We start from the raw sequence: 56,894 nt of genomic DNA, 5'->3' as shown, positions 1-56,894 counted from the left end.
CACGAGCGCGCTGTCCGACGCCAAGGAGGACGTCGAGGCGCAGGACGTGTGCACCGGGCCCGCGGTGCTGACGGGGGCCGACGAGAGCGGACGCCTCTCGCCGGTGCGCGACAGCGGCCGCGCGCTGACCGGCTATCCGGCCGACGTCGTCTCCGTGAAGGTCAGCGGCGAGCGGTCGCGCCGCCTGGGCAACGGCTCCTACATCTCCTCCGAGAGCCGTCCGGGACGCGCCTACCTGGAGCTGAAGAACGGCAACAACAGGGACGCGGTCGTCGTGCTGACACGCGGCAAGAAGAAGGTGATCTCGGTCTACGTCCGCAAGAAGTCGTCGTTCAAGATCAAGGGGGTGCGGGACGGCACGTACAAGGTCTACTACACCCTCGGCGTCGACTGGGACTCCAGGGCCCGCGCCTTCAGCCGCTCGTGCACCTTCGAGCAGTTCGGCAAGTCCGTCAAGTTCAGGACCACCCGCACCTGGTCGCAGATCCGCTGGACCAACTGGACGCTGACCCTCAACGCCGTCGTCGGCGGCACCGTACGGCCCAGGCACATCAAACCGAGCGAGTTCCCCAGCTGACCCTCCGGGGGCCGGGAACGACGAGACCGCGACCTCCGTCGCGAGATCGCGGTCCCGGCCTCTCCGGTGGCCCGTAGGGCGTCAGCTGGAGAACAGCATGCCCACCCAACTGCGGCGGTGGTGACCGTAGTGACCGTGGTGCGGCGCGCCCCAGCCCGGAGCCCCGTGCTGCATGGGCGGCGGCGGGGGAGGCGGGGGAGCGGAGTGGTACTGGCTCTCGATCCGGGTCAGCGTCTCCAGCTCGCCGTAGTCCAGGAAGATGCCGCGACAACTGTCGCACTGGTCGATGTGGACACCGTTGCGCTCATAGGTGCGCATGTTGCCCCGACACTTCGGGCACTGCATCTGGCCGATCTCCTTGTCCTAGGGTTGCTTTTGGCGTAACCACAACCTACTGCGTGGGCACACTATGGCAGGCGGTTCGGAACTGGACAATCCTCTGACAGGTGTCGACGAGTGTCTGTTCGACCTCGTCCAGTGGCCGCCCCTCCCGCTCCGCCGCGATCACGGCCGCCGCGGTGAGCTGCACGGTCATCGCCTGAGCCGGGAGGTTCAGCCGTTCCCACGGGTCGCCGTCCACACCCGCGGCGAGCCCGCCCGCCGCCCGGTAGGCGGCCAGGAAACGGTGCCAGACGGCCGGGTCGAGCAGCCCGGCGGCGAACCACGCCGCGGGCCTGGCCAGGTCCCAGGCCTGGTCGCCGACCCCCAGGTCGTCGACGTCGATGAGGATCCACCCCTCCCCGGTCCTGACGAGCTGGCCCATGTGCCAGTCACCGTGGGTGAGCCCCGTCACCTCGGGGGCGGGGGCGGCGTCCAGGGCCGGAAGGCAGGCCAGCGCGACCAGGGCGGCCCGCGCCGCGGCCGAGGGGTTGCCCCGCAGCCGGGCGGCCATGGCGGCCACCTTGCCCGGTCCGCCCGCGGCGGGCAGCGGCGGCAGCGCCCCGGCCGGTACGGCGTGCAGCCGGGCCAGCAGCCGCGCCGACTCCTCCCAGGGGGCCGCCTCGGGGGCGGCGGGATCGACCGGGGTGCCCGCGGGCCACACGGTGACCAGCCTGCCGCCCACCGACAGCACCTCCTCGGTCACGGGCCCGAGCATGCTCCCGCGCAGCGCCGGGTGCGCCACGGCCCGCATCCGCCGTTCGAGCGGCTCGCGCGGGGCGCCGGGGGCGTGCGCCTTCACCACGACGCCGCCCGCCCGGACGATGACCACGTCCGGCCTGGTCGGCACCACCTCGGCGGGGGCGGTGCCGTACCGGGCGGCGACGCGGCCGAGCCCGGCCATGAGATCGTCGTCGGGGCCGTCGTGAAAGTCCTCACTGTCGCTCACCCGGCAAGTGAACCACCGATCCGGGCCCGCGTAGGGTGCTGGCATGAGGATCGGATTCGCGGCGCCGCTGTCCGGGGCCTGGGCCTCACCGGCCAACATGGTGCGGATCGCCCGCAGGGCCGAGGAGCTCGGCTACCACGAGCTGTGGACCTTCCAGCGGCTGCTGTACCCGCGGGGCCACGGGACGGACCTGGTCTACCGCAGCGTGCACGACCCGGTGGTGACGCTGGCCTACCTGGCGGGGGTCACCGAGCGGATACGGCTCGGCGTCGCGGTGCTCAACATGCCCTTCGCCTCGCCGCCGCTGCTGGCCAAGCAACTGGCCAGCCTGCAGGCGGTCTCCGGCGGGCGGCTTGACGCCGGGCTCGGGCTCGGCTGGATGCCGGAGGAGTTCGCCGCCTCCGGGGTGCCCCTCGAACGGCGGGGGCGGCGCGCCGAGGAGTACATCGGCCTGCTGCGGCGGCTGTGGTCGGAGGAGACGGTCGAACACCGGGGCGAGTTCTACGAGTTGCCGCCCGCGCACCAGGACCCCAAGCCGCCCACGCCGCCGCCCATCCTGCTCGGCGGGAGCGCCGAGGTGGCGCTGCGGCGGGCGGGCCGGCTCGCGGACGGCTGGATCGGTTCGAGCCGTGAGGACCTGGGCCGCGTCGACAAAAAAATCTACATTGTAAAGGAGGCGGCGCGTGCGGCGGGCAGGGACGCCGAGGCGCTGCGCTTCGTCACCCGGGGCGTCACCCGGGTCAGGCCGGGGGGAGAGGCCGAGCGCGCCCCGCTGACCGGATCGTTCGAGGAGATCAGACGGGACGTGGCCGCCCTTGAGGCCAAGGGCGTCACCGAGGTCTTCCACGACCTCAACTTCGATCCGGAGATCGGTTCGCCCGACGCCGACCCCCGTGAGTCGATGCGCAGGGCGGAGGCCGCGCTGGAGGCCCTCGCACCCTGACCTGGTGTTGGGTTGGATGGGGGCATGAGGGAACGGGAGATCGCGGACCGGCTGGAGATCGCCGACCTGCTCGCCAGATACGCCCACGTCCTGGACGCCGGAGACTGGGCACGCCTCGACCTCGTGTTCACCGCGGGCGCGGTGCTCGACCACACCTCGGCGGGCGGCGTCCGGGGCACCCGCGAGGAGGTCAGGCGGTGGCTGGCCGAGACGCTGTCGCGCTGGCCGGTGCGGCACCACCTGATCGGCCTGCCGGTCGTCAGGTTCGAGGGGGACGAGGCCGAGGTGACCGTCCCCTACACCGGCACGCTCGTCCCTCCCGGAGGCGTCCTGGACGCCGGCCTCGTCCGGCACGGCGGCTGGCACCACCACCGCCTGGTCCGCACGCCGTACGGCTGGCGCAGCGGGGAACTGGTCGAGGAACAGGCCTGGCGTGTGACGGGGGACGGCGGCGTGTGAAGCATGCCGGACCTGTCATTCTTAGTTGCGTGATGTCGTATCTGTCGGGCCGTAACGCGGGGGAACGGTGAAAGAAAGCAAGCCGATCGAGTGCTGGCTGTCGGACATGGACGGGGTCCTCGTCCACGAAGGACACCCCGTTCCCGGCGCGGACGAGTTCGTCCGCCGCCTGCACCAGTCGGGCAGGCGTTTCCTCGTGCTCACGAACAACTCCATCTACACCCCCCGGGACCTGTCCGTACGGCTGCGCGCCGTCGGCCTGGAGATCCCGCCGGAGTCGATCTGGACCTCCGCGCTGGCCACGGCGCGGTTCCTGGACGGTCAGCGGCCCGGCGGCTCGGCCTACGTGATCGGTGAGGCGGGGCTGACGACCGCCCTGCACGAGGCCGGTTACGTGCTGACCGACATCGACCCCGACTACGTGGTGCTCGGCGAGACCCGCACCTACAGCTTCACCCAGATCACCCGGGCCATCCGGCTCATCGAGGGCGGCGCCCGCTTCATCGCGACCAACCCCGACCCGGTCGGCCCGTCGAGTGAGGGGTCGCTGCCCGCGTGCGGCGCGGTCGCGGCGATGATCACCAAGGCGACCGGCGTGCAGCCGTACTTCGTCGGCAAGCCGAACCCGATGATGATGCGCAGCGCGCTGCGGGCCATCGAGGGGCACAGCGAGACCACCGCCATGATCGGCGACCGGATGGACACCGACATCGTCTCCGGCATGGAGGCCGGGCTGCACACGATCCTGGTGCTCAGCGGTGTCACGTCCAAGGACGAGATCGAGCGGTACCCCTTCCGCCCGTCCCGGGTGGCCGACTCGGTCGCCGACCTGATCGATCTGATCGACGCCGACGTCTGACGCCGCCCGGGGTCAGCGCAGCGGCAACTCGGAGGCGGGGGCGCGGGCGGTCGGCGAGTCGGCGTCCGGGATGAACAGGCGCGGCGCGCCGCCGCTCAGGGACACCACCCAGACGTCGGCGTCGCGGCCGCCCGCGCCCCCCTTCGGCACCGCGTACATCACATGGTCGTCGTCGAGCCACGCCGCCTGGTCGTCCACGCTGCGGGTCTCCGCGAGCGGGGTCTCGGCGCCGGTCGCGAGGTCGAGGGAGTGGAAGCGCCAGACGTCGGTGTTGAGCCCGGTCCGTTTCTTGTAGACCAGGCGCCCGCCGTCCGGCGACAGGGACGGGCACTCGGCGTTCTCCCGCAGGGCGGTCAGGGTGCGCCGCCCGATGTCGCCCTCGACGAGGTACCTGCGGTCCTGGGTGGCCACGGTGGCGAAGAAGCGCTCCCCGCCGGGGACGAACGTCACACCCCACACGTTGCGGTCGGCGTTGTCGTTCGGCCGCCCGTTCAGCAGGAACGTGAACCGTTCGACGTTGCCGACCGGGTCGCCGCCGACCCGGCCGATGAGGGTCTCGGTCGAGAAACCGTCGGAGAGGTAGGAGTGCCCCGTCACGAAGGTCGTCGTCGCGTAGTAGCGGCCGTCCTCGGAGATCCGGGCGCGGCTCGGGATCCCGGTGACCGGGGCCTCCCCTTCGGGCCGGAGCCGCTCGTCCAGCAGGGTGACGGCGAACGGCTGGATCGGGTTGCGCGTCTGGCGCAGGCAGAGGCCGCCCGCGGGGGAGGCGGCCGTGCGCTCGCAGCGGGGCGGCAGGACGACGCGCTCGCGCCGCACGTCGGCGGCCGGGAGCACGGCGAGGTGGCCGAACCCGGGTCCCGGGCGCAACGACCGGAACACGACCTGCCGGCCCTCGGGCAGTTCGGCCCGGCCGTCGCCCGCGGCGCCGGTCGCCCCCGCGCGCAGCACCGAAAGGACGACGTAGCCCACGGCAACGGCGGCGACGAGGACCGCGGCCGTCTTGATGAGCCTGTCGTTCCCGGTCCCGCGCGCGCTGGGCTGGGTCATCGGGCCTCCGTACGGCGGTCGCGGGCTCGTGTGATCATCGGTACGGCGGTGAGCAGGGCGGCGGTGAGGGCGGCGGCGAAGATCCACACGGCGGTCTCGCCCTCGGCGACCGTCCAGATCGCGCCGAAGGCCACCGCGCCCAGGGCCCGCCCGCCCGCGACCGCCGTCTGGACGACGGAGATCCCGGTCGCCGTCAGCCCGGCGGGCAGCATGGGGGCGGCCGCGGCGGGCAGCACGCCGTCGGTCGCCGCGTAGTAGGCGCCGAGGAACGCCAGGCACAGCACGGCCCCGGCGACGCCTCCGGCCAGGATCGCGGCGAGGTAGGCGCACAGCAGCAGGCCGTACCCGGCGGCGAAGACGCGGTTCCTGCCGTGGCGGTCGGAGAGCCTGCCGAACGGCACGGCCAGGGCGAGGTAGACCAGGCTCGTGCCGACGAACAGCAGCGGGAACCAGCGGGTCGTGACCGACTCGCCGTGCAGCAGGACGAGGTAGAGGAAGCCGTCGCCGATCGTCGCCGCCGACAGTACGGCGGCGGCGCAGAGAAGCCGCAGGAACCCGCCGATCCGCAGCAGCGCCGCGACGTCGCGGGGCGAGAGCGGCCCGGCCGGGGACGGGGTGTGCTCCGGTACACGCTGCAGGAACAGCAGCACGCCGAGGACCGCGGCGCAGAACGAGACGACGAAGACCATGTCGAAGTCGCCCGGCGCGAGCGCGAGCAGCCCGAAGGCGGCGACGGGGCCGAGCAGCGCGCCGGTCGCGTCAAGGGCCCGGTGCACGCCGAAGGACCTGCCGAGCCGGCCGGGGGGAGCCGCGGTGGCGATGAGCAGGTCACGCGGCGCGGTCCGCAGCCCCTTGCCCGCGCGGTCGACCGCGACCGCGGCCGACAGCGCCCCCGCGCCGGCCACGGGCAGCAGCATCAGCTTGGCGGCGGCCCCGAGGGCGTACCCCGCGCCCGCCACGAGCTTGGGACGGCGCAGCCGGTCGGCGAAGAAGCCGCCGAGCAGCCGGACCAGGACGGTCGCGCCCTGGTAGAGACCGTCCAGCATGCCGTACGCCAGAGGGGTGAGCCCCAGGGCGAGCGTCGCGAACAGCGGCAGGACGGCCGTCACCATCTCGGAGGAGACGTCGGTGATCAGGCTCACCAGGCCGAGGACCACGACGACCCGGGGCACGGGGGCTCTCGGCCCCGTGCCGCGCGGGATGTCGCGTACCGATACGTACACCTCAGCCGGTGCCCGGGAGCGGTCCGTCGGTGGAGAAGGCGTTCAGGACGTTGCCGGTGATGGTGGAGATGTCGTTGTCGTAGTGGTTGTAGAACAGGCTGCCCGCCCAGGAGATCGAACTGGCGGAGAAGACCGCGCCCCCCTTGGGGTAGAAGGTGAGGGCCACGTCGCCGCGGACCAGCCAGTTGACGGTGCCGCCCTCCATGAGGTTGGCCGTGTTGTTCTCCTCCTTGACGAACATGTACTCGTCGCCGAAGCCGGTGCCCGAGCCCAGGACGACGGTGTTGTCCGGGGTGCCGAGGGCGTAGTCGGCGCGGTCGAGCTCCTCGCCCATGGGGCCGCCCCTGCTCTGCAGGGAGTCGAAGTCGCCGATGGGGCCGGTGGCCTTGACGCCGTCGAAGACCCAGGCGGCCCTGGGGTCGTGGCTCTCGGGGGAGCGGTCGAGGGGGCGGCTGTACAGGCCGGTTCCCAGCCGTGAGCCGAAGCCCTGGGCGGTGAAGCCGACGCCGACCAGCTGCTGCGGGGGTCTGCCGCGGAAGCGCCACAGGCCGCCGAACTCGCCGGTGGTGTTGTGGTAGTACTCGCCGGGGGCGCTCTGCCAGGCCTCGGTGCCGTCGTGCCTGCGCAGTTCGGTGTAGGTGCCGGTGCGGTCGAGCGGGGTGACCCAGTAGAAGCCGTTGCCGCCCAGGTACATCAGCCTGCCGCCGTCGTTCAGCCAGCCCTCCAGGGCGTCGAGCATGGGTTCGGAGGTGTACTCGGGGTGGCTGCCGGTGACGACGACCTGGTAGTCGTCCAGCAGTTTCCTGCCCTCCCGGTGCAGGTCGTGGTCGGTGACGTAGTCCACGGTGCGGCCGGTGGACTCCAGCCAGTCGATGATGTGGGTGTCGGCCTCGAACTGCCACGGCCTGCCCTCACCCTTCGGGCCGGTGGAGAGCGGGCGCAGGTTGGTGATGGGCCGCAGCGCGGAGGAGTATACCACGCCGCTGCCGTCGCTGTGCCGGGAGTACTGGCTCATCCCGCTCGTCAGGCCGCCCGTCATCCCGTAGGCCAGGTAACTGAAGGTCGGCACCAGCAGGGCGACCTTGGAGGTGGCCTTGCCCCGCTTGGGGCGCACCACGAAGGTCGCGTGGTAGACGCGTCCGTCGGCCTCCAGCTTGGCCGCGTACACGCCGCTGCGGGCGTCGGCGGGTACCCGCCAGGTGAAGGCGCTCTCCCAGGCGGCGTCGCCCAGGTCGTCGTCGTGGAAGTACAGTGCCCCGTACTGCCCGGGCGCCCGCCTGAAGTTCTGCTCGTCGGCCTGCCAGTTGTGCCCGGTGACGGCGCGGACCGGCAGGTTGACCGTACGGCCGCGCAGCCGGTTGGGGGAGACGTCCACGACCTGGTCGGTGTCCATCCGCTGGGAGAAGTCGAGGGCGAGCGCCGTCCGCCCGGCCGGGCCGCCGTCGCGCAGGGCCTGGACCTCCCGCTCCTCCAGCGCCCGGCCGTACACCCGGGGGGCGTCGACCTTGCCGTTGTAGAACCCGGTGGGCCGGTCCTGGGCTCCCTGGTAGGCGGCCACCAGCAGCGGGGCGGTGGCGTCTCTCAGCCCGCGGGCCTCGATCGTGCGGGTGACGACGGCCTGGGAGTCGTTGGGGTGGCCGGTCAGCGGGTACTGGTACAGCCTCACCTTCCCGGTCCCGGCGTCGTAGGAGACCGCGGCGAAGTACCAGCCGGAGGAGTTCACGTGCTGCGGCCGTACGGCGCCGCCGGGCTCGACCCCGCGCAGCGCCGGGGCCCACGGCTTGAGCCGCACGCCGGTGCTCACCGTGTGGGCCTGCCCGGACCGGTCGGCCAGCCGCAGGCCGAGCCCGCCGTCCCGGTCCACGAACATGCCGTATCCGGCCTGTTCCCTCTCCGACCACTTGGTCACGATCCCCTGCGCGGCCCCGGTGCCGACGGGGGTCCGCCGGTAGGCGACGGGGTTGAGCTCGGAGCCGGGGACGGTGGTCGGCGCGATCCACGCCGTGATGGTGAAGCTTCCGCCGAGCCGCAGGGCGGGGGCGTCCGGGACGCTCACGTACGAGCCGACGGGGAGAGTCTGGTGACGGCCGGGGTACTCCTTGTTGACGGCGGACTCGATGACCTGCTCCTTGAGGCCGGGTCCGCGCGGGTCCGCGTCGCCGTGCACCACCCGGACCATCGTCGCCCTGAAGGTGGGGCTCTTCGTGCTCACCATGAACTTCACGGACTCACCCGGCTGGACGCTCAGCCGGTCCGGATAGCCGCTGATCCCCAGGGCGTCCAGCGCCTCCTGGGGCGTGCCCGGATCGACGGGAAGCGGGAGAGGGTCGACCTTCGGGGTCTGGGGCCAGGCCGCCGCCGTCCCCACTCCCGTGGCCAGGGGGCCGGAGCCGCCGATCGCGACGGCCAGAGCCGTGACCAGCAGTGCCGTCCTCAGTCGTCTGCGCGCGATCACTCGATCACCTCTCTGCCGGCCCTGGAACCCTGGTCACACGGGACGACATGCCGTCTCACCGGCGAGGCGCCGGGGCGACCGCTGTGCCGACGCGATCGAACGATGCGTGCTCTCGTCGCCTCGTGGAGAACGTGCGCTGTCTCCTCTCGCCAAAGGCTCCGCCTCAAGTTAAAACAAACAGCTAAGAACAAGCCATAGGGTGCGTATCGGCCTCCTGGCCGATAGTGGACAGCTCGCCGTACGTGGTTCCGCGACGCCGTCGAGCGCTTCGGCCTTCCCGCCGGTTGGCAGATTCGGCCTGTGCCCTAAAGGTCTCGACAGTGGTTTGAGGCGTGATCCGGCCCGCGGAACGAGGTGTCCTCACAGATCAGAGATAGGTGTTTCCCGCCCGGGCGTGATCTACATACGGAACAGGCCCAGCAGGTCGTCCATCGCGACGGTCAGTCCCGCGATGATCAACCCTGTGAGAATGGCGAGGGTCATGCCGCTGATATGCGCCCGGTGGTCCGTACCGGCCGTTAACACTCCTGTGACGGCCATACCGGCCAGAAGTGAATTACGGACCACATGACGTAAGGAATACTCCGCCCCTGCTGTTCCGAAGCAGTTGCATCTCGCCCGCACACCGCGTTTGAGTGCCAGGACGATGACGCCGGTGAAACCGATCAGCAGGGTCAGGGCGCCGGAAAAGCCGACAACGGCTGCCTTCGGCCCCGCCACCGGTGAGGCGGCGAACGCAAGGACCACCAGCAACTCCATGGCCGCCACCGACCGCGCCACCGTCGGCACTACTCCGGGCGGGAACCAGTCCAGGTCTCTGATCGATTTCTCAAAACCTTTCCGGTCACGGGCTTTTCCCAGCCCGGCGTGACCGAACACCGCGGCCAGTGACACCGCACACGTCAGCGACACGTACATCATCGCGCACCACCGTCAAGATATCCGGCGGCCTGAGTCCTGAAGAGCCCGGCATAGATCCCTCCTGCCAGCATCAGGTCGGGATGCGGCCCCTCTTCGACTATTCTTCCCTCCTCAAGCACGACCAGGGAGTCGGCATCGCGGAGTGCGCTCAACCGGTGGGAGATAAGCAGGCCGGCACGTCCCCGACGGTATTCGCTGAGCTGTTTGTGGATCTCGTATTCGGCCTGCGCATCCAGGCCGGAGCTCGGCTCGTCAAGGATCAGGAGATCCTTCTCCACCTGAAGCGCTCCTCGCGCAAGCGCGATGCGCTGCCACTGCCCGCCCGACAGAAACACACCCCTCTCCTGGTCGGCGCCGTTCTTCTCAAGATTTTCCCCGTCAATGAAAAGGCGCGTGAGCGGTGTCTCATAACCGCGTGGGAGAGCCAGTAGATCTTCGTGGATCTTGGCCCGCTGAGCAGCCGCCTCAAGCCGGGGGCGATCGCCCATGTAGGGCATATGCCCTATCCCGATGTTTTCGAACGCGGGGAGGTCGTAGCTCATGAAGTCTTGGAAGACCGCTCCCATACGCTGCCGGAGCTGGACCGGGTCGATGTCCCGGATATCGATCCCATCCCAGTAAATACCGCCACGCTCTACTTCGTAGAAACGGCAGAGGAGTTTGACCAAGGTGCTCTTTCCTGACCCGTTCCTTCCGGCCAGCCCCACGGTCTTGCCTGCGGGGATCTCGAAGGTGACGCCACGAAGGGTCCACGGATGGTCAAGGCTGTAACGGAACCAGACGTCGTGGAAGACTATGCCGTGGCGGAGGGGGGCCAGCGTCCCGGTGCGGACCGGCACCGGGAGGTCGGGATCGTTCTCCTCGATGTCGCTGAGCTGCTGGAAGTACAGGGTCTGCTGATGGATGAAGGCGACCTGGGTCGTCAGTCCCCCCAGGGAGCCCTGAACACCCGCGACCGAGGCGATGAACATCGCTATGTCGCCGGCGCTCATATGGCCGTTTCCGGCCCCGATGATCGACCAGATCAAACCGGCTCCCACGGCAACGGCCGAGACCGTGCCCAGGCTGGACTGGAGGAACAGCTCCCGCCGATCGGTCGCGCGCTGTTCGGCGTCGGCCCGGCGCACCTCCGCGAGCATTCTGTCCTTTAGGAAACCTCCGATGCCGAACAGCCTGATCTCTTTCGCCGCCTCGACACCCGCGAGCAGGGTGCTGTAGAACAGCTCACGCCGCTGCATCGGGCTGATCTTCAGGGTCGTCGACGCACGTCGTCTCGACAGCGCTATTTCGCCGGCCAGCGTCGTGACGGCTCCCAGGGCTATCACGAGTGCCATGACCGGGCTCAGTGCGATCAGCGACCCGAGGAATCCACCGACGAGAAGGGTGCCACCGAAGATGTCCAGACCGCTCCGTACGATGTGTCCGGGAGCACTTCCGCCTGAATGACCGGCCATCCTGAGTTTGTCGAGAAAGACGGGATCCTCGAAACGGGAGATACCCGGAAGCCGGTTCACCGCGTCGTAGACGCGTTCTTTGGCCAGAAGTCTGGTCTGTCTGTCCAGGTCGTTCTGGAGATATCTGCCCCACCCTCGCAGGACGATCGGGACCATTCCCAGGGAGGCCAGGGCGGTGGTCAGCCACACGATGTCGAACTCTCCCGCCGCGATCTGATCGATCACCAGTTTGGTGAGCCACGCGGTCGCGACGGGGACGATCGAGGACAGAAGAGAGACGAGCGCGAGCACGGTCAGCCGGCCGGCGGCCGTGCGCCAGGCGAGGGCGATCGCCAGACCCAGCGTCCTCAGCGAGCGCCGCGCGGACGACCACCTCATGCCGGCCGTCACGAGCCCAGCTTTCTGATCATCTTTCCGGTGACCCAGGCGGCCGAGATGTAGCCGTATTTGCGTGAGTCCTCACTTGTGTTCGGATTGTCGCCGAGGAGCACGAGCTTTCCGGCCGGCACGACGGAGTCCCGGGGAATGGACCGTGTGACGCCGAGGTCGGCGCCGACCCGTTCGCCGGGCAACGCGGCGACCCGTTTGACGATGTGCGAGCGGAATCCGGACGACGGCAGTATCGGCCGTCCCGGGGTCCAGCCCAGTGGCTCACCCATCTCCAGGAAGACCACATCGCCTCTCCGTATACCGGAGGCCGTGCAACGCTTGACGAGAATCTTCTCACCGTTCAATAGACTTGGCTCCATGCTGCAACCTCGGACGGTGACAACGCGCAGTTTTCGCCGGACCGTCCATGTGGCCACGCAGAGCCCCAAGACGCATACGCTCGTGAACGCGAGCACTAAAGTGATCATCTACGTGCCCTATACCTGAATCGGGCTCAACAGGGATTCAAGGTCCATTCCTACGGCGGTGACGAAGCCGGCTTCGTCGAGCAGGCACATCACCGGGAAAGCCTTGACCTGAAAAGCCTTGACGAGCGATCCGTCCGTCGGCTCGACAACCACTTCTCCCGTTTTCTCCAGTGCCACGACCATGTCCGCGCAGGAGGCATAATCGCCTACCACGACGTTGATGACGGCCGGGGCCTCTCGCTCGTTCCGTGCGGCGTGTTCTCTTATCTCCTGCACCTGGCCGGTGAAGGAGGGTATTTTTTCCCGGCAGGCAGAGCAGGTGTCAGAGAAGAACGCCACGACGGTCCATGTCGCCCATGAGTCGGAAGAGAATACGTTGCCACTCTCCAGAGTCGCCTTGAACGGTGCCGGCGACATGCCCTTGTCAAGGACAAGAGATGAGATCGGCGACATCTCCGAACCCATGGAGGCGGAAGGCCTTCGGATTCTTCTGATGACTGCGAGAGTGAGAAGAAGATTAAGAAGGGAAAGTCCTCCGATGAGGACAACACTCACTTCGAGGAGCATTGGACGGGCCTTTCGGTAACCGCTGCGCCGGACAGTCGAAGCGCGATGGCCGAGCCACCCCGCGCTCCGGCCGGTTCCGCGCAGAGAGGACGGGCCGGTACACCATCGATCACCGGAGGATCGAGAGTGGTTGGAGTGAGCAGGTCCGGCGATCACCGAGCCCTCTCGGCGCGGAGCGTCGAGCCTGCCGCCCTGGACGGAACCGGGTGATGTGGCCGATGACGACCGTCAGGAATGACGAGATTCTCGAAATGCCGGCCGTCATCGGCTTACCACGCGTCGCGCACAGGGCGTGTGTGCCCAGCGATCAAGGGGGGTGTTCTCACCATGGAGCCCTCCTTCGATCGGAGAACCCGCGTGACGGGCGCCTTCTCCCACACGGGGCGAAAGGCGGGCGGCAGGTCCGGATCGGTGATCGGGCCTGTTCTGCGGCCTGCAACCGCCTTCCCGGCACTCAGGGTGAGGACGTCTTGACTACGCTCTCAGCAGTCGCCGCAGGAACTGCCGGGGGCCGGGACGTATCCGCATGTACTGGTGTCGGGGCCCGTGCAGTAGTACCAGGCCCGCCGGTACAGGTTCTGGGTCTGGGAGCAGGTTATGCACGCGGCGGCCGCTTCTGTGCGCGGCGCAAGGCGCTCCAATAGCGCGTCGCCGAACTTGTTGATGATCTTCATGCGCTCACCTCTTTATGCTGTTTTCGAATCAGTCTCTGACTCGATTTCGAAACATGACATCACATGCGAACGTGAGTGTCGTTGACTGTGCGTGCGGGCCGACTTGTCAATTCTGGCACTCACTCAGTGTGGGGATGGTGGAACCAATGGTGACGGGATTGGCTTTGGGTTTGCGCAGGAAGACGAGCGCCGGCGGCTCCTGCCGCCCACACCAGGTTGCCGATCGGTTGTTCATTCCTTGCACCGGTCGGTTCCGGCGGTCGTCCGTGCATTGAACATCCAGTGCAGAGCGTCTTTCTCTCTGCTGTTTCCTCGGTTACCATCACCGTGTTCGACGATTGCGGGCGGACGGGAACGGGGTGGATGTGCCTGAACCGCCGGCATTGGAAATTGGAATCTGCGGTGATAGATGTTGATGACGGAATTCAGTACCGACGGTCTTCCTGCGGGGGAAAGATTCGCCTGGTGGACGGAACAGATGGCGGCCACCTTGTGCCCCTCCCAGATGTTCAGCGACGAAGAAGAATGTTTTCGCGGCCGGGCGCGCGTCCTGGAACTGGAGGGCATACAAGTATGCGCGCTCACTCATCCGTCCGTGTGGGTACGCAGGTCGGAGAGGATGGTACGGCAGGGCGGTCCGAAGCCCTACCAGGTCCACCTCGTCCTCAACGGCGAGGCCGTCGTCGATCACGTGGGGCGGAGGGCGCGGCTCGGCCAGGGGCAGTTCGTTCTGGTGGACACCTCCCACCCGTACGCGGCGTGGCGGAGCTGCGCACCGGAGACCACGTCCGCGCTGGTGGTGCAGATCCCGCGCACGCTGCTGCCCCTGCCGCAGGACGCGGCCGGACGTCTGATAGCGGTACCCTTCTCGGCGAGCCGGGGCATGGGTGCGCTGTTCGCCCAGTGGCTTGTCGGCCTGGACCAGCGCGCCGAGCAGTTCGGCGCGGCAGACGCGTCGCCCCTGGCCTCGGTCACCGTTGACCTGCTCGCCGCCGTTCTGTCCTCCCGTCTGGACAGCCTCGTGGACGAAACGCCGGAGACGCGCAAAAAGATACTTGGTCTGCGGATACGTGAGTTCATCCGGCAGAACCTCGGCGACCCGGATTTGTGTCCCATGGGCGTCGCCGTCGCGCACCAGATCTCACTGCGCTATCTGTATGACATCTTCGACGCAGAGGGCATGGCGCCGGCGGCCTGGATCCGGAGGCTCCGCCTGGAACGCTGTCGCAGTGATCTGTCGGACCCCCGGTTCCGCACGCATCCCGTGCACACCATCGCCCGCCGCTGGGGCTTCACCGATCCCGCCCACTTCAGCCGGGCCTTCCGCGCTACCTACGGTGCGCCACCTCGGCACTATCGGCACATCTCTCTCCCCGCGGAGCCGGTCGACTGGCTCACCGACTCCAACTCCGCCGAGGCCTGAACGGACGGCAACGGAACGGCGGGCACATCCGGGATCCGAAGTCTTCGCAGGGTGTCGTCCAGGGAGCACCCGGACAGTGCGCGGCGCACAGTGGCGTGCCCGCGCGGAGGACGCCGCGACGTGCTCACGGACTGATCCCGTCGGGCCGATTCCACGAGGACGGCCCGGATTCCGGAACCCGGGCTACAGGAGCGGCCAGCGGGGATCGAGAAGAAGCGCGGAGGTTCGTGGGTCAGCGCAGCGTGGCCGCCAGGTGCTTGGCCAGGCCCTCCGAGGCGGCCCGCACCATCTCCAGCACCTCGGTGAAGCCCGTGCGGCCCCCGTAGTAGGGGTCGGGCACCTCGGCGTCCCGCGGCGCCGCCGGATCGAAGGAACGCAGCAGCCGTACGTCGGCCCCCGCCGGGGCCAGGCGGCGCAGCACCCGCAGGTTGTCCCGGTCCATCGCCAGCACCAGGTCCACCTCGCCGAACCAGCCCGCCAGGAACTGCCTCGCCCGGTGCGCGGAACCGTCGTAGCCGTGCTCGGCCAGCACCTCCGAGGCCCGCTGGTCCATCGGGTCGCCCTGGTGCCAGCCTCCCGTGCCCGCGCTGTCGACCGTCACCAGATCGCCGAGCCCGTGGTCGGCCAGGGTGTCCCTCAGGACGACCTCGGCCATGGGGGAGCGGCAGATGTTTCCCAGGCACACCAGACACACGCGATAACTCATGTCCCCAGCATGCCGCCCCGCCGTTCCCCCGGAGCGGGAGCCCCCGCGGGAACGGCGGGGCCACATCGGGTGCCGGGTGGGCCGTGTGAGACGCCGAGGCGGTGCCGGGCCGGGTGGCCCGGCACCGCCTCGCGGTTCGGGGATCACCTCGCAAGAGGTGGGACGGGGTCAGCCGACGGTGAACTCGCCGTGGTAGCCGACGCTCTTGGCGCCGCCGAAGGGGCCGCCGACGGTGCACTTGAGGGTGCCCCGGAGCAGGTCGGCGCTGAGGTGGGCGGAGAACCTCTCCCCGTCGAGGGGGCCGCCGACGACCTGGCCGGACAGGGTCACCTCGCTGGCGATGTTGCTTTCGAAGTTCAGGTCGAGATTGCTGCGGGTCCGCGTGCCGTCGTCCTGAATCCAGTCCAGGGTGCCGGTGCCGTGGCCGGTGCCGCCGCCGCCGAGTTCGCAGGTGAGCCAGACACCGCTGAAGTTCGCGGTGAGCCTGGCCTCGTCGATGCCGAGGCCGGTGGAGTCGCGGCAGGAGCCGTTGGCTCCGCGGATCTCGATGTCCTGCCTGAGGGGGACGATCTGCACCCCGGGCTTGAAGTACATCGTGCCCGCGGTGTCGCAGGTGACGCTCCCGGCGGCGTGGGCGGGTGAGGTGAGAGAGGTGAGAGAGGTGAGACCGGTGGCGGCGACCAGGGCGGCCAGCAGGGCGGCGCCGCGGACGCGACGGGGCTGGGACATGGGAACTCCTCCAGGGGGCTGATCGGGCGCGTCGTGGTCTTTGACGCGCCCGGATGTTCCCTCTCACCATGGCCATCACGGAAAGTGAATACAAGAATACTTTCCGTGACATCGGGTAAGGCGGTCCTTGCCGCGGGGCGCGGGCGGAGCCGATCAGGCGTGGATGAGCGCCACCTGGCGTCCGACGAGGGGCTCATGGGCGGGCCTCGGCGACGGGTTCGTGACGGGGCACCGGAATCGGGCCCGCCCGCCGCTGGCTATCCTGTGGCACGTCGAGCCGGGCACGGCTCCCCACCACGAGCCCACCGGAAGGCGACGACCGTGACAGCCTCCCAGCGCCGGAGCGCATGGCCGGTGGTGGCGCACGTGGTCCTGTTCCTCCTGACGACGGTCATCCTGGCGGGCGCCCTGTGGTACCTCGGCGCGGGCCTGTGGCAGACCCTCGCCGTGGCGGGTGCCGCCGTCCTGCTCCATGTGGGAGCGGTGACGGCCCGCCGACGGCCGTGGGAGGGATACGCGATCGGCGCGCTGGCGATGCTCGTCCTGGTGCTGACGCCCCTGCTGGGCTGGTCACCGGTCATGCTGCCCTCGGCTGTGTGCTTCCCCCTCGCGTTGTGGCGGCTGACCGGCCTGGTCCCGGTCAGGTCCTCGGTGGCCGCGCTGGCCGTCGCCCTGCTCGGGATCGTCCTCAACGAGCTGGTGACATGGGCCCGGCTGCCCTCCGGCGTCTCCGCGTGGACCCACCTGGTCGAGGGTGGGCTGCTGATGTCCGTGGTCGGTGGCGTGTGGCTCGCGGCCCTGCTGGTGCGCCGCAGGCACGAGGCCCGCCGAAGGGCGGAGAGCGAACGACTGGCCGCGGCGGTCGCGGAGGAACGGGCCGGTATCCGCCGCGACCTGCATGACGTGATCGCCCACACGGTCACCGTCATGGTCGCGCGGATCGAGGCCGCGGCGGTGACGACGGCGGACCCGGCGACCCGACGCGAACTCGGTGACATCGCCGAGACCGGCCGGGACGCCCACCAAGGCCTGCGCGCGATGCTGGCCACCGTGGCACCGCGCGCCGACTCCCGGCCGGGAAAGGTCCCGATCTCGCTCGACGTCCTCCCCGACCTCGTGGCCTCGGCGGCCAGCCCGCTCCACACGGTGACGTTCGCCGAGGTGGGGGAGCGACGGCCGCTGAGCCTGAGCGCGGAGGTCGCGGTGGTCCGGACCGTGCAGGAGGGCGTCACCAACGCGCTGCGTCACCTCGAACCACCGGTCGAGGTGACCGTTCACCTGCGCTGGACCCCGGCCGAGGTGGTGGTCGAGGTGCGCGACGACGGCGGCAGGGCGCCTCGCGGCGGCAGCGGCCAGGGGACCGGCCTGATGGGGATCGGGGAACGCGTGAGTACCGCGGGTGGCACCCTGTCGATCGACGACGGGGACGACGGATGGGTGCTGCGGGCGCGGCTCCCCACGAAGGAGGGGGCATGACCGCGATCCACGTCATGCTCGTCGACGATCAGGAACTGCTGCGGGCCTCGCTCCGTACGGTGCTGTCGGCCGACGAACGCATCGAGGTCACCCACGACGTCGCGAACGGCGGCGACGCGATCGAGGTCGTCCGGCGGCACCGGCTCGACGTGGTGCTGATGGACATCCGCATGCCGCGCGTGGACGGGGTCGCCGCCACGGCGGAGATCGTCAGGATCTCCCCGGCGACCCGGGTGCTCATGCTGACGACGTTCGACGACGACGAACTGGTCGTGGCCGCCATCCGGGCCGGCGCGAGCGGTTACCTGACCAAGGACGTCCGGCCCGCCGCCCTGGCCCAGGCCGTGTGCGACGTCGCCTCCGGGACGTCGGCACTGGCCCCCGGGGTGGCGGCGACGGTCCTCGATTTCGTACGGCAGGTGCCGGTGCGCAGGACGGCGGCCCTGAACGGCCTCACCCCACGCGAGGTCGAGATCTTCGATCTGCTCGCCCGCGGCAGGTCCAACAGCGAGATCCGCGCGGAACTGGTGCTGAGCGAGAACACGGTGAAGTCGCACGTCCGGGCCGTCCTGCAGAAACTGAACCTGCGCGACCGTGTGCACGTGGTGATCCACGCCTACGAGAACGGGCTGGTGGGCCGCAACGATCTGCCTGTCTGAGATTCCACCCCGCCGGGCGGTGCCCTCTCACCCCTCGGGGTGATGTCGGCCGGTGGCGCCCGGCCTAGGTTCGACGTCGTGCGTTTCCTACGTGTGATTTCCCTCCTCGCGCTCGTCGCCGTACTGCTCGGCTGGACGGCACCGGCCACCGCCACCGCCACCGTCACTGCCGCCGGCGGACGACTGGTCGACGAGTATCGCTCCGTCTTCGGCACGCCGGGGGTCGCGGCGGCCGTGATCGACGGGTCCTCGGTCGAGACGACCGTTCGCGGCCGGGACGGGGACGGCAACGCGGTGACGGCGCGAACCCGGTTCCGGGTCGCGTCGATGAGCAAGTCGATGACGGCCACGGCGATCATGCTGCTGGCCGACCGTGGACGCGTCTCCCTGGACGACCCGGTCGTCAAGGTCCTGCCCGACTTCAAGATGGCCGATCCACGCTTCACCGGGATCACCGTGCGCCAGATCCTCAGTCACACCTCGGGATTGTCGATCAGCACGAACAACGAGTACGTGTTCCCGCCCCCGCGCGGCGCACGGGAAGTCGTGGCCGGGCTGGCCGACAAGACCCTGGCCGCCGCTCCGGGCACCCACGCGGAGTACCACAACACCAACTACTCGATCGCGGCGCGGATCGTCGAGGTGGTGTCGGGGAAGTCCTTCGACGCCTTCCTGCGTACCGAGCTGTTCACACCGCTGGGCATGACCGACACCGGCTCGACGCTGGGATGTTCGGATCAGGCCGGGGGCCTGACGTCCGGGTACGAGGTCGTTCTCGGGGTCGCGGTCGCGGCACCGGAGATGCCGGGGTTCTGCGTCGGCAACGGCGGAGTGATCTCGACCCTGGACGACATGGTGCGGTGGCTGCGGTTCAACCAGGGCACCCTCGGTACGGGCCTGCTGAGCGCCGCTTCCCTGGCCGAGTTGCACACCGCCCAGCCGAACGCCGGTGGCTACGCCCTCGGCTGGCAGGTTCGCCCCGTCACGGCGGACGCGTCGCCGTTGTTGATCGGCCACGGCGGGACGCTGGCGACGTGGACCGGGGACATGGTCTTCTCTCCCAGGAGAGGGGTGGCCGCCCTCGTCCTCACCAACGGCGGCGGAGATCCCAGCCTGCTCTCGGGCAACCTCGTCGCCGAACGGATCGGGTCCCCGGAAACGCCGATGAGCAACCCGCTCACCATGGTGAACGCGATCCTGCTCGGGCTCACGGCGGGGATGGCCGCGCTGCTGGTCACCGTGGCCGTCCGAGCGCGCCGCTGGGCCGCGCGGCGTCGTGCGGCGCGCCGGCCGAGGCTGGTTCCGCGGCTGGTTCCCCTTGCCCTGGTGACGGTGCTGGGCGTGGTGCTGCCGACACCGATCTGGGGGGAGTTCAGCTTCCATTACTGGATCGTCACCGCCTGGCTGATGCCGCTGCTGGCGATCTTCTGCCTCACCTGCTCCGTGCTCGGGGCGGTCGCGCTCGGCCGTCGCCTCTGGTGCTTGCGCCGCGCGGGCCAGGCGGTCTCCGCCCCGGTCCCCGGCGGCGCCTCGTCGTGAGGCTCGCCGGATCGGCTGTGGAAGGTTGCTGATATCTTAACTCGCACCTACTGTGATCTCAGCCGCGCGTCACGCGAAGGAGACCCCGGTGCCCCGGTCGCGGTCCTCGACCGGCGGGGGCGCAGGACGGAGCGGCCGGACGGGAGCTTTTCATGACCACCGCACTGATCATCGGCGACGTCCAACGGGGCATCACGGGCGGTTATCCGTTCGCCGGGCAGGTTCTGCCGCCGCTCACCGAGCTGCTCCCGCGCGCCCGCGCGGCCGGTGCGCTCGTCGTGTTCGTGCACTTCGCCTTCCGTGACAACGGGGCCGACCTGCCGCCGGGCAACGCGCTGTACCGGACGTTCTACGACGCCGGGGACGCCTTCCACGAGAGCTCGGCCGGGACCGAGATCGACCTGCCGGTCGCCGGCGAGGACGTCGTCGTGCTGAAGCGCCGTGCCAGCGCGTTCGCCGGTACGGACCTCGACCTCGTGCTGCGCGCCCGCGGCGTCGACGCGCTCGCCGTCGCCGGGGTCGCGACCAGCGCGATGGTGGCCGCGACGTGCTACGACGCCGCGGACCGCGGTTACCGGGTGACCGTGCTGCGCGACGGCTGCGCCGACGGCGACCAGGCGATGCACGACTTCTTCATGGACGCCGTCTTCCCCAGCCGGGGGTTCGAGGTCGTGTCCTGCGCCGGGTGGCACGAAGGGCGGGTGTGACGGCCGGGTCGCGTCGTGGCCTCGTGGTCGCGGCGGAGCGGGTCCCACGCCGGGACCGGGAACCGGGAGCGCTCGGCCGGATCGGAGACGGCCGGGCCCGTCCGTGGGGCCCCGGCCTTCGGGCCGGAGCGAGCAGGACAAGCCGATCCGTCATCCGGAGGCGCCGGGAGGCTTCCCGGCCGTGGCACCGGGCCGGGGAGACGACGGTGCGGGCAGCTCGATGTGCGCCCTGCTCACGGAGGCGCTCTTCGCGAGGACCCGAAGCACGTCGTGGCGCACGCGTTCGCACCGTGCGCGCATCGCGTCCTGGGCACCGTCCGCGTCCCGCTCGCGCAGCCGTTCGAAGACGGTCCCAAGCTCTCCGGGCGGGCTCGCGATGCCGGGGTCGATCAACGCGGCCATCCGCAGGACACGCTCCAGCTCGTCGAGCACGTCGACGATCGCCTTGCCCAGACGGCTGTTCCCGCTGAAGTTGGCGATGACGCCCTCGAACTCGATCCCGGCCCGGAGGGACTCCTCCTGCCCCGTCTCGCCCGCCGCGAGCGCGAAGGGCACCCTGGACAGCGCTTCGAGCCGTTCGAGTGCCGGTGCCGTGACTCCCAGGCGCGCCGCGGCGCCCGCGGCCTCACCGGACAGCAGTGACCGCAGGGCGCAGAGATCGTCGGTGTCCTGGAGCGTGATCGGGCTGACGACGTAGCCCGCGCGCGGAAGCGCGGTCACGAGCCCGTCGCGCCTCAGCCGGGCGAGCGCCTCGCGCACGGGCGTCTTGCTGATGCCCCACTGCTGGGCGAGTGACGTCTCGGTGAAGCCGCTGCCGGGCGGCAGTGTCAGGTCGATGATCTGGCGCCTGATCGCCCGGTAGGCCTGGCTCGTGCGGTCGAGGCCGCTCTCGTCCCCGCCGACCAGCAACAGCGCGGGGACGTGCGGCGTTCCGGCGACCACGTCATGGATGTCGGACACCGGCCAAGGATATCAACGTGAAACGTTGATACATCAGAGCGCGGACGAGGCCTCAGGCCGTCTCGCCGGGGGTCGGGGAGAGACCGGAACGGACGTCGCGGAAGTAGACGTTGGCCGCGGGACTGAACATGAGGGCCATTGCGGCCAGCACCGCCGTCAGGTGCACCACCCGGCTGAGGACGAAGGCGAGGGTCATGAGGTCGGCGTCGGCGAAGAACCCGAGGATCGAGTTCCCGGCCATCAGCCACCGGACCGGCTCGACGACCAGCGACAACGTGCCGAAGATCCCCAGGGTCAGCGCCAGGGCGACACGTGCCCAGCCCCGGCCCTGACGCAGGCGCACCGCCAGGAGGATCGCTCCGGCGAAGACCGCGAGCCGGAGACCGAGACCGCCCGCCAAGCCGGTCGCGGAGGCCGTTCCCCTGGCGAGCAGATCGGCCACGGCCAGGGCGGACTCGAACGCGCCCGTGCCCACGGCGATGAACCAGAGCGACGCGGCTGACCTGACGGAGGCGGGCACGGAGGGAGAGCCGGCCAGGAGCTGGGTGGACATGAGGCCTCCTCGAAGTCGGGGGTGATCGATACGTGAAGAGTCTCCACCGCGAGGACGTGGCCGTTCATGCCCGCGCGCACCCGAGCCGGGGGTAGGGAGGGCCTTACCGCGAACCCCGCCGAGGGGCCTCGTCGTTAAGGATTCCTTCACCGGCAGGTGTGGGAACTGTGGGGTACTCACGATCGCGGAGCCTTGCGGGAGGGAAAGAGGCCGTCCTAGCCTCGATTGTCGACGATCGACAATCGAGGAGGCGTGGTGGCAGACAAGCTCCGCGTGCTGGTGGCGTCACCGTTGGAACCCGAGCATGTGGAGGCCGTCAGGGCCGTCGATCCACGTGTCGAGGTCCTCTACGAGCCGGATCTGCTGCCCCGTCCGCGTTATTCCGCCGACCACACCGGGATCAGGCCCGAGCTGTCTGAGGCCGACCTCGGCCGCTGGCGGGACCTGCGGGCCGGAGCGCACGTCAGCTTCGACTTCGACTGGCTCGACCCGGCGGCCATGCCGGTCAACTGCCCCGAACTGCGCTGGGTGCAGGCCACCAGCGCGGGCATCGGGCAGTTCGCCCGCAGGACCGGGCTGGCGGACAGCGACCTCGTGCTCACCACCGCCGCGGGCGTCCACGCCGTTCCCCTGGCGGAGTTCGCGCTCACCGGGGTGCTGCACTTCGTCAAGGGTGTGCCCGACCTGGCACGACGGCAGGCGCGGAGGAACTGGGAGCGCTACACCACCCGGGGGCTGACGGGCCTGCGGCTGGCCGTGGTCGGTCTCGGCGGCATCGGGCGCCAGGTCGTCAAGGTGTTCTCGGCCCTCGGGGTCGAGGTCGTCGGCGTCGGCAGACCGGGGCGGACCTACGACATCCCCGGGCTGTCCGAGCTGTGGCCGTTCACCGAGATCGACGACGCCCTCGCCGGGGCGGGGGCGCTGGTGCTCGCCTGCCCGCTCACCGACGAGACGGAGGGCCTCGTCGGGGAACGGCAACTGGCCGCGCTGGCTCCGGGGGCCGTGCTGGTCAACATCTCGCGCGGCCAGGTGGTCGACGAGCGGGCGCTGACGGAGGCGCTCGCCGCCCGCCGGCTCGGCGGCGCCTTCCTGGACGTCTTCTCGACCGAGCCGCTGCCACCCGGGTCGCCGCTGTGGGACATGGACAACGTCGTCGTCTCCCCGCACTCCGCCTCGACCGTCGACACGGAGAACCGGGCGATCACCGAGTTGTTCACCGACAACCTGAGGCGCTGGCTCGACGGGCGTCCGCTGCGCAACGTCTTCGACCGGGAGAAGGGTTACTGACCGCACGAGGGATGTCCTGACGCCCGTCCCGGAGTTCCGGCGGGCCGCCGTGGGGCGGCTCGCCGTACGGCGTGTCCCCAAGGGGGCCGCGGTGGGGCGGGCGATCGGGCGTGCCCGCGTTTCGGCAGCTCACAGCCCTGCAAGGTATGTTGAACGCGGATTTATAACGGGCTGAATCAGCTATTGACGGTAGCCCGAATCTCGTTCCATATTGTCGATTGTCGACGATCGACAGCGGAGGCAGCGAGCAGGACGGCGGGCCAGTCCCTCCACCAGGTCCTCGGGGGATCGAGGACTCCGCATTGCTCTTCCAGAGGAGGGAACCGATGGCGAAAACACGCCGCTCCCGCATCATGTTCGCCACGGCGACGACCGTGGTCGCGCTCGGAGCCGCCGCGGCCTGCGGCGGGGTCCAGCGAAACGCGGACACCCCCGGCACGGGCCCGGCCGACGGCACGCCCAGGGCCGGCGGGACCATGACCGTCGCCTACAAGTCCGACCCCAAGACATTCGACCCGGCCGTCTGCTACGACGCGACGTGCTGGAACAACATGCGGATGCTGTACGACCGCCTCTACGACTACAAGGGCTCGACCAGCGAACTCGTCCCGCAGGGCGCCGAGGCGCCGCCCGCGGTCTCGCCCGACGGTAAGACCTACACGATCAGGGTCAGGCCGGGGATGACCTTCTCCGACGGCTCGCCCGTCACGGCCAAGGACTTCGCCTACTCCTTCGCCCGCATCCTCGACCCCGCCACCAAGTCACCGGTGCGCGGCTTCTGGACCGGCGTCGCGGGCGCCGAGGAGTACGGAAACAAGCCCGAGGGCACCCCCAAGGGCATCCAGGCCGTCTCCGACAGCGAGCTGCGGATCGAGCTGACCCAGCCGAACTCCGCCTTCAAGTACATCCTGGCCATGCCGCACGCCTCGGTCATCCCCGAGGGCTCCGGCGCGGAGGCGGCCACCAAACCGCTCGGCTCCGGCCCGTTCGTCTTCAAGGAGTTCTCCCCCGGCCGCCAGATCGTGCTGGAGAAGAACGCCAAGTACTGGGACAAGCCCCGCCCCTACGTGGACAAGGTCGTCGAGCTGCTCGGGGTCAACCCCGACGTGGCGCTGCTGCAGCTGGAGAAGGGCCAGATCGACCTGATGGGCGACCCGATCCCGCCCGCCCAGTACCTGTCGGTGACGGCCAACGCGGCGCTGAAGGACCGCACCGTCACCATCGCCAAGCCCAGCACCTACTTCCTGACGCTGAACGTCAAGATGAAGCCGTTCGACGACCCGAAGGTCCGTGAGGCCGTCTCCTACGCCGTCGACCGCGCCTTCCTGCTCAAGCTGGTCAACGGCCAGGGCCAGGTGGCCAACGAGTTCCTGCCGCCCGGCGTGCTCGGCCACACCGACGAGAAGCTGGTCCACGACCAGGACATCGCCAAGGCCAAGCAGCTGCTCGCCGAGGCGGGCTACCCCGACGGCTTCTCCACCACGCTCTACTCCTGGAACACCCCGCCGTGGACCAACCTGCTGCCCCAGCTCCAGCAGGACCTCGCCAAGATCGGCGTGAAGGCCGAGCCCCGCCCGCTCCAGCAGAGCACGTTCTTCGAACTGGCGGGCACCCCGGGCAAGGCGCCGATGGCGCTCAGCTTCTGGGTGGCCGACTACCCCGAGGGCAGCAACTTCTTCCAGGCCCTCACCGCCTGCGCCGCGGCCGTCCAGGGCGGCCAGAACTACGCCTTCTCCTGTGACAAGGAGACCGACGACCTGGTCGCGAAGGCCCTGGCCACCGACTCGGAGCAGGAGGCCCAGCGGCTCTACACGCAGGCCAGCACCAGGCTGCTGGCGGGCAACTCGCTGGTGCCCCTCTACTACGGCTCCAAGACCGAGGTCTTCGGCAAGAACGTGGGCGGTTACTTCCCGCAGCCCGTCTGGGCCTGGGACATGACCAACTACTGGAAGACCGACGGCAAGCCGCTCGGCTGACCCCCTGTGACGATCCCCGATGCTCCCGCTGCCCCCGGTGAAAGGCTGACCATGGACGCGCTGCTCGACGTGGACGACCTCGTCGTCCGCTTCGCGACGCCCAACGGCGACCACACGGCCGTTCGCGGGGTCTCCTTCTCCGTCGCCGCGGGCGAACGCCTCGGCATCGTCGGCGAATCCGGTTCGGGCAAGTCCGTCACGGCCCAGGCCGTGATGCGGCTGCTCGGGCCCGCCGCGACCGTCGAGTCGGGCGCCGTGCGCTTCGAGGGACGCGACGTGCTCGCCTTCCCCAGGGACGAACTGCGCCGCTGGCGGGGCGCGCAGGCGGCCATGGTGTTCCAGGACCCGCTCTCCAGCCTCAACCCGCTGGTGCGGATCGGACGCCAGGTCACCGAGACGCTCCGTGAGCACCTGGGGATGGACCGCGGGGCCGCCGCCGTACGGGCCGCGGAGCTGCTGGCCGAGGTGGGCATCCCGGACGCGGCGGCCCGGCTGCGCGACTACCCGATGACGTTCTCCGGCGGCATGCGGCAGCGGGTCGCCGTCGCCATCGCCGTGTCCTGCTCGCCCAGGCTGCTCATCGCCGACGAGCCGACCACGGCGCTCGACGTCACCGTGCAGGCCCAGGTGCTCGACCTGATGGACAGGATGACCGCCGAACTCGGCACGGCCGTCATCCTGATCAGCCACGACCTGGGCGTCGTCTCGACGTTCTGCGACCGCGTCCTGGTCATGTACGGCGGGCGCGTCGTCGAGAGCGGCACGACCGAGGAGATCGTCGGCGCCCCCCGCCACCCCTACACCCGCGCCCTGCTCGGCTCGATCCCCGCCATGACGGGGCCGCTGCCGCGCAGGCTGCCGTCCATCCCGGGCAGCCCGCCCCAGGCGGGCGCCCGCCCGCCCGGCTGCTCGTTCGCCTCACGCTGCCCGCTCGCCGAGGACGTCTGCCACGAGATCGAACCGCGGATGGAGGGCGGCGTCGCCTGCCACGTCGCCACCGCGGCCGGGGAGCGCCCGTGAGCACCGGGACCGCACACCAGAGAGGAGAACGCGAGGTGAACGTCGTCGAGGTCGAGGACCTGCGCGTGCACTTCTCCCGCCGCCGCGGCGTGACCGTGCGGGCCGTCGACGGCGTCTCGTTCACGGTCGCGCCGGGGGAGACCCTCGGCCTGGCCGGTGAGTCGGGCTCGGGCAAGAGCACGGTCGCCCGCGCCCTGCTGCGCATCACCGACCCCGCCGGTGGGCGCGTCCGCATCGGCGGGCGCGACATCGCGGGGCTGCGGGGCGCGGCCCTGAAGACCTTCCGCCGCCAGATGCAGATGGTCTACCAGGATCCCTACGACTCCCTCGACCCGCGCATGAGGATCGGCGCGACCGTCGAGGAGGCGCTGATCGTCAGGGGCCTGCCCGCCGGGCAACGGCCCGCGCGGGTGCGGGAGCTGCTGGAGCGGGTCGGGCTGCCGGCCGCCCTGGCCACCCGCTACCCGCACGAGCTGTCCGGCGGCCAGCGCCAGCGGGTCTCCATCGCCCGCGCGCTCGGCGTCGACCCGGCCGTGATCGCCTGCGACGAGGCGGTCTCCGCCCTCGACGTCTCGGTACGGGCCCAGATCCTCAACCTGCTCAAGGACCTGCAGGAGGACAGCGGGCTGGCCTACCTGTTCATCTCCCACGACCTGTCCACGATGCGGTTCGCCGCCGACCGGATCGCGATCATGTATCTCGGCAGGCTGGTGGAGATCGGCACCAGGGACCAGGTCTTCGGCGCCCCGCGGCACCCCTACACCCAGGCGCTGCTCGCGGCGGTCCCGGTGCCCGGCGCGCGCCGTACCGGGCCGAGGGTCAGGCTCGCCGGGGAGCCGCCGAGCCCCGCCGACCCGCCCGCGGGCTGCGCCTTTCATCCGCGCTGCCCGCTCGCCGAGGAGATCTGCCGCACCGTCAGGCCCGAACTCGCGGTCAAACGGGGCGGCCAGCTCACCGCCTGCCACCTCGCGCCCGAACCGGAGCGCGATTCCGAGGTGACACCGTGACCGCCGCACAGCCCACCGAGCCCCGCGTGCGCGACGGCCTGCGCAGGGCGGGACGCAGCCTCCTGCGGGACATCCCCGCCCTCGTCTCGGTCGCCGTGCTCGTGCTGCTGGTGCTCGCCGCGATCCTGGCGCCGCTGCTGGCCCCGCACGACCCGATGCGCACCTACGCCGAGGGGCTGACCGCCAGGGGCGCGCCCGTGCCGCCCGGCGGGGAGTTCCCGCTCGGCACCGACCCCAACGGCCGCGACGTGCTGTCCAGGCTCCTGTACGGCGCCCGCGTCTCGCTGACCATCGGCGTCGTCGCCAACGGCCTGGCCACCGTCGTCGGGGTCGTGGCCGGGGTGACCGCCGGTTACTTCGGCGGCCTGGTGGACACCGTGATCAGCCGGATCACCGACATGGTCATGTCGTTCCCGATCCTGCTCTTCTGCGTCGCGCTGATCTCCGTCACCGGGCCCAGCCAGCGCAACGTGGTGCTGGTCATCGCGCTGGTCTACTGGACCTACCTGGCACGTGTCATCCGGGGGATGGTGCTCTCGCTGCGCGAGCGGGAGTTCGTCACCGCGACCCGCACGCTCGGCGTGAGCGACACGCGGATCATGGTCAGGCACATCCTCCCGCACCTCGTCCCGGCGATCATCGTCTACGCGACGCTGGGCGTGGCCAGTTCGATCCTCATCGAGAGCTCGCTGTCGTTCATCGGCGTCGGCGTGCCGGTGCCCGAGGCCTCCTGGGGCCAGATGGTCGACGACGGCCGCAGATACTACGAGGTCGCGCCGTGGCTGCTGTTCGCCCCCGGTCTCTGCCTGATCGCCACCGTCCTGGCCTTCAACCTGGCGGGCGACTGGCTGCGCGACCTGCTCGACCCGACCGCACCGGAACGGAGGTGACGGCGTGACGGGATGGGTTCTGCGCCGGATCGGGCAGATGGTCCTGGTCCTGCTCGGCGTGGTCACACTCGCCTTCCTCATGGCCTACGCCGTACCCGGCGACCCGGCCAGGCTGATCGCGGGCCCCAACGCCGACGCGGCGACCGTGGCCTCGATCCGGCACCAGCTCGGACTCGACGCCCCCCTGTGGTCGCAGTACACCGCCTTCCTCGGCAGGCTCCTGCACGGCGACCTCGGCACCTCCTACGCGCTGCACGGCGCGCCGGTCGCCGGACAGCTCGCCCAGGCCCTGCCGACCTCGGCGCTCATCGCGGTCGGCGGGATCGTCTGGCAGCTCCTCCTGGGCGTCCCCGCCGGGATCGTGGCCGCCTACCGGCCCAAGAGCGCCGCCGACAGGCTCGCCACGCTCGGCGCGCTCATCGGCCTGTCCGCCCCGCCGTTCTGGGTCGGGCTGCTGCTGCTGTACTACCTGGCCTACCGGTTCTCGATCTTCCCGCTCAACGGGCTCGGCGACCCGCTCTGGTGGTACCTGGCGCTGCCGACCTTCACCCTCGGCCTGGCGGGCGCGGCGTGGTACGCCAGAATGACCCGCGCCCAGATGCTGGAGGTGCTGCGCTCGCCGTACATCCAGATGGCGCGGTCGAAGGGGCTGCGTGAGCGGACCGTCCTGACCAGGCACGCGCTGCGCAACGCACTCACCCCGCTGATCACCATGATCGGGATGGACTTCGGCTACTTCCTCGGCGGAGTCCTGATCATCGAGTCGGTCTTCGGGCTGCCGGGCGTCGGCAAGCTGACCTACGACGCCATCGACCAGCTCGACGTCCCGATCGTCACGGGCGCGGTGCTGCTGGCCGCCTTCTTCGTCGTCGTCATGAACTTCCTCGTGGACCTCACGTACGCGGTCGTCGACCCTCGCGTGCGCAACCGCCGCTGACCGGGTCGGCACAACCCCCGAAGGGATCTCTCACAATGGGACAGGACAAGGTGCGGGTCGCCGTCGTCGGCGCGGGCCGGTGGGCACAGGTCGCCCACATCCCCGGCTGGCAGCGTGACCCCCGCGTCGAGGTGGTCGCCCTCGCCGACTCCGACGCGGACGTGGCCGGAGAGGCCGGCAGGCGCTTCGGCGTCGGGCGCGTCGTCACCGACTACCGCGAGCTGCTTGACGACCCCGGCATCGACGTCGTCGACGTGGCCACCGGGAACCGGGCGCACTTCGAGATCTCCTGGGCCGCCCTTGAGGCGGGCAAGCACGTCCTGTGCGAGAAGCCGGTGCACCACGACTACCGGCAGACGCGCAGGGCCGCGGAACTGGCCAGGTCGAAGGGGCTGAAGACCAAGCTGGGCTTCACCTTCAGATACGCCCCCGCCGTGCTGTACGCCAAGGAGCTCATCGACGCGGGCTTCGTCGGCGAGCCGTACATCTTCAACGGCTACGAGCAGAACAGCCAGTGGCTCGACCCCTCGACCCCGCTGCGCCAGGTGGACGCCGACGCCGACCCGGACGTCATCCAGGTGTCGTCCATCGAGGGGTACGGCGCGCCGATCATCGACATCATGCACTGGTGGGTCGACTCCCCGATGACCTCAGCGGTCGGCACGATGCGGAACTTCGTCCCCGAACGCGTCGTACGCGACACCGGCCTGATGACCAGGATGAACATCGACGACGGCGACATGTGGATCGCCGAGTTCGAGAGCGGCGCGCTGGCCTCCATCCAGTCGTCGTTCGTCACGGTCGGCAACTTCCCCGGCATCGAGGCCCGCGTCTACGGCTCCGAGGGCGCGATCGTCGTCAGGCTGGTCGAGGAGGCGGGCGTCTGCCAGACGATCAGGACGGCCAGCAAGGGCTCCGTCGAGTTCGTCGAACGGGAGATCCCGCAGCGTTTCTTCCCCGAGGGCGGCCGCTCGACCGAGCCCTGGCCGCTGCTGTTCTACTCCAACCTGTGCCGGGACTTCGCCGACGAGATCCTCTCCGGCGGCCCGCTCAACCAGGGCGACTTCGGGCAGGGCGCGCTGGTCCAGGAGACGATCAACACCTTCGAACGGTCCTTCCGCGAGCGCAGCTGGGTCACCTTTCCCCTTGAGGGCCCCCTGGAGAGCCCTCTTGAGGGCCCGCTCGAATCGCTTGAGGAGGCCAGGTGACGGGCCAGGAGGCGCACACCTGGGGGAACGCCCACGACGACGCGGCGGCACGGGCCCTGTGTGAGACGGCGCTCGGCGCGGCCTCGGGTCCCGGCGTCGAGTACGCCGACGTCCGGCTCGTCGAGTGCGAGGAGACCCGCCTGTACGGCAGGCACGGCGGGGCGCGCGACGAGCGCTCCGAGCTGAACATGGGTGTCGGGGTGCGGGTCCTGCGCGAGGGGGTCTGGGGGTTCGCCGCGGCGCCGCTCGGTGACGAGGCCGACGTCCGCGCCGTCGCGGGACGGGCCGTCGCCGCCGCACGCGCCGCCGCCTTCGCGGGCGCCGAACGCGTCGCCCTCCCGCCGCGCCCGCCCTCAAGCGGGCGCCACACCACCGAGGTCACGACCGACCCCTTCTCCTTCCCCGGCAGGTACGGCCTGCTCGACCAGGCCCTCGCCGCCGCCGGGGCACCGGAGAAGGTCGTCTCCGCCGAGGTCGGGCTGAACGCCAAACGGCAGCACCGGCACTTCGCCGACAGCGAGGGCTCCCGCCAGCACCAGCACCTGGTCGAGTCGGGCGCCATGGTGCTGGTCTTCGCCGCCGACGAGCACGACGTGCAGCGCCGCTCCTACCCCAACTCCTTCCACGGCAACACCGCCGCGGCCGGATGGGAGTACGTGGAGTCGCTGCGGCTGGCCGAACAGGCCGCGCGGGTCGGTGAGGAGGCCGTCGCCCTGCTCACCGCGCCGGTCGCCCCCTCGGGCACCGCGGACCTGGTGATCGGCCCCGCCCAGATGGCGCTGCAGATCCACGAGTCATGCGGCCACGCCCTCGAACTGGACCGCATCCTCGGCGACGAGTCCAACTTCGCCGGGACGTCCTTCATCACCCCGGACGCGCTCGGCGCGCTGCGCTACGGCTCACCCGCGGTCAACGTCACCGCCGACCCGTCCGTGCCCGGCACCCGGGGCTCCTTCGGCTGGGACGACGAGGGCACCCCGGCCGCGCGCCGGGAGCTGATCCGCGAGGGCGTCGTGGTCGACTTCCTGTCCAGCAGGGACAGCGCCGCCAGGCTCGGCCTCACCCCGATCGGCGCCGCGAGGGCCGACGGCTGGGCCTACCCGCCGGTCTGCTTCGCCACCAACGTCTTCCTCGAACCCGGCTCGGGGAGTCTCGACGAACTGCTCGACCGCCTCGGCGACGGCTACTACGTCGACGACAACCGCAGCTGGTCCATCGACGAGCGCCGCTGGAACTTCCAGTTCGGCACCGAGGTCGCCTACGAGGTACGGCGTGGCAGGCGCGGGCGGCTGCTCAAGAACCTCTCCTACGGCGGTGTGACGCCGCGCTTCTGGGGCTCGGTCGAGGCCGTCGCGGGCCCGGAGGAGTTCAGGGCGTTCGGCATGCCCTGCGGCAAGGGCGAGCCGAAACAGTGGGGCTTCCTCGGGCACGGCGCCTCCCCGGCGCTCGTACGCGGCGTGCGGATCGGGGTCGCGTGATGGCGGGCCCGAACGGAATCCCGGACAGAGGCCGGGACGGAAACCTGGACGGGGGAGACGGGATGAGGCCCTACACCGGCGGGGACCGCGCGCTTGAGGCGGTCGAACGGGCGCTCGCGGGCGCCGCGGGGGCCGACGAGGCGGAGGCCTTCCTCGCCGTGCGCTCGGGGGAGTACACCCGCTTCGCCGGGGAGCGCATCCACCAGGCGCAGGACATCGTGGAACGGCAGCTCATGGTGCGGGTCGTCGTGGACGGCCGTACCGCGCGGGCCGCGACCTCCAGGATCGAGGAGCCGGAGACGGCCGCGCGGGCCGCGCTCGAACTGGCGCGCGGCGGCGCCCGGGGGGCCTGCGGCGTCGCCCGGGCGCGGCCGTACCCGGAACCGGACCTGTGGCACGCCGACGTCGAGGGGTGGGACGCCGCCGCCCGCTCGGCGGAGGCCGCCCACGTCATCGGTGAGGCCAGGGCCGCGGGCGCCGGGGCCTACGGCATGTTCGGCCGCGCCGTCACCGAGCTCGCGGTCGCCGGGACCGGCGGCGTGCGGGCCTACGCCGCCGCGACCGAGGCCTCGGGCGCCCTCACCGTCAAGGCGGGCGAGGGCTCCTCCTACTGGTGTGACCTGGGCAGGTCGGCGCGGGCGCTGGGCCTGCGGGAGGCGGCGAGCCGTACCGTGGCCGAGGCGGCGCGGGCCAGGCGGCCGGTCGAGCTGCCCGACGGCGTGCACGACGTCGTCCTCGGCCCGATCGCCGCCGGTGAGCTGCTGCACTTCTTCGGCGCCTTCGGGTTCACCGGGCAGGCGCTCGCCGCCGGGGTCGGCGCCGTCGCCCGCACCCCGGGCGAGCCGGTCGCCGCGCCGTGCGTCACGGTCGCCGACGACGCGCTCGCCGGGGTCGGGCTGCCGTTCCCGTTCGACATCGAGGGGACACCGAAACGACGGGTCGGGTTCCTCACCGCGGGGCGGGTCGGGGAGGCGGTGACCGATCTGGCCACGGCCGCGGAACTCGGCGTCCCCTCGACCGGGCACGCCCACATCGCCCGCGAGGAGTCACCCCTGGCGATCCCGGCCAACCTGGTCATGGCCCCCGGCGCGACGCCGTACGAGGAGCTCGTCGCCGGGGTCGAACGCGGCGTCTACGTGCAGCGCTTCTGGTACACCCGCGTCGTCGACCCCGGGCGGACCACCATCACCGGGGTGAGCAGGGACGGCTGCTTCCTGATCGAGAACGGCAGGATCACCCGCCCCGTGGCGGGCAAGCGGTTCACCGAGAGCGTCTTCGGGCTGCTGTCCCGGGTGGACGCGGTCGGCGACACACTCGCCACCCAGCCGCTGATGAACGTGTGGAACGGCGCCGCGACCGCCCCCGCCCTGCGGGTGCGCGGCTTCAGGTTCGGACCCAGGCCATGAGGGCGGAGACCAACGCCGCCCGCCTGGTCACCCAGATCCTGACCGGCGAGGTCTGGCCGCCGCTGGCCGACAGGAACGGCCCCAGGCTCGACGCCGACGGCCGCGCCTTCCTGCTGCCCGGCATGGGCGGCGTCACGCTCGGCGTGCACTGCGGCGACCCGGCCACCGGCTACGCCGCCGACCACCTGGAACCCGGCCTGTCCATCCGGCACCGCGACCCCGGGGCCAACATGGCGCTGCAGTTCCTCACCTGCGTCGGCAACACGGTGCGCACCGCCTCGGGGGCGGAGGGGTTCGTGATCGGCCAGCACGCCTACGTGCTCGCCGACCTGCCGGAGGAGGCGCTCGCCGAGGTCACCGTCGGCGACCCCGTCACGGTCGTGGCCAGGGGGCAGGGGCTGCGGCTCACCGACCACCCCGCCCTCGCCGTGAAGAACTGCTCTCCCGAGCTGGTCGAACGGATGCCGGGCGGCACCCGCGCAGACGGAAGGCTTGAGGTGCACGTGGCGGCGACGGTGCCGGCCGAGGCCGTCGGGGCGGGCGCGGGCATGGCCTCCGAGTTCGCCAACACCGACCTCATGGGCGCCTACGCGGGCCTGTCCCCTGACCTGTCGCTGGGCCTTGAGGGGCTGCGGATCGGTGACTTCGTGGCGATCGAGGACGCCGACCACCGCTTCGGTCGCGGCTACCGGTCCGGATATGTCACTATCGGCGTGATCTCCACCGGGCACTGCATGCTGCACGGTCACGGACCGGGGCCGTCGTCCCTGATCACCGGCCCCGCCGAGGCCTTCCACATCGTCCGCAGTCCCGACGCCAACCTGGAGGTGATCCGATGAGCACGCTGGCCGTGAACCTGCTCGGGATCGTCGAACACCCGGAGATCGACGGCATGACGCCCTACCGGATCGACGCCGACGGCAGGCCGTACGTCCCGGCCGGTGACGGCGGTGTCGTGCTCGGCGTACGGCTCGGCGACCCGGCGTTCGGCTTCGACGCCGACCACGTGGCACCGGGGGCCTGCCTGGTCCACCCCGACCCGGCGGCCCGGCACGCGCTGACCGCCTACGCCTGCGTGGGCAACGAGGTCGTGGTCCGTACCGGGGCGGCGCGGGGCGCGCGGGGCTGGGTGGTCGGCAAACGCGGCGAGGCGGGCCGGGTGATCGTCAGCATGGCGCAGGAGCACCTGGCGGCGCTGCGCCCGGGGGACGGGATCTCCGTGCGCGGGCACGGCCAGGGCGCCTCCCTCGGCGTGCCCGGCGTCGAGGTGCTCAACCTCGACCCGCGCCTGCTCGGCCTGCTGCCGCTGCGCGTGGAGGACGGGAAGGTCACGGTGACCGTGCGCGGGACGGTCCCCAGCCGCCTGGTGGGCAACGGCCTGGGCCGTCCCGCGCAGATGTGGGACCTGGACGTGCAGGTCACGCCCTCCACCCCGGGCCTGGCCGGGCTGCGCCTGGGCGACCTGGTCGCGCTCGACGACGTCGACGTGCGGCACAACATGGGTTACCGGCGCGGCTGGCGCACCGTCGGCGTCGTCGCGCACGGCGACAGCCCGCTGCCGGGCCACGGTCCCGGCGTCACCCCCGTCCTGACGGGCCCGGCGGACCTGCTGCCCGTCACGGTCGACCCCGGCGGGGAACCCGCGCTGTCGGAGACCGTGCTGAGCGGCGCTCCATACTGAACCAGACAGGCGTCAACGCGAGCGACGCGAGAGAGGACACCAGGGGAAGTGCTCGAACACCTATCCCTACCCGAGACGGTACGGCTGGCGCTGCGACGCAAGATCCTCAACGACGAGCTGCCCGCCGGGACCAGGCTCGTCGAGGCGGGCATCGCCGAGGAGTACGGCGTGAGCCGGGCGACCGTGCGTCAGGCGCTGCGCGACCTGTCCAACGAGGGACTGGTCGACATCAACCCGCGCAGGTACAGCATGGTCACCCGCATGTCCACCGAGGACATCCAGGACATCTGCTACGCCCGCTGTGTCCTTGAGTCCGCCGCCGCCCGAGACGCCGTGACCAACCTGCCCTCCGGCTTCTTCGAACGTCTCGAACAGCTCGTCCAGGAGATGGACGGCGCGGCCAGGGCGGGTGACATGCAGGAGCTGGTGGACATCGACACCCGCTTCCACCGCGAGATCGTCCTGGCCTCCGGGCGCCGCCGCCTGGCCGAGCTGTGGGAGACCATGAACGGCCACATGTACGCCCTCATGCGTTCCTCGCTCGACCGCCAGCAGCTGGAGATGGCCGAGGCGGCGGGCCGCCACCGTCTCGTCATCAGCGGCCTGGCCTCCGGCGACCCGGAGCGGATCGAGTCGGTCATCCACGCCCACTACCTCGAACCCACGCTGCCCGCGGACACCGGGGGCTGACTTTTCTCACCCGGCACGTTCGAAGGTCTCCCCTTGGGGGAGCGGAGGGCTTGCCGTGTGAGACAAGCAGGGTAGGGGGAGGGACATGGCAGAGTTTCTGACCGACATCACGGAGATCCGGGACAGGGCCCGGCAGGAGATCGACAAGGGGCCGATCACCCCCGCGTACGGCGCCGACCTGGAGCGAGTGATCCAGGTGTGCAACGAGGCGCTGGCCACCGAGCTGGTCTGCGTGCTGCGCTACAAGCGGCACTACTACACCGCGACCGGCATCTACGCCGAGCCGGTCGCCGCCGAGTTCCTCGAACACGCCGGTGAGGAGCAGGAGCACGCCGACATGCTCGCCCGGCGCATCGTGCAGCTCGGCGGCGATCCCGATCTCAGCCCCGAGGCGCTGGCGACCCGGTCCCACACCGAGTACGACGCCAGCCTCGACCTGGTGGAGATGATCAAGGAAGACCTGATCGCGGAGCGGATCGTCATCGTCTCCTACACCGAGATCATCCAGTGGCTCGGCGACCACGACGTCACCACCCGCAGGGTCTTCGAGCACATCCTCGCCCAGGAGGAGGACCACGCCGACGACCTCAGGGGACTGCTCGAACGACTTCCCGCCGCGCTGAAGGGCTGAGGGCGCCGGGCACCGGTTGGAGGACGGCACAACGGGACCGGCCCGGTTCGTCGTGGCGGCCGAAGAAGCGGGGCGGACGGGCGCCTAGCGTTCGGACATGCCCCGCCTCTCCCTCAGCGACCTCTACCGCATAGCGGTTCCGGGAGACCCCCGGCTCCGCCCCGACGGAGGCGCCGTCGCCTACACGGTGACGACGGCCGACCGGGAAACCGACGCCAACCACTCCGAGATCTGGCTCGCCGCCCCCGGCGCCGAGCCGCGCCGCCTGACGGGCGGGCCGCACGACTCCTCCCCCCGCTGGTCTCCGGCGGGCCGTACGCTGGCCTTCCTGCGCCCCGTCGAAGGCAGGGCGCAGATCCACCTGCTGCCGATGGACGGCGGCGAGCCGCGCGTCCTGACGGACGCCCCGCTGGGAGCGGGCGCGGCGGTCTGGTCGCCCGACGGGACCAGGATCGCCTACGCGGCGCCGTACGGGGAGGCCGACCCGGTGGCGCCGGTGGTGACCGACCTGCTCGGCTACAAGGCCGACGGCGCCGGCCTGCTGCGCGGCCTGACGACGCAGCTGTTCGTCGTGGACGTCGAGACGGGACGGACCGTCCGGGTCACCTCGGGAGACGCCTTCGCCGGTGAGCCGTCCTGGACGCCGGACGGCCTGCGCCTGACCTTCGTCACCGACACGGGGCAGGACCGCGACCTGGTCATCGGTGGGGCCGCCTACTCGATCGACGTGCCCGATCCCGGCCCCGAGGACGAATCAGGGGGAGACCCCGAGGGCGTGCCGGAGCGGCTCACCGGCGAGGAGCTGATCTGCGCCGGGGCGTGGTGGACCGGCGGACGGCTGCTGGTCGCCGGGATGACCGGCGGCCCCGTCGGCCACACCCGCCTGTTCCACCTGGACGACGGCGACCTCACCGAGGTGACCGAGGGCCTGGACCGCAACCTCATGGTCGGCGCCCCCGGCTACCCCGGGGCGCTTCCCCAGCAGGCCGGGGACGAACTGGTCTTCTGCGCCCGCGACGGCGGCTGCACCCACCTCTACCGCGCCGGCGGGGACAAGCTCGTCGGCGGGGACCAGGTGGTCTCCGGCGTCAGCGCCGCCGCGGGCAGGATCGCCTACGTCGCGGCCACGCCGCACAGCGCGGGGGAGGTCTACCTCCTGGACCTGCCGGGCGGCCGGGAGGCGGGACAGCCCGCGGCGATGCGGCTGACCTCGTACGCGCTGGAGGACGTCGAGCTGTTCACGCCGCGCAGCCGTACCTTCACCGCGCCGGACGGCACACCGGTCGAGGGATTCGTGCTGCGCGACGAGACGCTCACCGGGCCCGGCCCGCTGCTGCTGGACGTGCACGGCGGCCCGCACAACACGTGGGCCCCGATCTTCGACGGGGTGCACCTCTACCACCAGATGCTCGCGGCCAAGGGGTGGACCGTGCTCACCCTCAACCCCAGGGGCAGCGACGGGTACGGCGAGGCGTTCTACACCGCGACCGTGGGCGCGTGGGGGATCGCCGACACCGACGACTTCCTCAGCCCGATCGACGACCTGGTCGCCGAGGGGGTGGCCGACCCGGACCGGCTCGGGCTGACCGGCTACAGCTACGGCGGCTACGTCTCCTGCTGGCTGCCGACCAGGACGGACCGTTTCAAGGCGGCCATCCCCGGCGGCTGCGTCAGCGACCTGAACAGCATGGCCGGGACCTCCGACCTCGGGTACCTCCTGAAGGTCCACGAGTGCGGCGGGGACGTCACGGGCCAGTCGCCCATGGAGAACGTCGGGAAGGTCACCACGCCGACCCTCCTCCTGCACGGGGAGGACGACGACCGCTGCCCCGTCGGCCAGGCCGAGCAGTGGTTCGCCGCGCTGCGCGAGCGGGGCGTCCCGGTCAGGCTCGTCCGCTACCCCGGCGGCTCCCACCTGTTCATCCTCAACGGCAGGCCCTCCCACCGAACGGACTACAACGAAAGGATCGTCGCATGGCTGGAACAGTGGATCCCCAGCGCTGGCACGGCCGTCTCGCCGAGCTGATCGCCGAGTACGAGGTTCCCGGCGCGAACCTGGCCTTCCTGCACGAGGGGGAGGTCCACGAGTTCGCCGCGGGGCTGCTCAACGTGGACACCGGGGTCGAGGCGACCACGGACTCGCTCTTCCAGATCGGTTCGGTCACCAAGGTGTGGACCGCGACCCAGATCATGGTCCTGGCCGAGCAGGGCGCGCTGACGCTGGACACGCCGGTCTGCGAGGTCCTGCCCGAGTTCCGGGTCGCCGACCCCGAGGTGACCAAGACCGTCACGGTCAGGCACCTGCTCTCCCACACCTCGGGCATCGACGGCGACCTCTTCCTCGACACCGGCCGTGGTGACGACTGCGTGGAGAAGTACGTCGCGGCCTGCGCCGACCTCGCGCAGAACCACCCCCTCGGTGTGACCCAGTCCTACTGCAACTCGGGCTTCGTCGTCGCCGGGCGTGTCATCGAGCGGCTCACCGGCAAGACCTGGGACGCCGCGCTGCGCGAGCAGATCATCGAGCCGCTCGGGCTGACCCACACCTGGACGCTGCCCGAGGACGTGCTGCGCTTCCGCGCCGCCATGGGACACCTCGACGGCAAGCCCGCCCCCGTCTCCAGCCTCATGCGTTCGGCCGGCCCCGCCGGGCTGATCTCCGCCCGCCCCGCCGACGTCGTCGCCTTCGGCCGCGCCCACCTGGGCACCGGGCTGCTGGCCGACCCGAAGGCGATGTGGGAGCCGCAGGTCGACATCCCCAACCCGTACACCCTCGGCAGGCAGTGGGGCATCGGCTGGATCCTGGACGAGTGGCAGGGCCACCGGGTGATCTCCCACGGCGGCAACACCATCGGCCAGGCCGCCATGTTCTGGGTGCTGCCCGACACCGAGACGGTCGTGTGCTCGCTGGCCAACGGCGGCCACACCGCGGCCTTCCACCAGGCGGTGGCCACCGAGCTGTTCGCCGAGCTGGCCGGGATCACGGTCCCGCCCGTGCTGGGCCCGCCCGCCGAGCCGTTCCAGACCGACCGGGAGCGTTACACCGGCGTGTACCAGCGGGCGGGCAGCCGGATGACGGTGAGCCTGCGCGAGGACAGGATGTTCCTGCTCATCGAGCCCACCGGGGCCCTCGCCGCGCTGCAGCCGCCCGTGGAGATCGAGCTCCTCGCCGTGAACGAGACCACCTTCGTCGGCCGCCCCGAGGGAGACCCCCAGTGGCTCTCGGCCGTCTTCTACGAGCTCCCCGACGGCTCGCCGTACGTCCACCTCGGCGTCCGCGCCACCCCGAAGATCGCCTGAGGAGTGAGAATGCTGGAGAACCTTCAGGAGCGTCTCGACGGGATCGCCCGTGAACACGGCGTGCCCGGCGCCTCGCTCGCGCTCTGGGCCGGCGGTGAGCTGATCCAGGTCGCCACCGGCGTGGTCAACCGGGACACCGGCGTGGAGACCACGCCGGACAGCGTCTTCCAGGTCGGCTCGACCACCAAGGTCTGGACCGCCACGCTGGTCATGCAGCTCGTGGACGAGGGCCTGGTCGACCTGGACCGTCCGGTTCGGGACTATCTGCCGGAGTTCGCCGTCGCCGACGGCTCGGAGAAGGTCATCACCGTCAGGCACCTGCTCACCCACAGCGGCGGCTTCGACGGTGACCTGTTCGAGGACACCGGGCGCGGCGACGACTGCCTGGACAAGTACATCGGCTTCCTGCACGACGCGGGGCACGTCCACGAGCCCGGAGCCCTGTTCTCCTACTGCAACTCCGGCTACTGCGTGCTCGGCGCCCTGGTCGCCAGGCTGCGCGGCACCACCTGGGAGCAGGCCATGCGCGAGCACCTGCTCGGGCCGCTCGGCGCGACGCACTGGGCGCTGCTGCCCGAGGAGGCCATCCTGTTCCGGGCGGCGGCCGGGCACCTCGGCCCCGACGGCGCCGTCCACCGGTCGTGGGCGATGCCGCGCTCCAACGCCCCCGCGGGCTCGACCATGTGCCTGGCCCTGCGCGAGCTGGTCCGCTTCGGCCGCATGTTCGTCGCGGGCGGCGTGGCGCAGGACGGCACCCGGCTGCTGTCGGAGGAGGCCGTCGCCGCCATGCGGACCGGGCAGATCGACGTGCCCGGCGTTCCCGGGCTGCTCGCCGACCGCTGGGGCCTGGGGTTCGAGCTGTTCGACTGGGGCGGCGAGGTCTACGGGCACGACGGCGGCACGATCGGGCAGAGCACGTTCTGGCGGGTCGTGCCCGGGTCGGACTTCGTGATCGCGATGAGCGTCAACGGCGGCTCCGTCGCCGGGATGATCTCCGACCTGGCGCTGCCGCTGATCCGCGAGGTCACCGGCCTGCCCGTGCCCGACCTGCCCGTCCCGGCTCCCGCGCCGGGGGAGGTCGATCCGTCGCCCTACCTCGGTGAGTACTCCGGGCCGATGTACAGCTGGGAGGTGGCCGGGGCTCCCGGCGGCCTGGACGTCACCCTGGTCCCCGGCGAGTTCATGCGGCAGACCGGCCAGACGCGGACCACCACCCGGTTCGTGCACCACGAGGGCCACTCCTTCATCGCGGCCGAGCCCAGGGGCGGCATGCACGAGACGGTCACCTTCGTGGTCGGCGAGGACGGGCGGATCACCCACCTGCACTCGGGCGCCAGGACGCTGCGTCGTGTCTGAGATCTCCGGCGCGCTGCGCGCGGTGTTCGAGGAGGCGGAGACCGAGGGCTTCGTCCACGTCCGGGAGATCGACGGCGACGCCGAGGTCTGCCTCGGCGCCGACGACCCGGTGGTGCTCGCCTCGGTGTTCAAGCTTCCGATCCTGCTGGAGTACGCCAGGCAGGCGGCGGACGGGAGGCTGGAGCGCACCGAGCGGCTGACGGTGACCGCGGCCGACAAGGACGGCGGCATCGGCACCTCCGGGTGCGTGGACGACGTCTCGCTCACCCTGCGCGACCTGGCCCACTTCATGATGACCATGAGTGACAACGCGGCGACCGACGTGCTGCTGCGCCGGGTCGGGCTCGGCAACGTGCACGCCACGCTGCGCGAGCTGGGCCTGGAGCGGACCCGGCTGATCGGCGGCTGCGCCGAACTGCTGGGCAGCGTGGTCACCGAACTCGGCCTGTCCGGCCTGGACGACGAGGAGGGGCTCGCCGCGGTCACCGAGGAGCGGATCAGGTCGCTCGCCGTGCGCGACCCCGAGCGGACGACCTCCGGTACGCCCCGGGAGATCACCACCCTGCTGGGCCTGATCTGGCGGGACGAGGCCGGTCCGGCCGAGGCGTGCGCCGAGGCGCGCAGGATCCTGGGCAACCAGATCTGGCCGCACCGCCTGTCCTCCGCGTTCGGCGACGAGGTGAAGATCTCCGGGAAGACCGGAACGCTCTGGGGCATCCGCAACGAGGCGGGCGTGCTGGAGTATCCGGACGGGCGGCGGTACGCGGCGGCGGTCTTCCTGCGGACCCGCTCGTTCGGGCTCAGGTTGCCCAAGGCGGACGCGGCCATCGGCCGTGCGGTTCGTGTGGCGATAGACCATCTGCGCACCTAATGTCACTTTATGTCCATTATCGTGAGCGGATGAGCAATCGGCCACGTTCCAGCCTCCGGCGCATCCTGGAAGACCTGGGAAGCACGGTGCTGGACGTGGCCGCCTCGCCCGGCGAGCTCGACGCCGAGGTCACCGGCGTGCACATCTACGACCCCCTCGACGAGCTGTTGCTCGCCGAGGGGAACATCCTGCTGGCCGTCGGGGTCGACCGCGCCGAGCAGATCTGCGCCCTGCTCGACGCGGCGGGCCCGGCGGCGGGCGTCGTCGTCAAGCAGCCCGTCGACGTCGACGAACTCGTCCGCGCCAAGGTGCTGGAGACCGGGGTCGCCGTCCTCGGGCTGACCAGGGCCGCCTCCTGGGCGCAGGTGGCGGCCCTGCTGCGCTCCCTGCTGGCCGAGGGCGACCTGGCCGAGCCGGGGGAGGCCCCTGCCGACGACCTGTTCTCGCTGGCCAACGCCGTGTGCGCGCTGCTGGACGCCCCGGTGACCATCGAGGACCGCTCCTCCAGGGTGCTGGCCTACTCGGGACGGCAGGACGAGGCCGACCCGGGCCGTGTCGAGACGGTGCTCGGCCGCCAGGTGCCCATGCGCTACCGGCGGATGCTGGAGGAACGCGGCTTCTTCAGGAAGCTCTACCAGAGCCACGAGCCGATCTACCTGGAACTGGACGGTGACAGCATCCACCGGGCCGCGGTCGCCGTACGGTCGGGCGACGAGATCCTCGGCTCCATCTGGGCCGCGGTGCGCGAACCGCTGAGCGACCAGCGGCAGCGCGCCCTCGCCGACGCCGCCAAGATCGTCGCCCTGCAGCTGCTGCGGCAGCGGGCCGGGGCCGACACCCGCCGCAGGCTCCGCGCCGACCTGCTGTCGACCGTGCTGGCCGGGGGCAAGGACGCCGCGGAGGCCGCGGGACGGCTCGGCGTCGCCAGCGAACGGCTGTGCGTGCTCGCCGCCCAGCTCAGCGGCAGGTCCGACGGCGACGCCGCGCGCAGGGAGAGCGACAGGCAGCGCTTCTGCGACGCGCTCGCCCTGCACGTCGGGGCCATCCACCCCAAGGCGGCGGCCGCGCTGGTCGGCTCGGTCGCCTACGCCGTCCTGCCGCTGCACGCGGGCAGCGGCGGCGAGGAGGAGTCGCGGGCCGTACGGGTCGCCGAGAGCTTCCTGGCCCGCGTCGGCCCCAGACACCCCGCCAACATCGGGGTCGGGCGCCTGGCGGGAAACCTCTCCGAGGTGGCCAGGTCCAGGGCCGACGCCGACAGGGCGCTGCGCGTGCTGCGCGCCAGGGAGGCCTCCGGCGCCGTCGCCGGCTACACCGGCGTGCACTTCGAGGCGCTGCTGCTGCAGCTGGCCGACCTGGCCGAGGCGGAGGAGCAGGCGCCGACCGGCCCCTACGAACGGCTGCTGGCCTACGACGCCGAACACGGCAGCGAGCTCGTCCCCACCCTGCGGGCCTACCTCGACGCCTTCGGCGACGTCAACGCCGCCGCGGCCAGGGTCCACGTGCACGCCAACACCTTCCGTTACCGGCTGAAGCGGCTCACCGAGATCGGCGGCCTGGACCTGGGCGACTCCGAGGCCAGGCTGACCGTGATGCTCCAGATGCGGATCTTCGGCAGATAACACGACGGGCGACCCGCTTTTTGTGATTGAGCACGAAGAACGAGCCGCGCGAAAGAGCGATTGTGGGGCATCGCCCTCCACCTTCCTGGAGTTCCGTTGACATCCTCCTCTCCCTGAAGGGAGGGGATTCCCGCGGTCGCCCGTGGGGGTTCCTGCTTCACGGCCAGTTGCCCGCCCGAGAGGACTCTCGTTGAGGTCTTACACCAGCTCAGCAGGCGTTTTACCTCTCCGCCAGCCCGGCGGCGAGGATGTTCTTCGCGGCGTTGACGTCCCGGTCGTGGACCGCGCCGCATGGGCAGGCCCACTCCCGGACGTTCAGCGGCATCCTGCCTTGCAGGGTCCCGCACGCCGAGCACAGCTTCGAACTCGGGAACCAGCGGTCCACCGCCACCAGTTCCCGCCCGTACCACCGGGCTTTGTACTCCAGCATCAAGCGCAGTTCCCGCCAGGAGGCATCCGAGATGGCGCGGGCCAGCGAGCGGTTCCTCATCATGTTGCGGACGGTCAGGTCCTCCACGGCGATCACTTGGTTCTCGCGAACAAGCCGTGTGGTGACCTTGTGCAGGTGATCCCTCCTGCGGTCGGCGATCCGGGCGTACACCTTGGCCACCTTCAGCTTGGCTTTGGCCCGGTTCGCACTGCCCTTCTCCTTGCGGGCGAGCGCCCGCTGAGCCTTGGCCAGTTTGCGCCGGTCGACCCGCTCGTGACGCGGGTTGGCGATCTTCTCTCCGGTCGAGAGGACGAGCAGGTGGTTCAGGCCCGCGTCGATTCCCACGTTCGCTTCGACGGACGGAAGCGGAGCGATCTTTTCCTCGACCAGCAGGGACACGAACCAGCGGCCCGCGGCGTCTTTCGACACGGTCACCGTGGACGGCTCCGCGTCCTGCGGGAGCGGGCGCGACCACACGATGTTCAGCGGCGCGTCCATCTTCGCCAGCGTCAACCGGCCGTCCCTCCAGCGGAACGCCGAGCGGGTGTACTCCGCCGACGGCCGCGACTTCTTCTTGCTCTTGAACGTCGGGTACTTCGCGCGCTTGGCGAAGAAGTTCGCGAACCCCGCCTGAAGGTGGCGGAGTGCCTGCTGAAGCGGGACGGACGACACCTCGGACAGGAAGTCGTGGTCGCCGTCGCGCTTCCACTCGGTCAGGCGCGCGGACGACTCCACGTAGGAGACGCGGCGCCCTTCCAAGGTGTAGGCGCGGGTCCGCTCCTCAAGCGCTTTGTTGTAGACGAGGCGGACGCAGCCGAACGTCCGGGCGAGATCTTCGGCCTGCTCGGGGGTCGGGTGGAAGCGGTACTTGTAGGCCCGCTTCACGATCTGCGCCATGCCTCACATTCTAACAACGATCAGCTAAGGCTCGTCCGTGCGTTCGATACAGCGGCGCCGTGCCACGTTTCCTCCCTGCCCTGAAGGACGGGGTATCCACGCTCAAGGAGCTTCGATGAAAAAGACAGGAGCGGTGGCCGCTCTCGCCACCCTGAGCCTGCTCGCGACCGCCTGTGGCGGCACCTCCGACGGCCCCTCGGGCAAGGCCGCGGCGGGAGGCACCTTCTCCTTCGCGCTCAGCGCCGATCCCGGAGCGCTCGACCCGGCCATGGGCATCCTCGGGGTCACCAACACCACGCTGTCGCTGGCCTATGACACCCTGGTCGCCTACGCCCCGGACGGGAAGCTCCTGCCCAGGCTCGCCGAGAAGTGGGACGTCAAGCCGGACTCGGTGACCTTCACCCTGCGCAAGGACGTCACCTGCTCCGACGGCTCCAAGCTCACCCCGTCCGACGTGGCCGAGAACGTCAGGCACATCGCCGACCCCGCGACGCAGTCCCCCGTGTACGGCGTGCTCGTCCCCGCCGGGATGAAGGCCGAGGCGGACGACGCGGCGGGCACCGTGACGCTCTCCACGCCCCAGCCGTTCAGCTTCATCCTGGAGAGCACCACGCTGATGTTCGTGGTCTGCGGCAAGGGACTCAAGGACCGTTCCTCGATCGCGCACGCCTCCTCGGGCTCGGGGCCGTACACGCTGACCGAGGCGGTGCCCAGCGACCACTACACCTTCAAGCTGCGTGAGGACTACGTCTGGGGGCCGGGTGGCGCGGCGACGAAGGGGTCCGGCATGCCGGAGAAGGTCGTGCTGAAGGTCGTGCCGAACGAGCAGACCGCCGCCAACATGCTGATCTCCGGCGACATCAACGGGGCGATCGTCTACGGCGCCGACCGCAAGCGTCTTGAGGCCACCCCGGGCATGGGCAAGACGATCGCGTCGGCGGGCAACGGGCAGTTCTTCTACCACCAGGGCGACGACCGGCCCGCCAAGGACCCGGCGGTGCGCAAGGCGCTCACCCAGGCGATCAACCTCCCCGAACTGGCCGGGATCGCCACCAGCGGCACGGGACGGCCGGCGACCGGGCTGGTCGGCGACCCCAAGCCCTGCCAGGGCGACAGCGTCACCGGCCACGTCCCGGCGTTCGACCCGGCGGCCTCCGCCGCGGCGCTGGACGCGGCGGGCTGGAAGGCCGGAGCCGACGGCATCCGCGTCAAGGACGGCAAGCGGCTCAGCCTGCGCCTGCTGTACATCACCACCAAGGGCGCGGCGACCCAGGCCGCCAACGAGTACCTCGCCCAGTCCTGGAAGAAGGCGGGCGTCGAGGTCACGCTGAACGGCGTCATCGACACCAAGCTGTCGGAGTCGCTCAACGCCGCCCAGGACTGGGACGTGGTCTGGCTGCCCATCGGGGTCACGCTTCCCACCCAGCTCGTCGGGTTCCTGTCCGGCCCCGCGGCCCCCAAGGGCGCCAACTTCGCCCACCTGAGCAACCAGCGCTACAGCGAACTCGTCGCCGAGGCCGTGACCAAGCCCGGCGAGGAGGGCTGCAAGCTCTGGTCCCAGGCCGAGTCGGCCCTGTTCGAGGCCTCCGACCTGGTGCCCGCCGTGGACACCACCATGCTCATCGCCAAGCGGAACGCCACATTCGACATGGTGGCGGGCACGTTCGTGCCGACCTCCATCCGGATGACCGAGGCGGGCTGAGTGGCCGTCATCCCTCGTCTGCGGGGCCGCCGCCCGTCCACGGACGGCGGCTCCCGGGGCCGTGCGCGAGGGGCGTTCGTGCTGCGGCACCTCGTCCGTTTCGTGATCTCACTGGCCGTGCTGCTCGTCGCGTCGTTCGCGATGATCCACCTCATCCCGGGCGACCCGGTGCGCGCCTCGCTCGGCCCGGCGGCCCCGGTCGAACTGGTGGAGGCCAGGCGCGCGGCCCTCGGTCTCGACCAGCCGATCCTCACCCAGCTCGCCTCCTACGTCGGCCACGTGGTCTCCGGCGACTTCGGCACCTCCTTCCTCAGCGGGGAGCCGGTCGGCGAGGTCATCGCCTCCCGGCTGCCGAACACCCTGGCGCTGGCCCTGCTCGCGACCGTCGTCGCCCTGCTGGTGGCGGTCCCGCTCGGCATGTGGGCGGGGGTCCGTACGGAGAACGGCCGCAACCGGGGCACCGAGGCGGCCTTCACCTCGGCCACCGGCACGGCCGTCGCGATACCGGAGTTCCTCTACGCCATCGCCGCGGTGGCCCTGTTCGCCATCGGTCTCGGCTGGTTCCCGCCCGCGGGCAAGGGCGGCCCCGAGTCCTACGTGCTGCCCGTCCTGGCCCTGGCCATCGCCCCCGCCGCGATGATCGCCCGCATCTCCCGGGTGGAGACGCTGCGCGAACTCGGCAGCGACTACGTACGGCTGGCACGTGCCAAACGGCTGCCCTCCGCCCGGATCCACCTGCGGCACGTCCTGCCCAACACGCTCACCGCGACCCTCACCATCGGCGGCCTGCTGCTCACCGGCCTGATCGCCGGGAGTGTGCTGGTCGAGTACGTCTTCGCCTGGCCCGGTCTCGGCCTGCGGATCGTGGAGTCGATCACCCAGAAGGACTATCCCGTCGCCCAGGGCGTGATCCTCGTCTACGGCGCGATCGTGCTCGTGGTGAACCTGCTCGTCGACGTGCTGCTCGGCCTGCTCGACCCGACCTCCGCCCTGAAGGAGACCTGATGCGGCACCTGCTGCGGACCCCGGCCGGGCTCGCCGGGACCATACTGGTCACGCTCATGGTGGTCCTCGCCGTCATCGGGCCGCCGATCTGGGGGGCGGAGGCCGAGCGCATCAACCCGGCGGCCATCCTCCAGGGGGTCTCGGGCGAACACCTCCTCGGCACCGACAACCTGGGCCGGGACATCCTGGCCAGGGTGCTCGTCGCCGGACGGCTCTCCCTCGTCCTGGCCCTGCTGACCACGCTCATCGGCGCGGCCGCGGGCGTCGTGCTCGGCGCGCTGCCCTCGGTGCTGCCCCGCAGGGGCGCCCGCCTGGTCACCGGCACGGTCAACGCCCTGGTCGCCTTCCCCAGCCTGCTGCTGGCCATGTTCACCGCGGTGATCTCCGGGCTGGGCGCCAAGGGCGCCGTGCTCGGCATCGGCGTGGCCCTCGCGCCCGGCTTCGCGCGGCTCACCCAGACGCTCGCCGCCTCCGTCGCGAGCGCCGACTACGTGGCGGCCTCCAGGATGCTCGGCGTGCCCCGGATGCGGGTCATGACCCGCCACATCCTGCCCAACATCGCCGAACCGCTGATCCTCAACCTCACCCAGGCGCTGGGCAACGCCCTGCTCGCGCTGGCCGGGATGTCCTTCCTCGGGCTCGGCGTGCAGCCTCCGTCGTTCGACTGGGGCCGTCTGCTGTTCGACGGGTTCGGCCGCATCTACGACACCCCGGCCGTCGCCCTCGGCCCCGCCGTGGCGGTCGCGCTCGCGGGCATCGGGTTCAACCTGCTCGGAGACGCCCTGGCCAGGGCCGCGGCACGCGGCGGCGCGGCGGTCAAGGCCGCCCCCGCGGGCGCGGCCGTACCCCGGCAGGAGACCGAGCCCGACCCCGAGGCCGTCCTGGAGGTGCGCGACCTCACCGTCACCTTCCCCGGCGGCGTGACCCCGGTCCGCGGCCTGTCGCTGACCATCGCGCCCGGTGAGATCGTCGGCCTGGTCGGCGAGTCGGGCAGCGGCAAGAGCCTGACCGCCTCGGCCGTCGGCGGCCTGGTGCCCTACCCGGGCGAGGTGACGGCGAGCAGGCTGCGGCTGTGCGGCTCCGACCTCGACGACCTGACCGAGCAGCAGCGCCGCAAGCTGCTCGGCACCTCGCTCGCCATGGTCTTCCAGGACCCGATGGCCTCCCTCAACCCCGCGCTGCGGATCGGCGGCCAGCTCGCCGAGGTGTCCACCGTGCACCAGGGGGCGGGGCGCGCCCAGGCCTGGGAACGGGCGGTCGACCGCCTCGACCACGTGCGCATCCCCGAACCCGCCAGGCGGGCCCGCCAGCACCCCCACGAGCTGTCCGGCGGCATGCGCCAGCGCGTGGTGATCGCGATGGGCCTGATGGGCACGCCACGGCTCATCATCGCCGACGAGCCGACCACCGCGCTCGACGTGACGGTGCAGCGGCAGATCCTGCGCCTGCTGCGCCAGGTGACCGCGGAGACCGGCGCCGCCACCCTGTTCATCTCCCACGACATCGCCGTGGTCGGGGAGCTGTGCCACCGGGTCGTCGTCATGTACGCGGGCAGGGTGGTCGAGGAACTGCCCGTCGAGCAGCTCGCCACGGGCGCCGCGCACCCCTACACCCGCGCGCTGGTCGCCTCGCTGCCCGACATGGACACCGACAGGTCCCTGCCGCTGGCCAGCATCCCCGGCCGTCAGCCCGCCCCGGCCGAGGTCGGTTCCGGCTGCGCCTTCGCCGACCGCTGCGAGCTGGCCAGCGACCGCTGCGCAGAACTGCCGCCCCTCGTCCCGTACGGCAAGGCGCACCGCGTCGCCTGCTGGGAGGCCTCATGATCATCAAGAACCTGACGGTGCGGTTCGGCGCCTTCACCGCCGTCGACGACGTCACGCTGGAGATCCCGCCGGGGGCGATCGTCGGGCTGGTCGGGGAGTCCGGCTCGGGCAAGTCGACCCTGGCCAAGGCGGTGACCGGGCTGGTGCCGTACCGGGGGGAGATCACCGGGGCCGATCCGCGGCGCATCCAGATGGTCTTCCAGAACCCCTACGCCTCCCTCGACCCCAGGATGACCGTCGGCGCCTCGGTCGGCGAGGGGCTCCGCCTGCCCCGCGCGGAACGCCGGGCCGAGGTCGAGCGGCTGCTCTCGCTGGTCTCGCTGCCCGCGGCCCTGGCCGGTCGCTACCCGCGCGAGCTGTCGGGCGGCATGCGGCAGCGGGTGGCCGTCGCCAGGGCGCTGGGCGCCAGGCCGGAGCTGCTGGTCGCCGACGAGATCACCTCCGCCCTGGACGTCTCCGTGCAGGGCGCGGTGCTCAACCTCGTCCGCTCGCTGCGCGAGGAACTCGGCCTGTCGATGCTGTTCATCTCGCACAACCTCGCCGTGGTCCGCTACGTCTCCGACGTCGTCGCGGTGATGCACCAGGGCAGGCTGGTGGAGACGGGGCCGACCGAGGAGGTCGTCGGCGCCCCGCGGCACGACTACACCCGCTCCCTGCTCGAAGCCGTCCCCCGCCTGGGCCGTACCTCCTGAGACGTCACGGCCTGGGGGCGCCGATCGGGTTGGGCACCGGGACGACACCGGTGTCGACGAGGTGCCTGCCGAGCGGGGCGGCCAGCGCGACGACCTCCTTGAGGCCGGACTCCCCGAGGGCGGTGACCGGGTCGGCGGCCAGCCGGTCGGTGGCGTCCTCGATCTCGCGCCGCAGCCGCTCACCGGACCCGGTCAGCCGCCCGGCGCGGTCGAGCAGCCCCCTGGCGGTGAGCCCGTCGTGGCTCTCCCGCCACTCCTCGTCGCTCCAGCCCCGGTTGATCTGGATGGACTCCCTGGTGATCGCCCCGGTGGCCACGTGGGTGAGGATGGCGTCCAGTCCCCGCAGCCCGGCGTGCACCGACGCGATGACGTGCCCGTCCCCCCGGTGCTCACGGAGCACCGTCGCCGCCAGCCACAGGCGCCCCACGGGGTCAGGGGGAGCCGGGACGCCGGACCACCCGGCCGCCAGCGGCCTGCCGTCGAAACGGCACGCCCCGGCCGCCGTCTCCAGCAGCGACGCCAGCCGTTCCAGACCGTCCCGGCCGGGTGGCAGCGCCCGTTCCAGCACGGCGCGTACGGCGTCGATCCGGGCGGCGAGCACGTCCCCCGGAGAGGCGTGGGCCCAGGCGCCGGGAAGCGCCCTGGCGACCCTGCCGGGGGCGAAGCCGTACAGCACGGCCGTGGCGGCGGGGGCGTCGAGCGGGCCGAGCGGCGCGACCCGCCCGGTGAGGTAACCCGCCCACCACCCCGGCAGCCCCAGCGCCCTGGCCGCCTCGGCGGGCTCGGGCGTGAAGTACACCGCGGCGTGCAACGGCTCGACGGACCGCCAGAGACGTCTGGCCGATGTGGGGTCCACGGGCGTCCTCCTCTCGGATCCTCTCGGCCCCAGTGTGCTGGCCGGTCCGGACGGAGAACAGCGCCGTTTTCGGAAAGCGGACCGGAAACCGGCGCCCCGGCCTCTTCGGCGACGTCGTGGTGAACCGAAACCATCCGGAAGGGAAACTCGACCGGGGACCGGAAAAGGAGCATCCTCGTGTGGAGAGTAAGGTTGCCCTGCCCTAAATTAGGTAAGCCTTCGTAGTTTTCCCGGGAGTCCAGGTGTTCGCCAGCTACCTCATCGGACTGCGAGAGGGCCTCGAAGCGACCCTCGTCGTCTCCGTCCTCGTCGCCTTCCTCGTCAAGAGCGACAGGAAGAACCGGCTTCCCCAGGTCTGGGCGGGCGTCGGCGTGGCCGTCGCCCTCTCCATCGGGTTCGGCGCCCTGCTGACCTTCACCGCGGCGCACCTCAGCCACGGCCAGCAGGAGATGTTCGACGCCGTCACCTCACTGCTGGCGACGGTCTTCGTCACCTGGATGATCTTCTGGATGCGCCGGGCCGCCCGCTCCCTCTCCGGTGAGCTGCGGGCCAGGCTGGACGAGGCCATCCAGGTGGGCACCGGCGCCGTCGTGGTCATGTCCTTCCTGGCCGTGGCCCGCGAGGGGCTGGAGACCGCCCTGCTGTTCTTCGCCTCCGTGCAGGGCGCGACGACGTCGGCGAGCCCGCTGATCGGCATCACCCTGGGCATCCTCACCGCCGTCGCCCTCGGCTGGGGCCTGTACCGCAGCGCACTGCGGATCAACCTGACCGTCTTCTTCACCTGGACGGGCCTGCTGCTGATCCTGGTCGCCGGGGGCATCTTCAAGTACGGCGTGCACGACCTGCAGGAGGCCAACATCCTGCCCGGCCTGTCCACCTACGCCTTCGACATCAGCTCCGTCATGCCCGCCGACTCCTGGTACGGCGCGCTGGTGTCCGGGATGTTCAACATCACCCCGCAGCCGAGCGTGCTGGAGACCGCCGCCTGGCTCCTCTACGTCGTGCCCACCCTCTTCCTCTTCCTGCGGCCCCAGCGCAAGCGGCCCGCCTCCCCGCCCCTCTCCGTCTCCGACCCGCGTCCCGCGGCATGAAACCAGGGTTCAACATGCGTACTCCCATCGTCGTCGCCATCGGATTCCTCGCCATGGCGGGCCTGACCGCCTGCTCAGGCGGCGGCACCCCCGCCGCGAGCCCGCAGGCGGCGAGCAGCTCGGCGGGCGGCCCCATCGCCGTCGCCGCGAACGACACCGAGTGCAAGGTCGCGGTCACCGAGGTCACCGCGGGCACCTCGACCTTCACGATCACCAACGCCGGCAGCAAGGTGACCGAGTTCTACGTCTACGCCCCCGGTGACCGGGTGATGGGCGAGGTGGAGAACATCGTGCCCGGCCTGACCCGTGAGGTGATCGTCGAGCTGCCCGCGGGCGCCTACGAGACCGCCTGCAAGCCGGGCATGACCGGCAAGGGCATCAGGGGCCCGCTGAAGGTGACCGGTGAGCACAAGCCGCTCAGCGACGACGCCAAGCTGGCCGAGGCGACGGCGGGCTACAAGCGCTACATCAAGACCCAGAGCGACACTCTGCTGACCAAGACCCAGGAGTTCGTCGACGCGGTCAAGGCCGGTGACATCGACAAGGCCAAGGCGCTCTTCCCGGTCGCGCGGACCTACTGGGAGCGGATCGAGCCGGTCGCGGAGATCTTCGGCGACCTCGACCCGGCCATCGACGCCCGGGAGAACGACCTGGCCGAGGGCGAGAAGTGGACCGGCTTCCACAAGATCGAGAAGGACCTCTGGGTCACCAAGGACGTCAGCAAGGACGGCCCGGTCGCCGACAAGCTGATGGCCGACATCAAGACCATCGTGGACAAGGCCAACGGCGCCGAGATCTCCCCGGTTCTGCTGGGCAACGGCGCCAAGGGCTTGCTGGACGAGGTGGCCTCCGGCAAGATCACCGGTGAGGAGGACCGTTACTCGCACACCGACCTGTGGGACTTCGACGCCAACCTGCAGGGTTCGAAGGCCGCCGTGCAGGCGCTCAGGCCGGTGCTTGAGGAGCGGGCTCCCGACCTGGTCAAGACACTTGACGAGAGGTTCGCCGCGACCGAGGCGGAGCTCGGCACGCACCGCGCGGGCGACGGATGGAAGCTCCACACCGAGCTGTCCAAGGACGAACTGAAGAAGCTGTCAGACTCGATCAACGCGCTGGCCGAACCGATCAGCAAGATCGCCGCGATCGTCGCGAAGTAACCGGGACCGTCGCCTGCGGCGCGGGCCGGACTGAGGAGAAGGCATGAGTGAGCGGATCAGCCGCAGGAAGCTGTTCGGCCTGGGCGCGGCGGGGGTCGCGGCGGCCGGGGCGGGTGTGGTCGCGCTGCGGGCGGGCGAGGGCGGGCAGGGCCCGACCGCGGCCCGTGTCGCCTCCGCCACCGACGCGGTGCCCTTCTACGGCGAGCACCAGGCGGGCATCGTCACCCCGGCCCAGGACCGGCTGCACTTCGTCGCCTTCGACGTCATCACCGACAAGAAGGCCGAGCTCGACGAGCTGATGCAGGAGTGGACGGCCGCCGCGGCACGGATGACCCAGGGCAGGGAGGCGGGCACCTTCGGCGCCGTCGGCGGCCTGCCCGAGGCGCCTCCCGACGACACGGGGGAGGCGCTCGGGCTGCCGGCCTCCGGGCTCACCCTGACGGTCGGCTTCGGCGCCTCGCTGTTCGACGACAGGTTCGGCCTGGCGGCCCGCAGACCGGCCGCCATGGCCCCGCTGCCGAAGTTCCCCGGCGACGCCCTGCTGCCGGAGATCTCCGGCGGCGACATCTGCGTCCAGGCGTGCGCGCACGACCCTCAGGTCGCCGTGCACGCCGTGCGCAACCTGGCCCGCATCGGCTTCGGGCGGGTCTCGGTGCGCTGGTCGCAGCTCGGCTTCGGCCGTACCTCCTCGACCTCACGGGCCCAGGCGACGCCCCGCAACCTGATGGGGTTCAAGGACGGCACCAACAACCTCAAGCTGGAGGACGAGGCGCTGCTCGCCGAGCAGCTGTGGGTCGCCCCCGGCGACGGCCAGGACTGGATGACGGGCGGCAGCTACCTGGTCACCAGGAAGATCCGGATGATGGTCGAGACCTGGGACCGGGCCCCGCTGGACGAACAGCAGCAGATCTTCGGCCGTGACAAGGGCGAGGGCGCCCCGCTGGGGAGGAAGGCCGAGTTCGACCCGGTCGACTTCAACGCCAGGGACGCGGCGGGACAGCCGTTCATCAAGGCCGACGCCCACGTACGGCTGGCCCACCCCAGCAGCAACGGCAACGCCCACCTGCTGCGCAGGGGCTACAACTACGTGGACGGCTCGGACGGGCTCGGCCGCCTGGACGCGGGCCTGTTCTTCATGGCCTACCAGCGCGACCCGCACCGCCAGTTCGTCCCGATCCAGCTCTCCCTGGCCAGGCACGACGCGCTCAACGAGTACATCAAGCACGTGTCGAGCGGCCTGTTCGCCTGCCCGGGCGGGGTCCGCGACGCCGGAGACTACTGGGGCAGGACCCTGCTCACCTGAGCCGGGCCCGGCCGTGACGTACGGAGACGGCCCGCGCGGAGGTTGCGCGCGGGCCGTACGGCGTGCTCAGAAGGGGATCCACTCGGTGGAGACCGTGACCTCGTCGAGCAGCTCGGGGATGGGCTCGACGCCGATGCCCGGGCCGGTGGGAACCGGCAGGTGACCGTCCTGGAGGACGAACGGGGCGGTGATGTCGGTGGTGTAGTAACGGCTTGAGGCCGAGGTGTCACCGGGCAGGGTGAAGCCGGGAAGGGCCGCCAGGGCGACGTTGGCGGCGCGGCCGATGCCGGTTTCGAGCATGCCGCCACACCAGACGGCCACGCCGTGGGCACTGGCGAGGTCGTGGATGCGGCGGGCTTCGAGGTAACCGCCGACCCGGCCGGGCTTGATGTTGATGATCGAGCAGGAGCCCAGGGTGATGGCGGCGGCGGCGTGCTCGGCGGAGTGGATGGACTCGTCGAGGCAGACGGGGGTGCTCATCCGCTTGGCGAGCTGGGCGTGCTGGACGAGGTCGTCGTCGGCCAGGGGCTGTTCGATCAGCAGCAGGTCGAAGGCGTCGAGCTTGGCCAGGTGGGGGGCGTCGGCGAGGGTGTAGGCGGCGTTGGCGTCGGCCTGCAGGAGCAGGTCGGGGCCGAAGCGCTCCCGGACGGCGCGGACCGGGGCCAGGTCCCAGCCCGGCTCGATCTTGAGCTTGATGCGCCGGTAACCCTGGCCGACGTAGTCGTCGACGGCGTCGAGCAGGGCCTCGACGGAGTTCATGATGCCGACCGAGACGCCGCAGGGGACGGACGGGACGGCGGCGCCGAGATAGGAGCCGAGGGACTGGCCCGCGGTGCGCAGCCCGGCGTCGAGAACCGCGGTCTCCAGGGCGGACTTGGCCATCTGGTGGCCCCGGTAGCGGCGCAGGGCCCGGTGGACGGCGTTGATGTCGAAGGGGCCGGGCTGGGCCAGGTGGGGGACCAGCGCGGGGACGAGGTAGCGGCGCAGGACGTCGATGGCCGTCTCGGTGTACTCGGGGGAGTAGAGCGGGGCGGTCATCGCGGAGCACTCGCCCCACCCCTCGGTGTCCGGGGTCACCGCGCGCACGAGGAGGGTGTCGCGGTGGTGCTCGGTGCCGAAGGAGGTACGGAAGGGGGCGATGAGGGGCATCGTGATGCGACGGAGTTCGATTCCGGTGATCTTCATGATGTGTGCGGCCGGTGCCGCGTCTCCTTTGCGATGTGCCTGCTGTGGTGTGCCTGCGGTCTTCGGAGCGTCCTGAGGGGTCAGGCGGGGAGCCGGACGACGTAGCTGCTCTTGCGGTGGAAGCCGACGACCTGGGCGCCCCGCGCCATCAGGCCGCCGAGGACCTCGCGCAGGGCCTGGCGCCAGGCGCGGGCCGTGGACGGGTCGGTGTGGCGCAGCGTCTCGATGTCGGCGGGCAGGTCGATCAGCACGATCTCCGCGTCGGTACGGCCGGGCGCGGGGCGGCCGTCCCTGTCGCGCAGCCCGACGACGGCGTCCACCGGGACGTCCACCGCGTACGGCGTGCCCGCCGCCGCGGCGACGACGTGCGGGACGGTCAGCGGCCAGGTCGCCAGGACACGGTCGGACTCGTCACCGGCGTTGATCGCGTCGCCCATGACGCCGTAGAAGGACGGCAGGTACTCGGTGGGGAAGGCGCCGAGCTTGGCCAGGTTGAAGTGGGCGTTGCGGCGCACGAGCGGATCGTAGGTCCAGGTGATGGTGTCCAGGCCGCGGTCGAGGGCCCACAGACGCTGGTGCTGTTTGAGGGCGAAGCCGACGCCGTTGCCCAGGGTGGTCCCGGTGATGTGGGAGTGCAGCGCCCGTCCGGCGGGGGCGGCGAGGAAGCCGACCGAGGCCCCGACCATGCGCCCGTCCAGGTAGGCCCCGGTGATGTAGTTGCCCGCGTGCGACAGCGCCCGCATCAGTTCGACGCTGATCGGCGCGTTGCCCGGCTCCGACTGCCAGATCTCAACGAGCAGCCGGTACACCTCCTCCAGCTCCTCAAGGCGGTGGAGCTCACGGAGACTGACCCCGGTCGCGGTCGCGTCGAGCCCGACCCCGCTCATCGCAGTTCCCGCTGGAACAGACGCCGCACGTTGCCGCCCAGGATCTTGAGGATGTCCTCCTCGGGCAGCCCGCGCCGCAGGAGCGCCTCGGTGACCATGGGCAGGCCACGCGGCCCGTCGAGGCCGGGGATGGCGGCTGTGGCGTCGAGTCCGTCGGGGGCGGTGTCCTCGCAGCAGGGTGGGGTGGTGTCGTGGATGACTTCGCGGACGAAGTCGGGGCCGAGGCCGACGTGGTCGATGCCGGCGATGGCGGCGATGTGGGCGATGTGGTCGATGAGGCGGTCGAGGGTGTGGTGTTGGGGGGTGTCGGCGAGGAAGGGGGCGAAGAAGTTGACGCAGATGACGCCGCCGGTGGCGGCGATGGCGCGGAGTTGGTCGTCGGTGAGGTTGCGGT

At 71.0% G+C, this 56,894-nt stretch carries 53 protein-coding genes (1 of these 53 running past the window's edge); 34 read left to right on the top strand and 19 right to left on the bottom strand.

All coding sequences use genetic code 11. The features are described 5' to 3' along the window. Positions 1-577, top strand: the 3' portion of a protein-coding gene (locus ABZ463_RS13655; RefSeq protein ID WP_352012026.1) for a hypothetical protein. 395 nt of this gene lie to the left of the window's left edge; the window shows 577 of its 972 coding nt (coding positions 396-972); the start codon falls outside the window, past its left edge; its stop codon occupies positions 575-577. Positions 578-658: 81 nt separating this feature from the next. On the opposite strand, the gene ABZ463_RS13650 is transcribed toward ABZ463_RS13655, so the two are convergent. Further along, entirely contained in the window at positions 659-922 is a 264-nt protein-coding gene (locus ABZ463_RS13650; protein WP_352012027.1) for a zf-TFIIB domain-containing protein, read from the bottom strand. A gap of 46 nt (positions 923-968) precedes the next feature. Further along, positions 969-1,904 (bottom strand): aminoglycoside phosphotransferase family protein, encoded by a 936-nt coding sequence (locus ABZ463_RS13645; RefSeq protein ID WP_352012028.1) that lies wholly within the window; start codon positions 1,902-1,904, stop codon positions 969-971. A 43-nt stretch (positions 1,905-1,947) separates the two neighbouring features. On the opposite strand from ABZ463_RS13645, the gene ABZ463_RS13640 reads away from it, so the two are divergent. From ABZ463_RS13640 to ABZ463_RS13630, 3 genes are all read left to right on the top strand, one after another. Then, complete coding sequence (locus ABZ463_RS13640) at positions 1,948-2,847, top strand: TIGR03619 family F420-dependent LLM class oxidoreductase (RefSeq protein ID WP_362775983.1); 900 nt, start codon at positions 1,948-1,950, stop codon at positions 2,845-2,847. A 24-nt stretch (positions 2,848-2,871) separates the two neighbouring features. After that, positions 2,872-3,306 carry a nuclear transport factor 2 family protein gene (locus ABZ463_RS13635; RefSeq protein ID WP_352012030.1) on the top strand — a complete coding sequence of 145 codons (435 nt, stop codon included), beginning with the start codon at positions 2,872-2,874 and terminating at the stop codon, positions 3,304-3,306. A 67-nt stretch (positions 3,307-3,373) separates the two neighbouring features. Continuing rightward, entirely contained in the window at positions 3,374-4,165 is a 792-nt protein-coding gene (locus ABZ463_RS13630; RefSeq protein ID WP_352012031.1) for an HAD-IIA family hydrolase, read from the top strand. Between the two features lie 12 nt (positions 4,166-4,177). Here ABZ463_RS13630 and ABZ463_RS13625 read toward each other — a convergent pair whose 3' ends face one another. The 8 genes from ABZ463_RS13625 to ABZ463_RS13590 all read right to left on the bottom strand — a co-directional run bounded on the left by ABZ463_RS13625 (position 4,178) and on the right by ABZ463_RS13590 (position 13,363). Further along, complete coding sequence (locus ABZ463_RS13625) at positions 4,178-5,212, bottom strand: hypothetical protein (RefSeq protein ID WP_352012032.1); 1,035 nt, start codon at positions 5,210-5,212, stop codon at positions 4,178-4,180. Next, positions 5,209-6,384 (bottom strand): MFS transporter, encoded by a 1,176-nt coding sequence (locus tag ABZ463_RS13620; RefSeq protein ID WP_362775980.1) that lies wholly within the window; start codon positions 6,382-6,384, stop codon positions 5,209-5,211. Before ABZ463_RS13620 ends, ABZ463_RS13625 begins: the two co-directional genes overlap by 4 nt. Positions 6,385-6,436: 52 nt before the next feature. Then, on the bottom strand, positions 6,437-8,890 hold the full coding sequence (locus ABZ463_RS13615) for a N,N-dimethylformamidase beta subunit family domain-containing protein (RefSeq protein ID WP_362775978.1): 2,454 nt from the start codon (positions 8,888-8,890) through the stop codon (positions 6,437-6,439). A 399-nt stretch (positions 8,891-9,289) separates the two neighbouring features. Then, positions 9,290-9,811 carry a MauE/DoxX family redox-associated membrane protein gene (locus ABZ463_RS13610; RefSeq protein ID WP_352012035.1) on the bottom strand — a complete coding sequence of 174 codons (522 nt, stop codon included), beginning with the start codon at positions 9,809-9,811 and terminating at the stop codon, positions 9,290-9,292. After that, on the bottom strand, positions 9,808-11,655 hold the full coding sequence (locus tag ABZ463_RS13605) for an ABC transporter ATP-binding protein (protein WP_362775976.1): 1,848 nt from the start codon (positions 11,653-11,655) through the stop codon (positions 9,808-9,810). Before ABZ463_RS13605 ends, ABZ463_RS13610 begins: the two co-directional genes overlap by 4 nt. Continuing rightward, positions 11,652-12,110: a S26 family signal peptidase gene (locus ABZ463_RS13600; protein WP_352012037.1), complete on the bottom strand. Its 459-nt coding sequence runs from the start codon at positions 12,108-12,110 to the stop codon at positions 11,652-11,654. The genes ABZ463_RS13605 and ABZ463_RS13600 overlap by 4 nt, the downstream gene beginning before the upstream one ends. A gap of 21 nt (positions 12,111-12,131) precedes the next feature. Beyond that, positions 12,132-12,689 (bottom strand): hypothetical protein, encoded by a 558-nt coding sequence (locus tag ABZ463_RS13595; RefSeq protein ID WP_362775973.1) that lies wholly within the window; start codon positions 12,687-12,689, stop codon positions 12,132-12,134. A 482-nt stretch (positions 12,690-13,171) separates the two neighbouring features. Beyond that, positions 13,172-13,363 (bottom strand): hypothetical protein, encoded by a 192-nt coding sequence (locus tag ABZ463_RS13590; RefSeq protein ID WP_352012039.1) that lies wholly within the window; start codon positions 13,361-13,363, stop codon positions 13,172-13,174. A 478-nt stretch (positions 13,364-13,841) separates the two neighbouring features. Between ABZ463_RS13590 and ABZ463_RS13585 the strand changes: the two genes are divergently transcribed. Then, on the top strand, positions 13,842-14,786 hold the full coding sequence (locus ABZ463_RS13585) for a helix-turn-helix domain-containing protein (protein ID WP_362775971.1): 945 nt from the start codon (positions 13,842-13,844) through the stop codon (positions 14,784-14,786). A 232-nt stretch (positions 14,787-15,018) separates the two neighbouring features. On the opposite strand, the gene ABZ463_RS13580 is transcribed toward ABZ463_RS13585, so the two are convergent. After that, positions 15,019-15,492 carry a low molecular weight protein-tyrosine-phosphatase gene (locus ABZ463_RS13580; protein ID WP_352012041.1) on the bottom strand — a complete coding sequence of 158 codons (474 nt, stop codon included), beginning with the start codon at positions 15,490-15,492 and terminating at the stop codon, positions 15,019-15,021. A 168-nt stretch (positions 15,493-15,660) separates the two neighbouring features. Next, positions 15,661-16,221, bottom strand: a complete 561-nt coding sequence (locus ABZ463_RS13575; protein WP_362775968.1) for a hypothetical protein — start codon at positions 16,219-16,221, stop codon at positions 15,661-15,663. A gap of 321 nt (positions 16,222-16,542) precedes the next feature. On the opposite strand from ABZ463_RS13575, the gene ABZ463_RS13570 reads away from it, so the two are divergent. The 4 genes from ABZ463_RS13570 (at position 16,543) to ABZ463_RS13555 (ending at position 20,602) form a co-directional block, all read left to right on the top strand. Further along, positions 16,543-17,697 carry a histidine kinase gene (locus ABZ463_RS13570; protein ID WP_362775966.1) on the top strand — a complete coding sequence of 385 codons (1,155 nt, stop codon included), beginning with the start codon at positions 16,543-16,545 and terminating at the stop codon, positions 17,695-17,697. Next, positions 17,694-18,356, top strand: coding sequence for a response regulator transcription factor (locus ABZ463_RS13565; RefSeq protein ID WP_352012044.1), 663 nt, complete (start codon positions 17,694-17,696; stop codon positions 18,354-18,356). The genes ABZ463_RS13570 and ABZ463_RS13565 overlap by 4 nt, the downstream gene beginning before the upstream one ends. Positions 18,357-18,434: 78 nt before the next feature. Beyond that, positions 18,435-19,895 (top strand): serine hydrolase domain-containing protein, encoded by a 1,461-nt coding sequence (locus tag ABZ463_RS13560; protein ID WP_362775963.1) that lies wholly within the window; start codon positions 18,435-18,437, stop codon positions 19,893-19,895. Positions 19,896-20,047: 152 nt separating this feature from the next. Then, the gene (locus ABZ463_RS13555) at positions 20,048-20,602 is read left to right on the top strand and encodes an isochorismatase family cysteine hydrolase (protein WP_352012046.1); all 555 of its coding nucleotides are present in this window, start codon (positions 20,048-20,050) and stop codon (positions 20,600-20,602) included. A gap of 150 nt (positions 20,603-20,752) precedes the next feature. On the opposite strand, the gene ABZ463_RS13550 is transcribed toward ABZ463_RS13555, so the two are convergent. Continuing rightward, entirely contained in the window at positions 20,753-21,562 is an 810-nt protein-coding gene (locus tag ABZ463_RS13550) for a GntR family transcriptional regulator (RefSeq protein ID WP_362775961.1), read from the bottom strand. 52 nt (positions 21,563-21,614) lie between these two features. Continuing rightward, positions 21,615-22,115: a hypothetical protein gene (locus ABZ463_RS13545; protein WP_352012048.1), complete on the bottom strand. Its 501-nt coding sequence runs from the start codon at positions 22,113-22,115 to the stop codon at positions 21,615-21,617. 255 nt (positions 22,116-22,370) lie between these two features. Between ABZ463_RS13545 and ABZ463_RS13540 the strand changes: the two genes are divergently transcribed. The 18 genes from ABZ463_RS13540 to ABZ463_RS13455 all read left to right on the top strand — a co-directional run bounded on the left by ABZ463_RS13540 (position 22,371) and on the right by ABZ463_RS13455 (position 43,472). Next, positions 22,371-23,402, top strand: coding sequence for a D-2-hydroxyacid dehydrogenase (locus tag ABZ463_RS13540; RefSeq protein ID WP_352012049.1), 1,032 nt, complete (start codon positions 22,371-22,373; stop codon positions 23,400-23,402). Positions 23,403-23,728: 326 nt separating this feature from the next. Beyond that, complete coding sequence (locus ABZ463_RS13535; protein ID WP_362775958.1) at positions 23,729-25,378, top strand: ABC transporter substrate-binding protein; 1,650 nt, start codon at positions 23,729-23,731, stop codon at positions 25,376-25,378. A gap of 6 nt (positions 25,379-25,384) precedes the next feature. Then, a complete protein-coding gene (locus tag ABZ463_RS13530; RefSeq protein WP_362775956.1) occupies positions 25,385-26,398 on the top strand; it encodes an ABC transporter ATP-binding protein in 1,014 nt (337 codons plus the stop codon). 35 nt (positions 26,399-26,433) lie between these two features. Beyond that, positions 26,434-27,405: an ABC transporter ATP-binding protein gene (locus ABZ463_RS13525; protein ID WP_352012052.1), complete on the top strand. Its 972-nt coding sequence runs from the start codon at positions 26,434-26,436 to the stop codon at positions 27,403-27,405. After that, complete coding sequence (locus ABZ463_RS13520) at positions 27,402-28,295, top strand: ABC transporter permease (protein WP_362775953.1); 894 nt, start codon at positions 27,402-27,404, stop codon at positions 28,293-28,295. Before ABZ463_RS13525 ends, ABZ463_RS13520 begins: the two co-directional genes overlap by 4 nt. A 4-nt stretch (positions 28,296-28,299) precedes the next feature. After that, positions 28,300-29,232, top strand: coding sequence for an ABC transporter permease (locus ABZ463_RS13515; RefSeq protein WP_352012054.1), 933 nt, complete (start codon positions 28,300-28,302; stop codon positions 29,230-29,232). A gap of 35 nt (positions 29,233-29,267) precedes the next feature. Then, positions 29,268-30,440: a Gfo/Idh/MocA family oxidoreductase gene (locus ABZ463_RS13510; protein WP_352012055.1), complete on the top strand. Its 1,173-nt coding sequence runs from the start codon at positions 29,268-29,270 to the stop codon at positions 30,438-30,440. After that, positions 30,437-31,918, top strand: a complete 1,482-nt coding sequence (locus ABZ463_RS13505) for a TldD/PmbA family protein (RefSeq protein ID WP_352012056.1) — start codon at positions 30,437-30,439, stop codon at positions 31,916-31,918. Before ABZ463_RS13510 ends, ABZ463_RS13505 begins: the two co-directional genes overlap by 4 nt. A 62-nt stretch (positions 31,919-31,980) precedes the next feature. Further along, complete coding sequence (locus ABZ463_RS13500) at positions 31,981-33,324, top strand: TldD/PmbA family protein (RefSeq protein WP_362775950.1); 1,344 nt, start codon at positions 31,981-31,983, stop codon at positions 33,322-33,324. After that, the gene (locus ABZ463_RS13495) at positions 33,321-34,163 is read left to right on the top strand and encodes a DUF4438 domain-containing protein (protein ID WP_362775948.1); all 843 of its coding nucleotides are present in this window, start codon (positions 33,321-33,323) and stop codon (positions 34,161-34,163) included. Before ABZ463_RS13500 ends, ABZ463_RS13495 begins: the two co-directional genes overlap by 4 nt. Further along, entirely contained in the window at positions 34,160-35,005 is an 846-nt protein-coding gene (locus tag ABZ463_RS13490; protein ID WP_362775946.1) for a DUF4438 domain-containing protein, read from the top strand. Before ABZ463_RS13495 ends, ABZ463_RS13490 begins: the two co-directional genes overlap by 4 nt. A gap of 48 nt (positions 35,006-35,053) precedes the next feature. Then, positions 35,054-35,695 carry a GntR family transcriptional regulator gene (locus ABZ463_RS13485; protein WP_352012060.1) on the top strand — a complete coding sequence of 214 codons (642 nt, stop codon included), beginning with the start codon at positions 35,054-35,056 and terminating at the stop codon, positions 35,693-35,695. Between the two features lie 85 nt (positions 35,696-35,780). Then, a complete protein-coding gene (locus ABZ463_RS13480) occupies positions 35,781-36,326 on the top strand; it encodes a ferritin-like domain-containing protein (RefSeq protein ID WP_352012061.1) in 546 nt (181 codons plus the stop codon). Between the two features lie 97 nt (positions 36,327-36,423). Next, positions 36,424-38,352: a S9 family peptidase gene (locus ABZ463_RS13475; RefSeq protein WP_362775943.1), complete on the top strand. Its 1,929-nt coding sequence runs from the start codon at positions 36,424-36,426 to the stop codon at positions 38,350-38,352. Further along, positions 38,301-39,626, top strand: a complete 1,326-nt coding sequence (locus ABZ463_RS13470) for a serine hydrolase domain-containing protein (protein ID WP_352012063.1) — start codon at positions 38,301-38,303, stop codon at positions 39,624-39,626. The genes ABZ463_RS13475 and ABZ463_RS13470 overlap by 52 nt, the downstream gene beginning before the upstream one ends. A 9-nt stretch (positions 39,627-39,635) precedes the next feature. After that, positions 39,636-40,982 (top strand): serine hydrolase domain-containing protein, encoded by a 1,347-nt coding sequence (locus ABZ463_RS13465; RefSeq protein WP_352012064.1) that lies wholly within the window; start codon positions 39,636-39,638, stop codon positions 40,980-40,982. After that, positions 40,975-41,853 carry a serine hydrolase gene (locus ABZ463_RS13460; RefSeq protein ID WP_362775940.1) on the top strand — a complete coding sequence of 293 codons (879 nt, stop codon included), beginning with the start codon at positions 40,975-40,977 and terminating at the stop codon, positions 41,851-41,853. Before ABZ463_RS13465 ends, ABZ463_RS13460 begins: the two co-directional genes overlap by 8 nt. Before the next feature lie 29 nt (positions 41,854-41,882). Beyond that, entirely contained in the window at positions 41,883-43,472 is a 1,590-nt protein-coding gene (locus ABZ463_RS13455; protein WP_352012066.1) for a helix-turn-helix domain-containing protein, read from the top strand. A 220-nt stretch (positions 43,473-43,692) separates the two neighbouring features. Here ABZ463_RS13455 and ABZ463_RS13450 read toward each other — a convergent pair whose 3' ends face one another. Next, positions 43,693-44,799 carry an RNA-guided endonuclease TnpB family protein gene (locus ABZ463_RS13450; RefSeq protein WP_352012067.1) on the bottom strand — a complete coding sequence of 369 codons (1,107 nt, stop codon included), beginning with the start codon at positions 44,797-44,799 and terminating at the stop codon, positions 43,693-43,695. Positions 44,800-44,914: 115 nt separating this feature from the next. On the opposite strand from ABZ463_RS13450, the gene ABZ463_RS13445 reads away from it, so the two are divergent. Genes ABZ463_RS13445 through ABZ463_RS13430 form a run of 4 tightly spaced genes read left to right on the top strand, consistent with a single transcriptional unit; the run spans position 44,915 to position 50,021 of the window. Continuing rightward, positions 44,915-46,501, top strand: coding sequence for an ABC transporter substrate-binding protein (locus tag ABZ463_RS13445; RefSeq protein WP_362775937.1), 1,587 nt, complete (start codon positions 44,915-44,917; stop codon positions 46,499-46,501). Beyond that, entirely contained in the window at positions 46,502-47,506 is a 1,005-nt protein-coding gene (locus ABZ463_RS13440; RefSeq protein ID WP_362775935.1) for an ABC transporter permease, read from the top strand. Next, on the top strand, positions 47,506-49,329 hold the full coding sequence (locus ABZ463_RS13435) for a dipeptide/oligopeptide/nickel ABC transporter permease/ATP-binding protein (protein WP_362775933.1): 1,824 nt from the start codon (positions 47,506-47,508) through the stop codon (positions 49,327-49,329). Before ABZ463_RS13440 ends, ABZ463_RS13435 begins: the two co-directional genes overlap by 1 nt. Beyond that, the gene (locus ABZ463_RS13430; protein WP_352012071.1) at positions 49,326-50,021 is read left to right on the top strand and encodes an ATP-binding cassette domain-containing protein; all 696 of its coding nucleotides are present in this window, start codon (positions 49,326-49,328) and stop codon (positions 50,019-50,021) included. Before ABZ463_RS13435 ends, ABZ463_RS13430 begins: the two co-directional genes overlap by 4 nt. Positions 50,022-50,025: 4 nt before the next feature. Here the strand turns inward: ABZ463_RS13430 and ABZ463_RS13425 are convergent, their stop codons facing one another. Continuing rightward, positions 50,026-50,877, bottom strand: a complete 852-nt coding sequence (locus tag ABZ463_RS13425; RefSeq protein ID WP_362775930.1) for a hypothetical protein — start codon at positions 50,875-50,877, stop codon at positions 50,026-50,028. Between the two features lie 242 nt (positions 50,878-51,119). Here ABZ463_RS13425 and efeU point away from each other — a divergent pair, with 242 nt between their 5' ends. Genes efeU through efeB form a run of 3 tightly spaced genes read left to right on the top strand, consistent with a single transcriptional unit; the run spans position 51,120 to position 54,428 of the window. Next, positions 51,120-51,968: an iron uptake transporter permease EfeU gene (efeU, locus tag ABZ463_RS13420; protein WP_352012073.1), complete on the top strand. Its 849-nt coding sequence runs from the start codon at positions 51,120-51,122 to the stop codon at positions 51,966-51,968. 14 nt (positions 51,969-51,982) lie between these two features. Next, positions 51,983-53,125: an iron uptake system protein EfeO gene (gene efeO, locus ABZ463_RS13415; protein WP_352012074.1), complete on the top strand. Its 1,143-nt coding sequence runs from the start codon at positions 51,983-51,985 to the stop codon at positions 53,123-53,125. Positions 53,126-53,168: 43 nt separating this feature from the next. After that, entirely contained in the window at positions 53,169-54,428 is a 1,260-nt protein-coding gene (gene efeB / locus ABZ463_RS13410) for an iron uptake transporter deferrochelatase/peroxidase subunit (RefSeq protein ID WP_362775927.1), read from the top strand. Positions 54,429-54,494: 66 nt separating this feature from the next. Here the strand turns inward: efeB and menC are convergent, their stop codons facing one another. From menC to ABZ463_RS13395, 3 genes are all read right to left on the bottom strand, one after another. Further along, positions 54,495-55,613 (bottom strand): o-succinylbenzoate synthase, encoded by a 1,119-nt coding sequence (gene menC, locus ABZ463_RS13405; RefSeq protein WP_362775925.1) that lies wholly within the window; start codon positions 55,611-55,613, stop codon positions 54,495-54,497. Positions 55,614-55,693: 80 nt separating this feature from the next. Then, positions 55,694-56,500: a GNAT family N-acetyltransferase gene (locus ABZ463_RS13400; RefSeq protein ID WP_362775923.1), complete on the bottom strand. Its 807-nt coding sequence runs from the start codon at positions 56,498-56,500 to the stop codon at positions 55,694-55,696. Then, the coding region (locus ABZ463_RS13395) for a membrane dipeptidase (protein ID WP_362775921.1) at positions 56,497-56,894 on the bottom strand (398 nt) is incomplete at its 5' end. The genes ABZ463_RS13400 and ABZ463_RS13395, both read right to left, overlap by 4 nt.

The sequence above is a fragment of the Streptosporangium sp. NPDC020145 genome (assembly GCF_040631275.1).
Classification (GTDB): Bacteria; Actinomycetota; Actinomycetes; order Streptosporangiales; family Streptosporangiaceae; genus Streptosporangium.
This window is presented reverse-complemented; position numbering and strand designations above follow the sequence as displayed.

What these genes read in the sequence shown, in the direction of transcription:
- ABZ463_RS13650 (WP_352012027.1), bottom strand. Translation starts at nt 922, where the DNA reads ATGCAGTGCCCGAAGTGTCGGGGCAACATGCGCACCTATGAGCGCAAC.
- ABZ463_RS13640 (WP_362775983.1), top strand. Translation starts at nt 1,948, where the DNA reads ATGAGGATCGGATTCGCGGCGCCGCTGTCCGGGGCCTGGGCCTCACCG.
- ABZ463_RS13635 (WP_352012030.1), top strand. Translation starts at nt 2,872, where the DNA reads ATGAGGGAACGGGAGATCGCGGACCGGCTGGAGATCGCCGACCTGCTC.
- ABZ463_RS13625 (WP_352012032.1), bottom strand. Translation starts at nt 5,212, where the DNA reads ATGACCCAGCCCAGCGCGCGCGGGACCGGGAACGACAGGCTCATCAAG.
- ABZ463_RS13610 (WP_352012035.1), bottom strand. Translation starts at nt 9,811, where the DNA reads ATGATGTACGTGTCGCTGACGTGTGCGGTGTCACTGGCCGCGGTGTTC.
- ABZ463_RS13595 (WP_362775973.1), bottom strand. Translation starts at nt 12,689, where the DNA reads ATGCTCCTCGAAGTGAGTGTTGTCCTCATCGGAGGACTTTCCCTTCTT.
- ABZ463_RS13590 (WP_352012039.1), bottom strand. Translation starts at nt 13,363, where the DNA reads ATGAAGATCATCAACAAGTTCGGCGACGCGCTATTGGAGCGCCTTGCG.
- ABZ463_RS13585 (WP_362775971.1), top strand. Translation starts at nt 13,842, where the DNA reads ATGGCGGCCACCTTGTGCCCCTCCCAGATGTTCAGCGACGAAGAAGAA.
- ABZ463_RS13580 (WP_352012041.1), bottom strand. Translation starts at nt 15,492, where the DNA reads ATGAGTTATCGCGTGTGTCTGGTGTGCCTGGGAAACATCTGCCGCTCC.
- ABZ463_RS13575 (WP_362775968.1), bottom strand. Translation starts at nt 16,221, where the DNA reads ATGTCCCAGCCCCGTCGCGTCCGCGGCGCCGCCCTGCTGGCCGCCCTG.
- ABZ463_RS13565 (WP_352012044.1), top strand. Translation starts at nt 17,694, where the DNA reads ATGACCGCGATCCACGTCATGCTCGTCGACGATCAGGAACTGCTGCGG.
- ABZ463_RS13555 (WP_352012046.1), top strand. Translation starts at nt 20,048, where the DNA reads ATGACCACCGCACTGATCATCGGCGACGTCCAACGGGGCATCACGGGC.
- ABZ463_RS13545 (WP_352012048.1), bottom strand. Translation starts at nt 22,115, where the DNA reads ATGTCCACCCAGCTCCTGGCCGGCTCTCCCTCCGTGCCCGCCTCCGTC.
- ABZ463_RS13535 (WP_362775958.1), top strand. Translation starts at nt 23,729, where the DNA reads ATGGCGAAAACACGCCGCTCCCGCATCATGTTCGCCACGGCGACGACC.
- ABZ463_RS13510 (WP_352012055.1), top strand. Translation starts at nt 29,268, where the DNA reads ATGGGACAGGACAAGGTGCGGGTCGCCGTCGTCGGCGCGGGCCGGTGG.
- ABZ463_RS13500 (WP_362775950.1), top strand. Translation starts at nt 31,981, where the DNA reads ATGAGGCCCTACACCGGCGGGGACCGCGCGCTTGAGGCGGTCGAACGG.
- ABZ463_RS13495 (WP_362775948.1), top strand. Translation starts at nt 33,321, where the DNA reads ATGAGGGCGGAGACCAACGCCGCCCGCCTGGTCACCCAGATCCTGACC.
- ABZ463_RS13490 (WP_362775946.1), top strand. Translation starts at nt 34,160, where the DNA reads ATGAGCACGCTGGCCGTGAACCTGCTCGGGATCGTCGAACACCCGGAG.
- ABZ463_RS13480 (WP_352012061.1), top strand. Translation starts at nt 35,781, where the DNA reads ATGGCAGAGTTTCTGACCGACATCACGGAGATCCGGGACAGGGCCCGG.
- ABZ463_RS13475 (WP_362775943.1), top strand. Translation starts at nt 36,424, where the DNA reads ATGCCCCGCCTCTCCCTCAGCGACCTCTACCGCATAGCGGTTCCGGGA.
- ABZ463_RS13470 (WP_352012063.1), top strand. Translation starts at nt 38,301, where the DNA reads ATGGCTGGAACAGTGGATCCCCAGCGCTGGCACGGCCGTCTCGCCGAG.
- ABZ463_RS13465 (WP_352012064.1), top strand. Translation starts at nt 39,636, where the DNA reads ATGCTGGAGAACCTTCAGGAGCGTCTCGACGGGATCGCCCGTGAACAC.
- ABZ463_RS13455 (WP_352012066.1), top strand. Translation starts at nt 41,883, where the DNA reads ATGAGCAATCGGCCACGTTCCAGCCTCCGGCGCATCCTGGAAGACCTG.
- ABZ463_RS13450 (WP_352012067.1), bottom strand. Translation starts at nt 44,799, where the DNA reads ATGGCGCAGATCGTGAAGCGGGCCTACAAGTACCGCTTCCACCCGACC.
- ABZ463_RS13445 (WP_362775937.1), top strand. Translation starts at nt 44,915, where the DNA reads ATGAAAAAGACAGGAGCGGTGGCCGCTCTCGCCACCCTGAGCCTGCTC.
- ABZ463_RS13435 (WP_362775933.1), top strand. Translation starts at nt 47,506, where the DNA reads ATGCGGCACCTGCTGCGGACCCCGGCCGGGCTCGCCGGGACCATACTG.
- ABZ463_RS13430 (WP_352012071.1), top strand. Translation starts at nt 49,326, where the DNA reads ATGATCATCAAGAACCTGACGGTGCGGTTCGGCGCCTTCACCGCCGTC.
- efeO (WP_352012074.1), top strand. Translation starts at nt 51,983, where the DNA reads ATGCGTACTCCCATCGTCGTCGCCATCGGATTCCTCGCCATGGCGGGC.
- efeB (WP_362775927.1), top strand. Translation starts at nt 53,169, where the DNA reads ATGAGTGAGCGGATCAGCCGCAGGAAGCTGTTCGGCCTGGGCGCGGCG.
- menC (WP_362775925.1), bottom strand. Translation starts at nt 55,613, where the DNA reads ATGAAGATCACCGGAATCGAACTCCGTCGCATCACGATGCCCCTCATC.
- ABZ463_RS13400 (WP_362775923.1), bottom strand. Translation starts at nt 56,500, where the DNA reads ATGAGCGGGGTCGGGCTCGACGCGACCGCGACCGGGGTCAGTCTCCGT.